Genomic DNA, 55958 nt, shown 5'->3' with positions numbered 1-55958 from the left:
GACGCGCCCGCGCCGGCTCGATCCGTTCGGCGCTGTGGCGCGGCGGCTCGGTCGTCTTCGGCCCGCAGCCGCGCTCCTATCGGGTACGCGTGCCGAGGCGAATCCGTCAGCTGGCCATCCGTTCCGCACTCAACACGAGAGCCATGAACGGCGATCTCGCGCTCCTCGAGCCTCTGGACTTCGATTCGCCGAAGACCCGGCGCGTCGCCGCTCTGCTGGCCGGCATCGGCCGCGGTTCGGAAAACGTCCTTCTCCTGACGGCGGGCCACAAACCCGATGTCCACCTGTCGGCGAGAAACCTGCCCGGCGTGCGGGTGCTCCCATGGGGAGAGGCGTCGGCGTACGACGTCCTCTGGTCCGACCTGGTACTCGTCGAGTCGTCGGCCTTCGATACGGCGGGAGACGCCGCCGGGGACGGTGACGCATGACGCGCGCGCCGAACGAGATCATCCTGCGTCCGCTGTTTACGGAGAAGACCTCCACGAGCCTTCAGTCCGAAGGGACCGATGGCGTGGGACGGCGTCTCCAGGCGCGTATCGACCGCGGCGAGGTGGAGCCGCGGCCCAAGTACACCTTCGAGGTGGCGCCGGACGCGAACAAGATCGAGATCCGCCGCGCGTTCGAGGCGATCTTCGAGGGACGGCGAGTCACCTCCGTGCGCACGATGAACGTGCGGGGGAAGAAGAAGCGCATGGGGCGCATGATGGGCCGCAGGCCGCACTGGAAGAAGGCGATCATCGAGGTGGCCGATGGCCCCGTCGACGTGCTGGAGGGAGCCTGATCGATGCCGATTCGCAAATTCAAGCCGGTGACGGCGGCCTCTCGATACCGCAGCGTATCGACGTTCGAGGAAATCACCCGCAGCGAGCCGGAGAAGTCGCTGACGGAGGGTCTGCCGAAGAAGTCCGGCCGCAACCACCACGGACATATCACGAGCCGGAGGCGAGGGGGCGGCCACAAGCGGCGCTACCGGCGCATCGACTTCAAGCGCAGGAAGGACGGCGTGCCGGGCGTCATCGCGGAGATCGAATACGACCCGAATCGCTCGGCCCGCATCGCGCTCATCCATTACGCGGATGGAGAAAAGCGCTACATCCTCCACCCGCGAGGTCTGGGTGTCGGTGACACCATCCTCTCCGGGTCGGGGATCGACCCGAACGTGGGGAACTGCCTGCCGCTACGCGAGGTCCCGCTCGGGACGGTCGTGCACGGCGTGGAGCTTGTGCCCGGCAAGGGCGCGCAGCTCGCCCGCTCGGCCGGCGCGTCGGTCCAGGTCGTCGCGAAGGAGCGGGGCGCGGTCACGTTGCGGCTCCCGAGCACCGAGATGCGCATGGTGCCGGAATCGTGCCGCGCCACGGTCGGGCAGGTCGGCAACGTCGACCACGAACTCATCCGGGCCGGCAAAGCGGGCCGGTCGAGGTGGAAGGGCCGGCGGCCCAAGGTGCGCGGCGTGGCGATGAATCCCGTCGATCATCCCCTCGGGGGTGGGGAGGGACGCAGTTCCGGCGGCCGTCCGCCCGTATCGCCGTGGGGCAAGCCGGAGGGTCGCAAGACGAGGAAGAAGCACAAGCCGAGCGACAAGCTGATCGTGCGCGGCCGCAAGCGCGGCAAGGCCACGAAGTAGGAACGGGAGATCCGATGCCGAGAAGCGTGCGGAAGGGACCGTACATCGACGAGAAGCTGCTGATGAAGGTGCAGCGGATGAACGATTCCGGAGACAAGTCGGTCATCAAGACGTGGGCCAGGGCTTCGACCATCAGCCCGGATTTCGTCGGACACACGCTCGCGGTGCACAACGGCAACAAGTTCATCCCGGTCTACGTGACGGAGAACATGGTGGGGCACAAGCTCGGAGAGTTCGCGACGACGCGAACCTTCCGCGGGCACGCCGGTTCCGCGCGAGACCGGAGGGGCAGAGTCTGATGCAGGCGACAGCCAGGGCGAAGAATCTCGGCATGTCCGCCCGGAAGATGCGTCTGGTCATCGACCAGATTCGCGGGCGAGACGTCAACGAGGCCTACGCCATCCTGCAATTCTCGAAGAAGAAGGCGGCGCGCTCGATCGGAAAGGTTCTCCGTTCGGCCGTCGCCAATGCGGTCTACCGGGCGGACGAGGGGGGCGAAACGCTGGACGTGGACGAGCTCTATGTGCGCGAGGCGTATGTGGACGAGGGCAGGACGCTTCGGCGCTGGAGGGCACGCGCCTACGGAAGAGCGACCCCGCGGCTCAAGCGGAGCAGTCATGTGACGGTCGTCGTGGACACGAGAGACTAATGGGCCAGAAGACACACCCGTACGGATTCAGACTCGGCGCGGTCAAGCCGTGGCGGTCGCGCTGGTACGCGCAGGGCAAGGAGTTCCCGAAGCTCCTCGCCGAAGACGAGAAGCTGCGGAAGTACCTGCACGCGCGACTCGGGCACGCGGCGATCGCCCAGGTGGAGATCGAGCGCAAGCCGTCCAAGATCGTCGTCACGATCCACACGGGTCGCCCCGGCGTCGTCATCGGCAAGCGTGGGGCCGAGGTCGACAAGCTGCGTGATGAACTCGCCATGCTGACGGAGGCGGAGGTTTCCGTCAACGTAGAGGAGATTCGCCGTCCGGAGACCCAGGCCCAGCTCGTGGCGGACAACGTGGCCCATCAGCTGACGCAGCGGATCAGCTTCCGGCGCGCGATGAAGCGGGCCGTGCAGGCGGCGATGCGGGCGGGCGCCGGCGGCATCCGCATTCAGTGCGGCGGGCGGCTCGGCGGGGCCGAGATCGCGCGTTCGGAGGGCTATCACGAGGGACGCGTGCCTTTGCACACATTGCGTGCGGACATCGACTACGCGGAGCGACAGGCGCGGACGACGTTCGGCACGATCGGCGTGAAGGTGTGGATCTTCCACGGCGAGATCGTGGAAGACCGCCGTGGTCAGACATACACTGCGGGCGGGCGCCGCCGCGCGGGCCGCGGACGAGGATAGAGACACATGCTGCAACCGAAGCGGATCAAGTACCGGAAACAGCAGAAGGGACGCATGCGGGGCGCCGCGCGTCGCGGGAACAAGGTCTCGTTCGGCGACTACGCGCTTCAGGCCGTGGAACCGGGCTGGATCACGAATCGTCAGATCGAGGCCGCCCGGGTCGCCATGACGCGCCACATCAAGCGTGGCGGCAAGGTCTGGATCCGCATCTTTCCGGATAAGCCGCTCACGCAGAAGCCTGCGGAAACCCGGATGGGGAAGGGCAAGGGGAACCCCGAGTACTGGGTCGCGCCGGTGAAGCCGGGCCGGGTGATGTTCGAGCTCGAAGGCGTCGACATCGAACTCGCGCGGCGGGCGATGCAGTTGGCCTCGGCGAAGCTTCCGGTCAAGACACGCTTCCTGGAGCGGGAGGACTAGATGCCGCTTGAAGCGATGGAGATGCGCGAACTCACGGACGACGAGCTTGCCGAGGAACTCACCCGCGCGAAGGACGAAATCGCTCGTCTGCGCTACCGGGCCGCGTTCGAGGAACTCGAAAACCCATCGCTCCTGAAGACGTTGCGTCGCGAGATCGCGCGGCTGAAGACCGTGCAGGTCGAGCGGACGCGTAGCGAGGAGAACCAGGTTGGCTGATCAATCGGCGACGAAGGGCCGGCGCAAGGTGCGGCTCGGAACGGTCGTGAGCGACCGCATGGAAAAAACCGTCGTGGTGTCCGTCGAGCGGCGGCTCGCGCACCCGCTGTACGGCAAGCAGGTGAGCCGCGGCAAGAGGTACCAGGCACACGACGAAGAGAACGAATACCGGGTGGGTGACGTGGTCCGGATCGAGGAGACCCGTCCGCTCTCCAGGCTCAAGCGCTGGCGCGTGCTCGAGCTGGTGCAGCGTCCGGAGTAACGGGGACACGACGAGATGATTCAGCAGGAATCGATGGTCCGCATCGCGGACAATTCCGGTGCCCGCCGGGCTCTCTGCATACGCGTCCTCGGCGGGTCGCGCCGCCGGTACGCCCGCGTGGGCGACGTAATCGTTGCGACGATCAAGGACGCGACCCCGCACGGGAACGTGAAGAAGGGACAGGTGGTTCGGGCGGTCGTCGTACGGACGGCGAAGGAGAGCCGACGGCGCGACGGCAGTTACATCCGCTTCGATGAGAATGCGGCGGTGATCATCAACGACGCGGGCGAGCCGACCGCGACGCGTATCTTCGGGCCGGTGGCGCGTGAACTCCGCGAGAAGAAGTTCATGAAGATCGTGTCGCTCGCACCCGAAGTAATCTGAGCACCGCACGAGGATCTGAACCGAAGATGACACGGAAGAAACTGAACGTGAGAGCCGGAGACACGGTTCGGGTGATCGCGGGCAACTACGCCGGCGCCCAGGGCCAGGTGCTGCGCACGATCCCTTCGCGGGGACTCGTCGTGGTGCAGGACGTGAACATGCGCAAGCATCACAAGCGTCCCGTGGCCAACGCGAGGGGCGGGATCACCGAAGGCGGCATCGTCACCTACGAAGAGCCGATCAACGCCTCGAACGTGATGCTCTTGTGCCCCCAGTGCGACGAGCCGTCGCGGGTGCACCGCCAGCGCGACGCGGACGGCACGATCGAGCGGATCTGCAAGCGCTGTGACCACCCCATCCCGACGGCGGGCTAGCAAGATGAGTTCCGAGAACGGAAAGCCGCGGCTGCGGAAACACTACGAGGACACGGTCCGGGCGAAGCTTGCCGATACCTTCGGCTTCGAGAACCCGCACCAGATCCCGAAGCTCGAGAAGATCGTGATCAACGCAGGGCTCGGCGACGGGAAGGACAATCCCCGGCTGATCGAGTCCGCCTCGAACGAGATCGCCGTGATCAGCGGCCAGCGACCCGTCGTCACGCGGGCGCGGAACTCGATCTCGAATTTCGGTCTCCGCGAGGGCATGCCGATCGGGACGATGGTGACGCTTCGCAATGCCCGCATGTACGAGTTCCTCGATCGGTTCATCAGTACGGCCGTGCCGCGGATCCGGGACTTCAGGGGGTTCCGGAGCCGGGCGTTCGATGGGCGCGGCAACTACACGGTGGGGATCCGGGAACAGATGGTCTTCGCCGAAGTCGATTACGACGAGATCGTCAAGATCCACGGTCTCAACATCACGTTCGTCACGACGACCAACCGGGACGATGAGGCGCTCGTTCTGCTTCGCGAGATGGGGATGCCGTTTCGCGATGAAGTTCCGGTCGTCATCTAGCGGGAAAGGGCTGAATGGCAAAGACGGCACTAATCGAGAAGGCGAACCGGAAGCCGAAGTTCAGTTCGCGCAAGGTGAGACGCTGCAATCGCTGCGGTCGGCCCCGCGCCTACATGAGGAAGTTCGGTCTGTGCCGGATCTGCTTCCGGGAGCAGGCGCTCCGAGGAGAGATCCCGGGCGTCCGGAAAGCGAGTTGGTGAGATGAGCATGACCGACCCGATCGCGGACATGCTGACGCGAATCCGGAACGCCGGCCGGGCCGGACACCGGCGCGTCGACATCCCGCTCTCGAAAATCAAGATCGAGATCGCCAGGATCCTGGCGGAGAACCACTTCGTTCGCGGCTACAAGGTGCTGGACGACGATCGGCACGGCCGCCTGCGCGTATACCTCAAGTACACGTCGGACGACCGACCCGTGATTCGGCTGCTCGAACGCGTGTCGAAGCCAGGCCTCAGGAAGTACGTCGACGCGAACTCGATCCCGAAGGTCCGGGCCGGGATGGGGATCGCGATCATGTCGACGTCGAACGGATTGATGACGGATCGCGACGCCCGCCGGCAGCACGTCGGCGGTGAGATCATCGCGAGAATCTACTAGCGGAGCTGCCGCGAGCAGGTGTCGGTGGTTGCCCCCGCGAGGGAGCAGATAGCGTGTCGAGAATCGGAAAACTGCCCATTCCCGTGCCGGACGGCGTCGAGGTGACGATCGATGGCGCGCACGTGATGGTGAAGGGCCCTCGAGGTGCGCTCGAGCGATCCTTCGACCCTGACATGGAGATCACGCAGTCCGACGGTGCGGTGTCCGTGAAGCGGGCCTCCGATGAGGCGCGGCACCGGGCTCTGCACGGGCTCACGCGATCGCTGATCGCCAACATGGTCACGGGCGTGTCACAGGGGTATGAGAAGCGGCTGGAGATCCACGGCGTCGGATACCGGGCGGAACAGAAGGGCGGCGGTGTGGTGTTCAGCGTCGGATACAGCCATACGGTCACCGTCGAACCGCCCGAAGGCATTGCGTTGAGCGTCGAGTCGCCGACGCTGGTCAAGGTGGCGGGGAACGACAAAGAGAAGGTCGGGCAGATGGCGGCGGAGATCCGCGCGATCCGCCCGCCCGAACCCTACAAGGGGAAGGGCATCCGTTACGTGGGCGAGTATGTGCGCCGCAAGGCCGGCAAGGCGACGGCCACAGCCTGATCGGCGAACAGACAGAGGGAAGACGATGGACATCAGGGGTCGGACGAAACAGAGGCAGCGGCTGCGCACGCGTCGGCACGCCCGGATCAAGAAGAAGATCCGGGGAACGGCCGCCCGCCCGCGCCTCGTCGTGTTCCGGAGCCTGCGGCATCTGGAGGGCCAACTGGTGGACGACGATCGTGGTGTGACTCTGCTCGGCCTCTCGACGCTTGCCGGCACGGACGGCGACGCGGGGGAGCGCTCGGGCAAGGTCGCCGATGCGTATCTTGCGGGCAGGTTGCTTGCCGAGAAGGCGGTCGCGGCCGATGTGGGCGAGATCGTGTTCGACCGCGGGGGTTATCCTTATCACGGCCGCGTTCGGGCGTTTGCCGAAGGCGCCCGCGACGGCGGTCTCCGCTTTTAACGAGAGGGCTTCATGGCAAGAGGAGGAAAACGGCGCGACGACGGTGACAACTTCAAGGAAAACGTCATCTTCATCAATCGCGTCTCGAAGGTCGTAAAGGGCGGCCGTCGCTTTTCGTTCACCGCGCTCGTGGCGGTCGGTGACGGGCAGGGCCGCGTCGGCATGGCCCTCGGAAAGGCGAACGAAGTCGCGGAGGCGATCCGAAAGGGATTCGAGCAGGCGCGTCAAGCCATGGTCGTCGTGCCGATCGTGAACGGGACCATCCCCCACGAGATCCTCGGGCGCCATGGCGCGGGCAAGGTGCTGCTCAAGCCCGCCGGTCCGGGCACGGGCGTCATCGCCGGCGGCCCGGTCCGGGCGGTACTCGAGTGCGCGGGCGTGCAGGACATCCTCACGAAGAGTCTCGGCACGAACAATCCTCTCAACATCGTCCGTGCGACGATGAGCGGGTTGCAGGATCTGGTCACGCCGGAGCAGGTCGCGGCCGAGCGCGGAGTGGACATCGCCACGATCCGGGAGGCCATGCGTGGGTGAGCGGCTCAGGATTCGGCAGGTGAAGAGCGGTCTCGGAGCGCAGCGCAAGCAGCGCGACACGCTGCGTGCCCTCGGCCTCAGGCACCACCAGGACCAGGTGGTGCAGCCGGACAACCGCGCGATACGCGGGATGATCCATGCGGTGGCGCATCTCGTCGAAGTGGAGGAGGTCGGACAAGATGGCTGAACGCGAGCGGATCGGGCTCGACAATCTCTCTCCGCCCCGCGGTTCGAAGTCCTCGGCAAAACGGCGGGGCCGCGGCCACGGATCCGGTCTGGGCAAGACGTCGGGGCGCGGCCACAAGGGCCAGAAGTCGCGGAGCGGCGCGTCGATTCCCGCGTGGTTCGAGGGCGGCCAGATGCCCCTCTACCGGCGTACGCCCAAGCGGGGGTTCAAGCCGCACCGGCGGACCGAGTGGCACATCGTCAATCTCTCGGAACTGGACCGCGTGGAGGGCAGCGGGATCGATCCCCAGGCGTTGCGGGCGAGCGGCATCATCCGCGGAACGGATCGTCCCGTGAAGATCCTCGGGCGCGGTGACGTCGGGCGGGCGGTCGACGTGCGCGCGCATGCCTTCAGTGCCTCCGCCCGCGAGAAGATCGAGGCGGCCGGCGGCACCGCCCAGGTGATCGAGTAAGGGATGGCGAACGGTCAGAACGCGGCGGCTGCCGCGGCGAACATCTTCAAGGTGCCGGAGCTCAAGGCGAAGATCCTCTTCACCCTGCTCTGTCTCGCCCTGTACCGTCTCGGCTCCCACATCACGACGCCCGGTGTGAACGTCGTGGCCCTGCAGGCCCTCGCCGGCCAGTTCCAGGGTACGATCTTCGGCATCTACGACCTCTTCGTGGGGGGCGGCCTGCAGCGGGCGACCGTCTTCGCCCTCGGCATCATGCCCTACATCTCGGCGAGCATCCTCTTCCAGCTCCTCGCCGCCGTCATGCCGGCGATCGAGAAGCTGCAGAAGGAAGGGGAGGAAGGCCGCCGCAAGCTCACGCAGTGGACCCGGTATACCACCGTCGTGCTGTGCATCGGGCAATCCTACACCTACGCGCTCTTCCTCGAAGCTCAGCCGGGCGCGGTGCTCGATCCCGGTCTCGATTTTCGCCTGCTGACCGTGCTCATGCTCACGACCGGGGGCGTGTTCGTCATGTGGCTCGGCGAGCAGATCACCGAGCGCGGCGTCGGCAACGGCATGTCCCTGCTTATCTTCTTCTCGATTCTGCAGGGCTTCCCCGGAGCGGTGCTCAATACCTTCGAACTCTACCAGGCCGGCGGCATTTCGCTCATCAAGCTCGCCGCCCTCGCGGCGACGCTCGTGGCCATCATGGCGGCGGTCGTCGCCCTGACCATGGCGCAGCGCAAGATTCCGGTGCAGATCCCGCGGAAGGTCGTGGGCAGGGGCCGAATCCGGGAAGGGCAGCGGTCGTTCATCCCCCTGCGGATCAACTCCGCCGGCGTGATGCCGATCATCTTCGCCCAGTCGATCATCATCATCCCGGGCACTCTGGCCGCGTTCATGGGCAATCCCGGACCGGGCAGCTCGGGCGCCCGGCGTTTCATCTACGAGATGAGCCAGGCGCTGCAGGTCGGGACGACGTGGTACTACGTGCTGTACGTCGTTCTCATCATCTACTTCACGTACTTCTACACATCCATCATCTTCAACCCGACGGATCTGGCGGAGAACCTGAAGCGCCAGGGCGGGTTCATTCCGGGCGTCAAACCCGGCGCGAAGACGGCGGACTACATCGACCACGTGCTCACGCGGATCACGCTGCCCGGCTCGGTCTACCTGGCGCTGATCGCCGTTCTGCCCTACCTGATCTTCTCGATCTTCGACCTTCAGACCTTCTTCTTCGGCGGCACCTCCCTGCTCATCGTGGTGGGCGTCGCACTCGATACGATGCAGCAACTGCAGCAGCACCTCCTGCTGCGTCAGTACGAGGGATTCATGAAGAAGGGTCGCGTCAAGTATCGAGGCAGACAGCGCTACATGTGATGGGCGTGCGGCTGATCATCATGGGTCCTCCCGGGGTCGGGAAGGGCACTCAGGGCGAGTTCCTGGCCGAGCGCTTCGGCGTTCCGCGCCTCTCGACCGGCGACATGATCCGCGCTGCGCTCGAGGCCGGAACCCCGCTCGGCGAGAGGGTTCGCGCCTACTACGAAGCGGGCGAACTCGTGCCGGATGAGGTCGTCCTGGGACTCGTCGCCGAGGCGTTCGACGGTTCGGCGGCGAGCGGCGGATTCGTGCTCGACGGGTTCCCGCGCACGGTGCCCCAGGCCGACGGGCTCGGCGAACTGCTGGCCGCCCGGGGCATCGGACTGGACGCGGTGCTTTCGCTCGAGGCGCCGGAAACGGAACTCGTCGACCGCATCTCCGGCCGGCGGATGTGCGGGACGTGCGGCCTCGTGACCCACGTGCGTGCCGTGGGCGAGACTGCCGACTGCCCGGACTGCGAGGATGTCCTCGTGCAGCGCTCGGACGACCGCGCCGAGACCGTTCGCAATCGGCTCGCGGTCTACGGCGCGCAGACCGAGCCACTGCTTGCCTACTACGCCCGGTCGGAGACCGGACTGACGGCGGTGGATGGCACGGGAACGCTGGAGGCGGTGCGGGACCGTCTCTTCGAGACGCTGCGCACGGCGGAGATGGCCGGTTGATCCGGCTGAAGTCGTCCGCCCAGGTCGAGGCGATTGCCGCGGCGGGGGCCATCGTGGCGGAGGTCCTCGAGATGGCGGCGGAGCACGCCATCCCCGGGCGGAGCACCGGGGAGCTGGACGACATGGCGGAGGCGATGATCCGGGACAACCCGGGCGCGACGCCCGCCTTCAAGGGGCTGTACGGGTTTCCGGCCACGCTGTGCACAAGCATCAACGAAGAGGTCGTTCATGGCATTCCGTCGTTCCGTCGTGAGTTGAAGTCGGGCGACATCGTGAGCGTCGACGTCGGCGTCAAGCTCGACGGCCTGTTCGCGGACGCGGCGGTTACGATCCCCGTGGGCGAGGTGGCGCCGGCGACGGCGCGTCTCCTGGGGGTGACCCGAACGGCGCTGGACGTGGGCATCGAGGCGGCGCGTCCCGGGGCCCAACTGGGCGACCTGGGCTGGGCGATACAGACGCACGTCGAAGCCGAGGGCTTCAGCGTGATCCGGGAGCTTGTGGGACATGGTGTCGGGGAGGCGCCCCACGAGGAGCCGCAGGTTCCGAACCATGGAGCCCGCAACCGGGGGTTCCGGATGCAGGCGGGGCTCGTCATCGCCATCGAGCCCATGGTGAACGCGGGCGGGCCGGAAATCCGGACGCTCGACGATGAATGGACGGTGGTGACGGGGGACGGCCGCCTCTCGGCACATTTCGAGCACACCGTGGCGGTGACGTCGGAGGGCCCGCGTGTGTTGACGCGCGTCGCGACTCCGGCGCGAGCAGCAGGGGAGGCCTGAGTTGGCGAAGGAAGAACCGATCCAGATGACGGGGGAGGTCGCCGAGGCGCTTCCCAACGCGATGTTCCGCGTGGAGTTGGAGAACGGGCATCAGATCGTCTGCCACGTCTCCGGCAAGATTCGAATGAACTACATACGGATCCTGCCGGGAGACCGGGTTGCGGTCGAGTTGTCGCCCTACGATCTGACGAGAGGGCGGATCACGTACCGCTACAAGTGATCGAGTTTGTTCGGATCGGTTCGGGCTGGTATTCTGAAGGGTTGCCATCGAACCGCCACCGGAGGACGGAAGCATGAAGGTTCGTTCGAGTGTCAGGCGAATTTGCGAGCACTGCAAGGTGATCCGCAGGCGTGGTGTCGTGCGGGTGATCTGCAGTCGAGACCCGAAGCACAAGCAGCGGCAGGGATAGGCAGGGAACCATGGCACGCATAGCCGGAGTCGATCTCCCGCGGAACAAGCGGATCGAGGTGGGCCTCACGTACATCTACGGAATCGGCCACTCGACGGCGCGCAACATCCTGGCCGAAACGGGTGTGGATGGGGACGTTCGCGTCTATCAGCTGTCCGACAACGACGTCAACAAGCTGCGTCGAGTCATCGAGAACCACTACAAGGTCGAGGGTTCGCTACGTACCGAAACCTCGATGAACGTGAAGCGTCTGATGGACATCGGATGCTATCGCGGGATGCGGCACCGGCGGAATCTGCCCGTGCGCGGCCAGCGCACGCACACCAACGCCCGGACCCGCAAGGGGCCGCGGCGCGCCGTGGCCGGTAAGAAGAAGGCGCCCCGGAAGTAGGCGCGGGGAACCAGGTCGGTCCGAACGGAGGACGCGCAGGGAATGGTAAAGCGGGTAAGAAAGAAGAAGCGCCAGGTCGATGCCGAGGGCGTCGCCCACATCAAGGCGACCTTCAACAATACGATCATCACGATCACGACTCTGACCGGGGACACCGTCGCCTGGGCAAGCGCCGGAAAGGCGGGGTTCAAGGGCTCGAAGAAGTCCACGCCCTTCGCCGCCACCATCGCGGCCGAGACGGTGGGACGAGAGGCCGCCGGCATGGGGATGCGGCGAGTCCACGTGGAAGTGCAGGGTCCCGGGTCGGGGCGTGAGTCGGCGATTCAAGCGCTGCAGGCGGCCGGTCTCGCGATCCGTTCGATCAAGGACGTGACGCCGATTCCGCACAACGGTTGCCGTCCGCCGAAGAAGCGGAGGGTCTAGATGGCTCGTTACACGGGACCCGTTTGCCGGCTGTGCCGACGCGAGGGAGAGAAACTCTTCCTCAAGGGGAAGCGTTGCTTCACGGAGAAATGCGCGATCGAGCGCCGCGCGTTCCCTCCCGGTCAGCATGGGGGCGGCCGCCGTCGCCGGCGCCAGTCGGAGTACGCTGTGCAGTTGCGGGAAAAGCAGAAGGTGAAGCGGATCTACGGACTCGCGGAGAAGCAGTTCCGCTCTCTCTTCAAGAAGGCTTCGCGCGTCCCGGGCGTCACGGGTGAGAACCTGCTCGTCGCGCTCGAGAGCCGACTCGACAATATCGTCTATCGTCTCGGCTTCGCGCCCTCTCGCAAGGCGGCGCGTCAGCTCATTAGGCACCGCCACGTGAGGGTCGAAGGGGCGACGGTCGACGTGCCGAGCTATTCCGTGGGACCCGGTGCGGAAGTGTCCATGGCGCCGAAAGCGCGGAAGCTGCCGGTCGTGATCGAGGCGATCGAGGATCGCCGGTCACGCGATCAGCTGTCGTGGCTGGGCGTCGACTACGACGCGGCGAGCGGGCGAATGATCGAGCGTCCGTCCCGGTCCGATATTCCGCTCGCCGTCGAAGAACAGCTGATCGTCGAACTCTACAGCAAGTAAGCCTGCGAGGCCGCGAGAGCCCTCATCCGGCCCGCGGAAGTCGCTGAGCAATAACACGGAGTGAAGTGCATATGACGGTGTCGGTAGATCTCGCCGGTCTCGTGCTTCCGGAAGCGATGGAGGAACAGAGGCGCTCCCCGAACGGGGCGCGCGCATCGTTCCTTCTCCAGCCGCTGGAGCGCGGGTTCGGGCACACGATCGGAAACTCGATCCGGCGGATCATGTTGTCCTCGCTTCCCGGGGCGGCGGTCTGGGCCTTTCGGGCGGACGGCGTTCAGCATGAACACCAGACGGTGGACGGAGTCGCCGAGGACGTGCATCAGATCATCCAGAATCTGAAGCGTCTGGTTCTCGTAATGGACGAGGACAAGGACGACGCGAAGCTCTCGCTGACGGCGCACAAGGCCGGTCCGGTGACGGCGGCGCAGATCGGGGAGCATGCCTCGGTCCGGGTGGTGAACCCGGATCTCGTGCTCTTCACGCTGCAGGAGGACCTGCCCGAGAACCGTCCTCTCGCCTTCGACCTGTGGGTGAATCGCGGGCGCGGCTTCGTCATGGCGGAGCACCATGCGCCTCCCGAGGAGACCGAAACCAAGCGTGACTTTCCGGTCGGTACGATCCGGATCGACGCGGTTTACAACCCCGTGACCCGCGCGAATTTCAACGTCCGGGAAACCCGCGTCGGCCAGCGCACGGACTTCGACAGGCTCGAGGTGGACGTCGAAACGAACGGAGCCCTGAATCCGGCGGAAGCGGTTTCGCAGGCGGCGGAGATCGTCCGGCTGCACCTGTCTTATTTCAGTCAGATGGGGACCGTGCCCACCCTGCCGGAGGCGCTCGAGCCGATCGAGGAGAAGAGCGCGCGGGAGCCTGTCGATTCGGGGCTTGTCGAGTTGCTCGAACGCTCGCTCGAGGAGTTCAGCGAGGTCTCGGCCCGCTCAAGGAATACGCTCGAGAAGCAGAACATCACGACGCTGGGCGATGTCGTCACGAGGTCGCGCGACGAGATCCTGGGGCTGGATAATTTCGGCGAGAAGTCTCTCGAGGAGCTCGCGGAGGTCCTCGGCGCGCACGGACTCCGGTTCGGCATGTCGTTCCTGCGGGATGAAGACGGGAACCTCTACCTGAAGGACGATCTGGCGGGAAACGGAGCTCGGGGCGACGATGAGGCATAGAAAGAAGGGGCGGGAACTCAGTCGGACGCGCAGCCATCGGAAAGCGATGCTGCGAAACATGGCGACGAGTCTCATCCTGCACGAGCGGATCCGGACGACCGAGGCGAAGGCGAAGGAGTTGCGGCCGTTCGCCGAAAAGCTCATCACTTTGGCGAAGAGGGGCGATCTGCATAGCAGGCAACTGGCTGGCCGGCAGATCGCGGACCGTGCCGCGCTGCGGAAGCTCTTCGAGAAGATCGGTCCGCGTTTCGAACAGCGACCGGGCGGATACACGAGGATTCTGAAGTTGGGCGCGCGGAAGGGTGACGGAGCGGAGTTGGCGCTCATTGAATTCACCGATCGCGAGGCGTGAGGAACCGGGAGGAGAGACATGTCCAACAAGGGTGAAGGTGGGCTCGGCGTCATTCTCAGCATCGTCGCGCTGGCGGCCATTGGAGGGTTCATGTACTGGCTGAACCTCCAGTCGCGCGACATCGAGGAAGCACGCGCCGAAGCCGAAGCGGCCGCGGTCGAGGCGGCCCGCGATCTGGATGCGTCCGACCTCCTGGCCGATCCGCAGGGAGCCGTCAACCGCCGCGTGCTGATTGAAGGGATCCGGGTGGCGACCGGCCTCGGGGAGGGCGCGTTTGCTCTCGAGCTTGCGCCTGGCGTCGCCTATCCCGTACTGCTGCAGCCCGACCCGATCCAGATCCTCAGGATGGCCGAAGTGACGATCTACGGCGGCGACAGCGTCGCCGTCCGGGGACAGGTCTACACATTCAACGATTCGATCGCCGGCGTCTGGGTCGAATCCGGAGCGGTTCAGGAAGGCATGGGCGAGTTGATTCCATCGTCCCCGACCTTCCTGCTCGCCGACTCCGTGCACGTGCACTGAGCGAATACTGAGCGGATAACTGAGCGGGTCATGGCGAATTTCTGTTACGTCTGCGGCAAGGGACCCGGCGTCGGGAACCACGTCAGCAACGCGAACAACAAGCGCAAGCGGCGCTTCATGCCGAACCTCCAGCGGGTGAGGATCGTGGAGGGCTCGGTTCGTCGCCGTGTGCGCGTCTGCACGCGGTGCATCAAGGCGGGAAAAGTCGTCAAGGCGTCCTGACGACGCGTCTCGGCGACGTTTCGAACGTAGCGGCGTCTTCGCCACGGGCCGCTGACGTGCGACCGGCCGCGGGGGTTCCCGGGGCCGGTCGCCTCGCATCGGCGGTTCGGTGACCTCCTCCCCGCTCGCGGGCCAGCATGTACTGGTCACGCGGCCGGCCGGGCAGGCCGAAGGCTTCCGCGCCCTCCTGGAGGCCGTGGGGGCAACCGTGACGACGGCGCCCACCATCCGTCTGGTCCCACCATCCGATCCGGGGGCGCTGGGACGGGCGGCGGCACGGCTGGCCGAATACGACTGGATCGTGCCGACCAGCGTGAACGCCGTCCGCCGCCTGGCGGCGGCCGTATCGGAGGCGGACTCGCTGGGTGCGCTGGTGACGGGCCGGCTCGCGGCCGTGGGTCCGGCGACCGCAGACGCGCTGTGCGGCCTCGGAGTGGCGGAGTGCCTCGTGCCGCCGGCCTATCGCGGCGAAGCGCTCGCGGACGAGATCGTGGCGGCGACCGGTCCGGAGAGCCTTTCGGACTCGCGGATCCTCATCGTGCAGGCCGAGCGGGCGCGTCCGGTGCTGCGGGAACGACTGGTCGCCGCCGGAGCGCGGGTCGACGTCGCTCCGGCCTATGCGGTGGAGGTCAACCGCGACGTGCGGGAGGCGCTCCGGGAGTTCATCGAACTCGGCCGCGGGGACTGGCTGACCTTCACTGCGTCATCCGCCGCCCGTGCCTTCGTGCACCTCGTCGGTGCCCAGACCGGCGGCGCTCTCGTGGCCGCCATCAGTCCCGTGACCGCCGCGACGCTCTCCGGGCTCGGTCTGCCGGTGCATGTCGTGGCGGCGACGCACTCGATGCCCGGGCTTGTCGACGCACTGGTCGCGTCCGCCGCCCGCCCCGGCCGCTTGGCCGCGACCCACGGCCATGCCTGAACCGTCGTTCCCCACCTCCCGGCCACGCCGCCTGCGTCGCACGGCTGCCCTGCGCGAGCTGGTGCGGGAGACTCGCGTCGAGGCTTCCGATCTCGTCTACCCCATGTTCATCGACGACCGGGGACCGGCCCGGCAGCCGATCCCTTCGATGCCCGGCATCGACCGCCTGAGCATCGAGGCGGCCGTTGACGAAGCGGGCGCCGCGTTGGAGGAGGGAATCCGGGCCGTCCTCCTCTTCGGCCTGCCCGCAAGCAAGGATGCGCGGGGCTCGCGCGCGGATCGGCCGGACGGCGTGATCCAGCGCTCGTTGCGGGCCCTTCGCGGCGCGCTGCCCGACCTGGTCCTGATCACGGACGTCTGCCTGTGCGAATACACGGACCACGGCCACTGCGGGATCCTTGACGGCGACCGCGTCGCGAACGACCCGACGCTCGAGCGGCTCGCCGCCCAGGCCGTGAGTCACGGGGCCGCCGGGGCGGACATCGTCGCGCCATCGGACATGATGGACGGCCGGGTCGGAGCGATTCGCGCCTCGCTGGACGAAGCGGACCTCGAGGACGTGGCCATCCTGTCCTACGCCGCGAAGTATGCGAGTGCCTTCTACGGCCCCTTCCGGGAGGCGGCGGATTCCGCCCCCGCCTTCGGGGATCGGCGCGGGTATCAGATGGACGTGCGGAACGCGGACGAGGCGATCCGCGAGGTCCGGTTCGACATCGCCGAAGGGGCGGATCTCGTCATGGTGAAACCGGCGCTGCCGAACCTCGACATCCTCCGAAGAGTGAAGGATGAGTTCAGGATGCCGACCGCCGCGTATCAGGTGAGCGGGGAATACGCGATGATCGAGGCTGCAGGCGCCAACGGTTGGCTCGACGCCCAGGCGGCCAGCCTGGAAGCGGTCCGTGCCATCCGGCGGGCGGGAGCGGACCTCGTCGTCACCTATGCCGCACGGCGCCTCGCGCGTGGACTCTAGTGTCGCGTCCCGCAAATGCCACGGCGATTCGAGCGCGGCTCCGGTGAGGGTCCTGGTGACGGGCGGCGACGGGTTCATCGGACAGCACCTGGTCGAGCTTCTCCTGGGCCGCGGGTACGAGGTGACGGCGACGATGCTCGGGGAGGCTCCCACGGACGGCACGCTGTCCCGGGCGGCTCGCGCGGCGGCCGAGTGGACACGGCTCGATGTGCGGGATGCCGACGCGGTCGCCTCGGTCGTGACCGCCGCCCGTCCGCGCCGAATCTTCCACCTCGCCGGATTCTCGTCGGGAGCCGAGGCCAGCCTGCGGTCCCGCGATGCCCTCGCGGTGAACGGAGCGGGCACGCTGAGCCTCGTCGAAGCGGCCGCGCGTGCCTCGGGGGATGTGCAGACCGTGGTCGTGGCCGGTTCCGCCGACTCGTACGGCCGAGGCGGTCGCGGACCGGTCGGGGAGCGCACGCCACTTCGGCCGCTGAGCGTGTACGGCGCCACCAAGGCCGCCCAGGACGTTCTCGCCCGCGGAGTCGGCGCGGCTCTCGGCGTGCCCGTGGTCGTCGCGCGGCTTTTTCCGCTCCTCGGACCCGGGCAGCGCCCCGCGTTCGCGCTCCCGAGCTTCTGCCGCCGCGCCCTCGCGATTCGGCGGGGGACGACGGAACCGCGGCTCGCCGTGGGCAATCTCGACGTGGCGCGCGACTTCACGGATGTACGCGACGGCGTCCGGGCGCTCGCGGACATCGCCGACCTCGATGGGACACCCGACATGGCGTACAACGTGTGCTCCGGGGTCGCCACGAAGATCCGCCGCCTGCTCGAGTGGGTCCTCGAGAGGGCGGAGATCGAACCCGAGATCGTGCGCGATCCGGCCCTTGTGCGGCGCGGAGAACCCGAAGCCGTGGTCGGTGACCCCAAGCGACTGCGAGCCGCAACCGGGTGGCGCGCGAAGCGCGACCTGCGGGCCTGCGCGCACGCCACCCTGGACTGGGTCGCGGGTTCCGGCGGCGCCTGATGGGCGAGCCGCGACACCAGACCGCTGAACCGGGAGCGACGGAGACCTCGATGGAAATCACCGTGATCGGCGCCGGATACGTTGGGCTCGTGGCGGGATCCTGCCTGGCCGGATCCGGGAACCGCGTCACCTGCGCCGACGTGGATGAAGAGAAGGTCCGGCGTCTGAACTCCGGCGATGTCCCGATCTACGAGCCCGGCATCGAGCGCCTCATTTCGGAGGGCCTCGCCGCCGGACGGCTTCGATTCACGACGGACGCGGCCGAGGGTGTGCGGACGGCCGACATCATCTTCGTCGCGGTGGGAACGCCGCCCGGTCAGGACGGTGAGGCGGACCTCGACTTCGTGCTGGACGCGGCCCGCACGATCGGAGACCATCTCCGCCCCGACGCGGTCGTCGTCATGAAGAGCACGGTACCCGTCGGGACGAACGACATCGTGCGGGCCGAGATCGCTCGACGGACCGACCTGCCCTTCCACATGTGCTCCAACCCCGAGTTCCTGAAGGAAGGCGACGCGGTCGCGGACTTTCTCTACCCGGACCGCGTCGTCTGCGGCGTGGACTCGGACCGCGCCAGGCGGTGCATGGAGGAGCTGTACGAGCCCTTCATCCGCTCGGGGAATCCGCTGATCTTCATGGACATCGCCTCGGCCGAACTGACCAAGTACGCCGCAAACGCGATGCTCGCCGCCCGAATCAGCATGATGAACCAGTTCGCCGAACTCTGCGAGCAGACCGGAGCCGATATCGAGCGCGTCCGCCGCGGTGTGGGTTCGGACCCTCGCATCGGATCGGCCTTTCTCTACGCGGGCACGGGGTATGGCGGCAGCTGTCTCCCCAAGGATGTGCGGGCGATCATCCGCTCCGCGGAAGCGCAGGGCGTCGACCTCGGCATCCTGCGCTCCGTGGCCGAGGCGAACGATCGCCAGACCACGGTCCTCGTCCGGAAGATCCGGAAGCGGTTCGGCGACGATCTCGCCGGCCTGCGCTTCGCGCTGTGGGGGCTTGCGTTCAAGCCGCGCACGGACGACATGCGCGAGGCGCCCTCCCGGGCGATCGCCGAGGCCCTGCGTGAACGGGGGGCGTCGGTGGTGGCGCACGACCCCGCCGCCATGGAACAGTCGCGCGAGTTCTATCTCGGGGATGGAGTGGACTACGCGGTGAACGAGTACGAGGCGCTCGACGGGGCGGACGCGCTCGTCGTGGTGACGGAGTGGCTCCAGTACCGGCGTCCCGACTGGTCGCAGCTCGCGCGGCGCCTCGCCCGCCCCATCGTGTTCGACGGGCGCAACGTGTTCGAACCGGACCGCATGGCGTCGCGGGGGTTCGAGCACTATCCGGTGGGGCGCAGGCAGACCGGTGCGGCGGAGACGGCGTGAGGCTCGTCGTCACCGGCGCCGCCGGCTTCCTCGGTTCGCACCTCACCGACCGCCTTCTCGCCGAGGGACACTCGGTCGTGGGGATCGACAGCCTCATCACGGGATCGCGGCGGAATCTCGCCCATCTGCGGGACGAGCCGAGGTTTGCGTTTCTCGAACGTGACGTGTCCGAGCCCATCGAAGTCGAAGGGGAGATCGAGGGGATTTTCCACTTCGCCTCACCGGCCAGCCCGGTCGACTACCTTCGCTTCCCGATCCAGACGCTGAAGGCGGGCGCCCTCGGCACGCGCAACGCCCTGGGTCTGGCGAGAGCGCGCGGCTCCCGGCTGCTGCTTGCGTCCACCTCGGAGGTTTATGGAGATCCGCTCGTCCATCCCCAACCCGAAACATACTGGGGCAACGTGAACCCGGTCGGCCCGCGCTCCGTGTACGACGAGGCGAAGCGTTTCGCCGAGGCCCTCACGATGGCCTACCACCGCGAACACGGCGTAGACACGCGCATCGTGCGAATCTTCAACACCTACGGCCCGCGCATGCGTCCGGACGATGGCCGCGTGGTCTCGAATTTCGTCGTCCAGGCGCTCCGGGGGGAACCGCTCACGGTCTACGGAGACGGCTCCCAGTCAAGGAGTTTCTGTTACGTGTCCGACCTCGTGGAGGGGATCTGGCGTCTCTTCAACGCGGACATCCACGAACCGGTCAACCTGGGCAACCCCGGCGAGTATACGATCCGCGCGTTGTCCGATCTCGTTCTCGCCACCACGGGATCCGCGTCCGCCGTCGAGGTGCGTCCACTGCCCACGGACGACCCGAGAATGCGCTCACCGGACATTTCCCTCGCCTCCGCACGGCTGGACTGGACGCCGCGGATCCCGCTCGAGGTGGGGCTGGAACGCACCGTAGAGTATTTCAGGGAAACGCAGCCGCCCGCCCGGCCCGAGGCAGCGCGCACATGATTGCGGGGAGGGGAGACGCGGAGGAGATGAGGCGTGCCCGGGTCTCGGTGGTCATGCCCGTGTACAACGAGGAAGCGACGCTCGACGCCATCGTACGGCGCGTGAAGGAGATGGCCCCGGATGTGGAACTCGTCGCCGTCGACGATGGATCGGCCGACGCGTCCGCCTCGATCCTGAGCCGGCTGGAAGCGGAAGGGCTCGTCGACCGGATCTTCGTTCACGAGCGGAACCGCGGAAAGGGCGCCGCGCTCTCAACCGGTTTCCGGGGTGTCAGCGGCGATATCATCATTGTCCAGGACGCCGATCTCGAATACGACCCCGCCGAATATCCGCGTCTCCTTGAGCCGATCCTGGCGGGCCGGGCGGACGTCGTCTACGGGTCGCGATTCATGGGCGGCCAGCCGCACCGGGTTCTCTACTACTGGCACTACGTGGGGAACCGGTGGCTGACTCGGCTGTCGAACATGGTGACGAACCTCAACCTGACCGACATGGAAACGTGCTACAAGTGCTTCCGACGGGAAGTGATCGAGCAGCTCACGATCGAGGAGCGGGCCTTCGGCGTCGAGCCGGAAATCACGGCGAAGATCGCCATGGGCGGCTGGCGCGTGTATGAGGTGGGGATCTCGTACGCGGGACGGACGTACGCGGAGGGGAAGAAGATCGGGTGGCGCGATGGCGTTTCCGCGCTGCGCTGTATCTTTCTGTATGGCCTCGTGCGGCGCTGGACGCGCAGGGGCGGGCCGCGAGCCGCGCGCGAGGCAACGCGCGGCATCCGTAGCGGCGTCGAAAGCGGGGAGAGTTGAGATGTCAGGGGGGCGAAGGCCGGCAGAGGCGCCGATGATGACCATCCGACAGTGGATCGTGCAGGGGATCGCCGGGGTTCTCGCGGCGTTTGCGCTTGCGGCGTGCGAGGATCCGGTGGACCGGTCCGTCGTGCGCGGGGACCGCTACCTGGCGGTTGGGGACGCGGACAAGGCGATCGCCGAGTACCTCCTCGCCCGGCGCGTCAGCGGGGACACGGACGGCCTCCTCCTTCGGCTCGGGCAGGCCTATGCCGTGCGCGGCGATGTTGACGAGGCGCTCACCGTCTACGAGACGCTCGCGGAGCGCGACCCCCGGCTGCGGCACCAGGCCGCGGCCTCTCTGGCTGGGCTCGCGTGGTCCGCGCGGGAGCGGGGCGCGGCCGAGAACATGTCACGTGCGCTGCAGCCCCTCGTCGATTGGGGGTTGGGTTACCTCCCGGCCGACCTCCAGCGCTCGCTGGCCGCGTTTCATGCGGCGGAGGGTGACTACGCGCGCGCCCTTTCGCTGCGCCTCGCGCTGCTCGCCGCGGACGGGGATCCGCAGCCGGCGGTGCTGTACGACGTCGGTCTCGCATATGAACAGCTCGGCGCGTGCACGCGCGCGTTGCCCTTCTATCGGGATTATCTCGAGGCGATGGAGGAAAGCCGCTCGAATCCGGGGGATGCCCGCTACCGATACGGGAACTGTCTCCATGTGTCCGCCGATGAGGACCGGGCGGAGGGCCGCCCCGCCGCCGCGCTCGAGAAGCTGGCCGAAATGGTCGAACTCGGCGAACCGCGGACGCACATGGTCGAGGCCCACTTCCTCATCGGCGAACTTCACCTGGCGCTCGGCCAGACGGATGAAGCGCTCGTCAGCTACGCCCGCGTACTGGAACTGAACCCGACACGCACTCACGCGCTGGTCCGGCGTGCGGAGGAGCGGATGCGCCAGATCCGCTTCGGCTTCGAATGAGGTTCCCGGCCGGGACGGTGCCCGGCTGCGGGCTCCGCGGGGTGCTGGCGGCCACGGTCCTCGTGCTCGCGGGCTGTTCGAGTTCCGGGCCGCCCGGCGACCTCGAGCCGCCGGACCTCTTCCAGTGGGCGCACGACCGGTTCGACGCCGAAGAGTATCGCAGCGCGGCCGAGGGTTTCCTCGCCTTCATGGTCCGCGATCCTCTGAATCCGCTCGTCGACAGCGCGCAATACCTCGCGGCCGAGGGCCAGCTCCGGGCGGGCAACGAACTCGACGCCGTGGAGGAGTTCCGGCGCATGGCGACGAACCGGCCCAACAGTCCCCTCGCGGACGACGCGCAACTTGGGCTGTGCCGCGCCTACCTCGCAGCCTCGCCCCGGGTCACCCTTTCGCAGGAGTTCACCCGGCGAGCCCTCGAGGAGTGCGAGCGCCTGCTCCAGTTCTTCCCGACGACCCCCCACCGCGAGCGGGTGGAGAACCTGATGGCCGAGGCGCGGGCGAAGCTGGCCGAGCAGAGCTACGAGATCGGGAAGTACTACCAGGATCGCATGAGACTGCCGGAATCCGCGATCGTCTACTTCGAAAAATCGCTGGCCGAGGAGCCGACCGAGGGATTTCTGCCGGATCTGCTGTTGCGGTTGTATCGCAGCTACAATTTCCTGGGATACGAAACCGAGGCCGGAGCGGTGCGGGAGCGGCTGCTGTCGGAGTTTCCCGACTCAGAGGAAACCCGGTTGCTTCTGGCGGAGGAAGACCCGGCGGCGGCGGAGGATTCGGCGAAGGATGTCGGATCCCTCCGCTGAAGTCCCGGCGGGAGGCCGCCGGACGGGCATACTCGGGGGGAGCTTCGACCCTCCGCACCTGGGCCACGTGTCGGTGGCGCGCGAGCTCATCGAAGCGCTGCACCTTGACCGGCTGCTCGTGATTCCGGCCGGCGATCCGCCGCACCGGGAGGTCACGCTCCCCGCGCAGGTTCGCCTCGATCTCACGCGCCGGGCCTTCGCGGACGTCCCCGGCGTCGAGGTGAGCCCGATGGAGATCGAGCGGGCCGGTCCCTCCTACACGGTGGACACGCTGGAGGCCCTCGCGCGTCGCTTTCCTTCCGACCGGCTCGTGCTCGGAATGGGTGCGGACCAGTTCGAGGCGATCCACCGCTGGAGGCGCTGGCGCCGGCTCCCGGAACTGGCGCGGATCGCGGTGATGCCGCGGGGCGGTCGCGAGCCCGCACCCTCCCCGGAATCGCAGCCGATCGAGTATGTTGTGGCCAGCGTCACGCGAGTGGATATCTCGGCGAGCCGGATCCGGCAGCGCCTCGAGGAGGGGCATTCGGTCCACCTCCTCGTTCCGGAAACGATCCGACACGATGTCGAGCGCGCCTGGGCCGTACGCCGGGCGCGCCATGTAACCCAGTGAGCCCCGGATGTTGAAGAACGTCGTAACGCAGGTCTTCGGAACGCGCTTCACGCGCGAGATGAAGCGCATGCGGCCGATCATCTCACAGATCAAGGAACACGAGTCGCGGCTCGCGGACTTCCCGGATGAAGCCCTCAAGGCGCAGACGGGGAAGTTCCGGGCGATCATCGCGGAGCGGACCGCCGAGTTCGAGGAGGCGGTCGAGGCGCTGCGGGAAAAGCGTCGCTTCACGGAGAATCCGGCGCGCCGCGCCGACCTCACCGAACGCATCGCGGCCACGGAGGGCGACCTCAACGAGGCGCTGCAGGGCGTGCTCGATGAGATTCTGCCCGAGGCGTTCGCGACGGTGCGCGAGGCGTGCCGGCGACTTCTCGGGTCGGAGATCGAAGTCACGGGGAACGAGATGACGTGGGACATGATCCCCTACGATGTGCAGCTCATCGGAGGGATCGTCCTCCACGAAGGGAAGATCGCCGAAATGGCCACCGGCGAGGGGAAGACGCTCGTGGCTACGATGCCGCTGTACCTCAACGCCCTCCCGGGCCGCGGCGTCCACCTCGTCACCGTAAACGACTATCTCGCCCGGCGCGACGCCCAGTGGATGGGCACGGTCTTCGACTACCTCGGCCTCACGGTGGGCGTGCTTGAAGATACGGAGCCGGGTAGCGTCGAGCGGCGGGCCGCCTACCAGGCCGACATCACCTACGGGACGAACAACGAATTCGGGTTCGACTACCTGCGCGACAACATGGTGATCGAACTCCGGCATCGCGTGCAGCGCGGACACGCGTACGCGATCATCGACGAGGTCGACTCGGTGCTCATCGACGAGGCCCGCACCCCGCTCATCATCTCCGGACCCGCCGGCCGCGACGAACGCGACGTGTATCAGAAGCACAACGCCCAGGTGGCCGCGATCGCCCGCAAGCAGACGCGGATCGTCAACCGTCTCGTGGCCGAGGGCACGAAGCTGCTCGACGAAACGGAGGCCGATGAGGACACGGAGCAGCGCCGGGACGCGGGCCTCAAGCTCCTCGCGGCGCAGCGCGGCGCGCCGAAGAACAAGCGGCTGCTCAAGCTGAAGACGCGCTCCGGCGTGAAGCAGCTCATTCAGCGCGCGGAAGCCGACCTCATGCGGGAGAAGCGGCTCCCCGAGATCGACGAGATGCTCCTGTTTTCAATGGATGAGAAGGGGCAGACGATCCAGATCTCCGAGCAGGGTCTCGATGTGCTCTCGCCCGACGACCCGGAGACGTTCGTCGTCCCGGACATCTCGGAAGACGTCCAGCGCGTCGAGGACGATGAGTCGCTGACCACCGACGAGAAGCGTGGCGAGATCGAACGGCTCGAACGCGAATACGCGGAGAAGTCCGAGAAGATCCACGTCATCCATCAACTCGTGAAGGCGTACTCCCTGTACGAGAAGGACGTGGAGTACGTGGTGGAGAACGGCGATGTACTGATCGTCGACGAACACACCGGCCGCAAGATGCACGGGCGGCGCTGGTCGGACGGGCTCCACCAGGCGGTCGAGGCGAAGGAGAAGGTCAAGGTGCGCGGCGAGACGCAGACGCTCGCCACGATCACGATCCAGAACTACTTCCGGATGTACGACAAGGCGGCCGGGATGACCGGTACCGCCGAGACCGAGGAGGGCGAGTTCCACGCGATCTACGGCCTCGAGGTCGTCGTCATTCCGACGAACCGGCCGGTGCGGCGACTCGATCACGACGACGTGATCTTCCAGACGAAAAAGGAAAAATACGCCGCGCTGATCGACGAGATCGAACGCATCAACGGCGAAGGTCTTCCGATCCTCGTCGGGACGACGAGCGTGGAGGTATCGGAGGTCATCGCCCGCATGCTGAAGCGGCGGGGCCTCGCCCACGAGGTGCTGAACGCGAAGCAGCACGCCCGGGAAGCGGAGATCGTGCGCAACGCGGGTCAACCCGGTGCGATCACGATCGCGACGAACATGGCCGGGCGCGGCACCGACATCAAACTCGCCTCCCCGTGCGTGCAGTGCGACGTGTGCGGGATCCGCTCCGAAACCCCCGCGTTCGGCCGCACCGGCGAGGAACCGGATCTGTCGCGGGCCGAGATCAAGGAGCGGGGGTGCGAGGAGGAGCCGCCCTGCGGACTCCAGATCCTGGGGACGGAGCGCCACCAGTCGCGCCGCATCGACCGCCAGCTTCGCGGCCGCTCCGGACGCCAGGGGGATCCCGGGGCGAGCCTCTTCTTCCTCTCGCTCGAAGACGACCTCATGCGGCTCTTCATGCACGAGCGCGTGGCGAAGATCATGGATCGCCTGGGCGTGCAGGAGGGGGAGGTCATCAGCCACCCGTGGATCACGAAGTCGGTCGAGCGCGCGCAGAAGCGGGTCGAGACCCAGAACTTTGACGCCCGCAAGCGGCTGCTGGACTACGACGACGTGATGAATCAGCAGCGCGAGGTCGTGTACGACCTGCGCCTCTATGCGCTCGAGGGCGGGGAAGACCTCAAGGGCGAGACGTGGGAGATGGTCGAGGAGGCGCTCCGCGAGGAGATGGATGCCTACGTGCCGGAGGAGAGCCCGCACGACCAGTGGAATCTCCCGGGGCTGCGGGAGCATCTCCTGATCGAGTATTTCCTGCACAACGAATTCCTGCCCCGGGTCGGAGCGGATCGCGGGGAGGCGTCCGAGACGGAGAAGGACGCCAGCGCCGACAACTGGGCGGGGACCGGAGAGCTGTACGACGCGGTGGTCGAGAGCGCCCACGAGCAGTTTCGCGTCAAGCTCGAGAGTTTCGGCGAACTGTGGGAGCAGGTGCTGCGCTTCGTCGTGCTGTCGGTGCTGGACGAGAAGTGGAAGGACCACCTCTACGACCTCGACCACCTGCGCTCCTCGATCCAGTTCCGGTCGTGGGGACAGAAGGATCCGCTCGTCGAGTACAAGAAGGAGGCGTACGAGATGTTCGTGAGCCTGATCACGGACATCCGGAAGACGGTGGCGAATCGCTTCTTCCGCGCGCGCATCGAAGTCCGGCCGCCGGGCCGGCCCCGGCCGCCGCAGATTACCGGCATGAGCGGCCCGGTGGAGCCGGGCGCCGGCCCCGCGGGCGGCATGGCCCCCGGCCGGGGAGCGGCGCCTGCGCCGGACGGCGCGTCCGGCGAGGCGCCCGCGGCCGAGCGGGCGTTTTCGGCCACCGGCGTCGCGGCCTCGGCCGCGGTGCAGGAGCTGGCCCCCGATGACACCGCGGCCCGCGCGGCTCTCCGTGCCGGCCAGCGGCCCCGCCGGACGGGCGCTCCGGCGACGGCCACGAAGACTCCGGGGCGGAACGAGCCGTGTCCGTGCGGCAGCGGGCGGAAGTACAAGAAGTGCTGCGGCCGCCCCGGCTGAGCCCGCCGGCCGCGCGGGGCGTCGGGCCGCGGCCCGCGTGTCGTCGCGGCATACCCATCGCCGCCGCGGTGCTTGCGTTGGGCTGTGGCGGAGAAGGCGGAGCCGCGAACGCGGCGGCCGACCCGGCCGGTGCGGCCGCCACACTGGAAGCGGGCGCTTCCGCCCGGGAGCCGGATCTGTCGGCCGTATACGCGGCCGACGCGGTCGACGTGGCCCTGCTCGAGTACGCGATCGGCATGCCGTCGCGGTTGCCGGCGGGCCCCACGGTGCTCCGCCTCAGCAACCAGGGCTTCGAGATGCACAACCTCAAGCTCGTGGATCCCGCGAGCGGGGAGGTCCTCTGGGAGACCGAGACGGATGTGAACACCGGCGAGGTTCGGCTCGTCGAACTCGACCTCGCTCCGGGGAGCTACACCGTCGTGTGCGACGTGGCCGGCCACGACAGCCGCGGGATGCTCATGACGCTCACGGTGGAGGCATCACCGGCCCCCTGACCGACCCCTGACCGCCCGACCAACCCTGGGCCCGCCACGGCCTGCCCAACCGGAGGGAGCGACCGGCTTGTACCTGAGATATGTGCCCCCGATGGGGATCTACGAGACCCTCTACGCGTTTCTCGGGGCGTTCGGTACCTACATGGGCGAGCCCGGCACGAACCCGTGGAGCCAGGGGTTCCCGCGGACGGTCGCCCTGCCGGACGGCCCGTCGCTTCCGTCGACCGTGACGGTGACCTCCGAGCACCGCAAGTACCCCAAGGCGTGGGGGCTCCCGGCGCTGAGGGAGGCGATCGCCGTATACTACCGGAAGTCGTACGGCGTCGACATCACGGCGGAGAACGTGATGGTGTTCGCGGGCGGGCGTCCGGCGATCATGGCGCTCCTCCTCTTCCTCGAACCCGATATCGAGGTCCGGCTCGCGTCCACGGAATACACCCCATACTACGATGTCCTCGAGGGGCTGCGACGCCCCTACCACCTCGTGCACAGCGGCGTGGACAACGGGTTCCGGCCCCCCGTCTCCGCCTATACGGCTCCGCGAGAGGGGCGCACCCTGATGCTGCTGAGCAATCCGTGCAATCCGACGGGCGTGACGCGAACCGGGGACGAACTCGCGGCGCTCGTGGCCGCCAGCGCGCAGGACGGCCTGGGGCTCCTCGTCGACGAGGCATACGAGCTGCTCCACGACGAGCCGGTGAGCGCCCTCGCGCACGTGGACGACATCGAGCGCGGCAACCTGTTCGTCGTTGGCGCCGCCACGAAGGGCCTGCAGGCGCCCGGCATCCGCATCGGATGGGCCGTGGCGGCGAAGCGGCACATCGAGATCCTCGGGAACTTCTCCTCGTTCGGGATGGGCGGCGTGTCCCACCCGTCTCAGTGTTACGCGTTCGAACTCCTGGACCCCGAGCGCATGCGCCACGTCCGGGAAGCCGTCCCCGCCTTCTACGCCATGCAGCGCGAACGCTACGGCCGGGCCTTCGAGGATCTCGGCCTCGAACTCTTCTCGGGCGACGGCGGCTTCTACCACTGGTGCCGGCTCCCGAATGGCTGGACCGCCCAGCGGCTGAACGAATGCCTCTTCACCCGCGGGGCCGCGATCCTCAAGGGCACCGACTGCGACATGGAGCGCCTCGAGGACGACTCGCCGCTGGCGAGCTTCTTCCGCTTCTCCTTCGGCCCCCTCGCCCCGGAGTCGTTCGACGCCGACATCGCGCTCCTTGGCGAAGCGCTGAGCGAGATGCGATCCTGAGAGCATGGCGGCGGCAACAGGTTGATTCCAGGCGGGGTCTCGCGGTGCCCGCCAGGTCCTGCGACCGGAAACAGGAGGACGTTCGATGACGATGACGCGACGTGAATTCGCGGGGACCTCGCTCGCGGCGGCGGGGGCTGCGGCACTGCCCGCTGCGGGGGCTGCGGCGAGCACCCGTGAGACCCGACCCTCGACCGATTCCGGGAGCCCAGCCACCGCGCGCGCGCCGCGGGCCGGGCGGCTGCTCATCCTGGGCGGCACCGGCTTCATCGGTCCGCACATGGTGCGCGAGGCCCTCGCGCGGGGACACGAGGTTACGCTCTTCAACCGCGGACGCTCGAACCCCGGGCTCTTTCCCGGCGTCGAGACCCTCATCGGAGACCGCGACGGGGCGCTCGACGCGCTGCGCGGGAAGGAGTGGGACTACGTCATCGACAACAGCGGCTACGTCCCGCGCCTGGTGCGCGACTCGGCGACCCTGCTGCGCGACTCCGTGGGCCGGTACCTGTTCACCTCCACCGGTTCCGTGTACGACTTCGATCAGGACGAACTGCCGGAAGACGCCCGGCTGCTCGAGGTGACGGATCCCGAGAGCGAGGATGTCGGACGGTATTATGGCGAGTTGAAGGTGATGTGCGAGGAGGCGGTGCAGGAGATCTACGGCGACCGCGGCACGGTCACCCGCCTGCACGTCGTCGCGGGTCCCGGGGATCCCACGGACCGCTTCACGTACTGGCCCGTCCGGATCCATCACGGAGGCGAAGTGATCGCGCCGGGCGACATGGACAACCCGGTCCAGTTCATCGACGTGCGGGATCTGGCCGAGTTCTGCATGCACCTGCTGGAGGAGGGCACCGGCGGGACCTTCAACGTGGCGGGCCCGGCGCTCGACAGGACGCGCATGGACGAGTTCCTGTACGGGATCCGCGCGACCGTCACGACACCCGTGTCGTTCACGTGGGTGGATGAGGATTTCCTCCGGAACCGCGAGCCGCCCGCGCGCTTCCCCCTCTGGTACTCGCATCGCGGCCCGACGCGGGGGTTGGCGCAGGTCCGCTCGCACCGGGGCGTCGAGGCCGGACTGCGCTTCCGCCCCCTCGCGGTCACCGCGCGCGAGACGCTGGACTGGTTCCTGGGCGAGCCCGAAGAACGCCGGACGCAACTCCAGCTCAACCTCGAGCGCGATGCGCGGATCCTCGCGGACTGGAAGAGCCGGTAACAGCGTCGACCCCAGACACGAGGACGTTCCATGACGATCGCGTATGGACAGCCCGCGAGCGTGGACCAGTCGGACCGGATCGTTCCCATCAACCTGCGGCAGAGCGGGCGGACGCCGGTCGAACTGCTCATCTCGACCCGGGTCCGGAAGTCGCCGTACTGGCACCTGTCGCACGAGGCGGGTTGCTGGCGGGCTACGATCTACAACCGCATCTATCACCCCCGGGGCTACGCCCGGCCCGAGGAGGGGGGCGCGGCGGTGGAGCACGAGGCGCTCACCCAGCGGGTTACGCTGTGGAACGTCGCCGTGGAGCGGCAGATCCGCGTCAGCGGACCCGACGCGGAGGCCTTCGCCGACTACGTGATCACGCGCGACGCGACCCGGATCGAGCCAATGCGCGCGCGGTACGTCATCCTCTGCAACGAGCGCGGCGGCATCCTCAACGACCCGGTGCTGCTGCGGCTCGCCGTGGACGAGTTCTGGTTCTCGCTCGCCGACTCCGACCTCCTCTACTGGCTCCAGGGAGTGAACGTCGGCCTCGGGATGCGGGTGGAGATCGACGAGATCGACGTCTGCCCGCTGCAGGTCCAGGGGCCGAGGTCGCGCGACCTCATGGTCGACCTCGTAGGCGAGACGATCCGGGACATCCCCTACTACGGGCTCATGGAGGCGGAGATCGCCGGCTGCCCGGTCGTGGTCTCGCAGTCCGGGTTTTCGGGGGAGAAGGGGTACGAAATCTATCTTCGGGATGCGACGCTGCACGCGGAGACGCTGTGGCGGGCCGTGCTCGAGGCGGGGGAGGCGCACGGACTGATGGTCACGGCCCCCGGGCACCAGCGCCGCATCCAGGCCGGGATCCTCTCGTGGGGACAGGACATCGACCAGGAGACGAGCCCGTTCCAGTGCCACCTCGCCTACCAGGTGCCGCGCGAGAAGCCGGGCGACTACATCGGGCGGGTTGCGCTGGAGCGCCAGCGGGCCGAGATCGAGGCCGGCCGTTCTCCGTTCGCCCTCGTGATGGTGGGGATGAAGCTGGGCGGCCGGCCGATCGACGACTACGCCCCCGACTTCTGGCTGGTTTCTCGCGCGGACGGCGGCGATCCGGTGGGGTACCTCACGTCTCCGTGGCACGCCCCGGAGTTGGGGAGCAACATCGCCCTCGGGTACGTGCCGCCCGCCGACTCCGCCATCGGCACGGAACTCTTCGTGTGGCTCCCGGACGAGTACGCGACCGAGCCGGGCAAGCCCGATGCCGCCCGCGTGTGCGAGGTTCCGTTCAGGCCCTCCGCGAACCCGAGCACCCGCGAGGTGGCCCTCGCACAGGGCCGCGACGCGGCTATGTAGCGCGACTCCCGGAGGCGAGTGCACCCGGGCCGGCCCGCGTCACGATCTCATGCGGGCGCCGGTGGGGTCGAAGAGCGCCCTCTCGGCCGCCACCGTGACCGGGAAGGGTTCGTTCATGTAGAGGACGTGGAGCCGCGTTCCCGGGGCGGCGAGTTCCGGCGGCAGGTACGCCATGAGGAGGTACTTCCCCACGGACGGACCCATCCCTGCCGACGTGACGCGGGACTCCCTTCCGCGGGCGTCGACGATGCGCCCCCCGCCTGGCCCAAGCAGCGGCTCGTTGCCTCCGGTGGGGAAGCGGGCGAGGCCGGAAGCGTCGGCGTGGTCGTCCATGGTGAGCGTGCGGAGCGTTGCCGCGGGCCCCGCCTTTTTGGCTTTCAGGTAAGCGGCACGGCCGATGAAGTCCGCCCGCTTCACGCGCGGCCGCGCCAGGCCCGCCTCCACCGGTGAGTACTCCGAGGTGAGTTCGGCCCCCATGAGGGCGTAGCCCTTCTCCATGCGGCCCGTCGTGCCGTAGACTCCGGCGCCCACGGGCCGCACGCCGAAGCCCCGGCCCGCCTCCCGCACGGCGTCCCACACCCGCGCCGCGAGCGAGGCCTCCATGTAGATCTCCCATCCGCTCTCTCCGACATAGGAGATCCGGCACATCGTGACGGGAAGCCCGTCCAGCGCGATGTCGCGCACGGAGGCGTACGGGAACGCGGCCTGCGAGAAATCCGCCCCGGAGACCCTCCCCAGGAGCGCCTCGGCCCGGGGACCCCAGACGCCGAGCGTGCAGATCTCCGCCGACCGATCCTCGAAGCGGAAGGAGCCGTCTTCCGGCAGGTGCTTCCGGAACCAGGCCGCGTCCCGCGCCCCGTCGAAGGCGCCGGTCACGACGCGGAAACGGTCCGCCGCCAGCCGCTGGATCGTGAGGTCGGCCCGGAAGCCGCCGTCCGGCGTCAGCAGTGGGGTGTAGATGGACGTTCCCGGCGGCCGGTCGCACCCGTTGGCCGCCATTCCCTCCAGGTAGGCGAGCGCCCCGGGGCCCGTCACGTCGAAGATCTGAAACGCGCCCAGGTCGACGACGCCGACCTTCTCCCGCAGGTGCAGGTGCTCCGCCTCGATGATGGGAGACCACCAGCGGCGATCCCATTCGCGCGGCCGGTCGGCGACGCCGTAGCGTTCGACCAGGTCGGCGTTCGACTCGTACCACTGCGGACGTTCCCAGCCGCGCGCCTCGTAGTAGACGGCCCCAAGAGTCTCGGTGCGGGCGTGGAGCGCCGAGCGGTGCGCGTCGCGGCGGGATTCCCACTGCTCCCGCGGGTGGACGATCCCGTACGTCTTGTTGAAGTGCTCCCGGGCGCGGGCCCGCACATGCCCGCGGGTGCGCTCGTGTGGTTGGAAGCGGGTGACGTCGGATTCGTGAGGGTCGCACAGACGCGGATGGCCGTGCGTGATCCACTCCGCGAGAAGCCGCGCCGCCCCGGGACCCTCCTTGATCCAGACCGCCGCCGCGGACCACAGGTTCCCCACCTCGGTGGTCTCCCCCAGCACCGGCTGCGCGTCCGGCGTGAGCGAGAGGAGGCCGTTGATCGCGTACCCGATCCCGGCGCCCTCGAGCAGCTCTCCCATGATCTCCCGCGCCTGCGCGAGCTGGGGCGCGAAGTCATCTCCCGTGAACGGCAACTCCGTGGGGGAGCGTGCCGACGCCTCGAGTCCGGGGATGTCCTCCGGGTGCACGAGGATGGGGCGGTGCGCGTAGGATCCGACCTCCATGGCACCGTACTTCTGGCGCTCGTACATGAAGGCGTCCATGTCGCGCACAATGGGATAGCCGATCTCGTCGCCGGTGGCGCGGAGAAGGCCGACCGGACCGAGGTCCGCCATCTGGTGGACCGCCGGCGTGAGCGGAATCGAGGCGCCGGCCAGTTCCGCGATGAGGGGGCTCCATACGCCGCACGCGATGACCGCGTGCTCGACGTCGATCCGGCCCCGGGAGGTGACGACGGCCCGCAGGCGGGGGCGCCCGCGGGGCCGGGCTTCGACCTCCAGCCCGGTCACCTCGGTGTTGTCCAGGATGGTGAGCGCTCCCCGGGACAGGGCCCGCTGCCGCATCAGCGTGCCGGCCCGCACGGAGTCGACGACGGACACGGACGACATCCAGAAGCCGCCCAGGATGACGTCGGGGTTCAAGTACGGGATCCGCTCGGCCACCTCCGCCGGCGTGAGGAGCTCGGCGTCGGTGCCCCACGCCCGCGCCGAGGTCATGCGCCGCCGCAGTTCCTCCAGCCGGGCTTCCGTGCGGGCGACTTCGACGCCACCGCACGTCGTCTGCACCCCGAGCGCCTCGTACTGCCGCTGGCTCTCCAGCGTCAGCATCGCAACCTCGCGGCTGTGGTCGGTGGGGAAGATGAAGTTCGACGCGTGGCCGGTGGACCCACCGGGGTCGGGCAGGGGGCCCTTGTCGATGAGGACGAGATCGTCCCAGCCCCGCTGCGCCAGGTGCTCGACGAGGCAGCTGCCGACGATGCCGGCCCCGATGACGGCGATGCTCGCCGCGGCCGGCTGTGGCGGGCGGTCGCTCACGGCGCGGCGTGCCTGCGGTTGCGAAGCTTCATGCGCGGCGTGGCGGCGGGCCGCCGTCCACGGCCCGCCGCCCCCGAGTGTCCGGCGTCAGCGGCGCGGCGGGATGCGGATCGGATCGCCCAGATCCGGCATCACGCCGAGATCGCCGATCAGCGCCTCGAGCGCCGGCATGCTTCCGGCCAGCAGCGCGTTGATGCGCTCCGCGACCGGCGGCAGCTCCTCCCAGGCCCGGTCGATCCGGTACATCTGGTCCGCCGTGGGCTCTCCCGACCACCCCTCCATCTGCCCGATCCCGGCCCCTCCGGCGACGTCGCCGAGATCGTCGCCGATCTCATCGAGTTCGTCGGAGATCTCCCCCGCCATGGCCTCGATCCGCTCGCGGTCGGCATCCCCCATCCCGGCGTCGTCCACGAGCGCGCGAATCTCGGCCAGGCGGTCGTTCATGGCGCCGATCCGCTCGCGCGCGTCGCGGGCCGGGCCCGCCAGTGCGTGGGCCCGCAGCATCGCATCCTGCCGCGCGACGAGAGCCGCCCGACTCGCCTCGCGCCGCGGATCGAGTCGCACGCCGACGTCCGTCGTCTGGCTCTCGGCCTCGACCGTGAGCCGCACCGTGTACGTGCCGGGCAGCACGCGCGGTCCCGCGCCCGGCGGCGGTCCGCGCGAGAAGCCTCCCCCACCGCCCGCCGCATCGAAGGCCGGATCCACCCGGAAGTCCCACAGCACTTCGTTCACCCCAGCCTCGCCGCCCACCTCCATCGTGCGCAGCACCTCATCCCCGTCGAGGATCTCGAGGCTCGCCCCGCTCGCGTCCACGCCGTCCCCCACGAAGTAGCGGACGGGAATGCCCGCGGGCGGATTGGGCGCGATGAACGTCGTCGGCTGGAAGGGCCAGTCCATCCCCATCGACCACATCGTGCCGCGCCGCGCGCCGAACAGCCGGAAGTCGGAGGCCAACACGTCCGCGGACATTTCCTCCAGCGGCGTGATGTCGTCCAGGATCCAGATGCTGCGGCCGTGCGTCCCCACGACCAGGTCGTTCTCGCGCGGGTGGATCGCGATGTCGTCCACGGCGGCCACGGGGAGGTTGTTCACCATCCGCGCCCACGACTCGCCCCGGTCGATCGACATGTAGACGCCGATCTCGTTTCCGATGAAGAGCAGGTTCGGGTTCCGCGGGTGCTCCCGGATCACGTTCACCGACCAGCCGTCCGGGAGGCCTGCCGTGATCTGCCGCCAACTCGCGCCGTGGTCCTCGCTCACGTAGGCGTACGGCGCGTAGTCGTCGTTCCGGTGGCCGTCGAACGTCACGTAGACGCGGCCGTCCACCGTGTACGACGTCTCGAGGCGGCTCGCGTACGTGCGCGGCGGTACGCCGGGAACCTGGTCGATCACGTTCGTCCAGGTCGCCCCGCCATCGAGCGTCACCTGCAGGTTCCCGTCGTCCGTCCCCACGTAGAGGGCGTCCGCCGAGTGCTTCGACTCGGCGAAGGCCGTGATGTTGCCGTAGGACGCGATCCCGTCGTGGTCCGACAGCGTCTCGTCCGTCACGACGCGCCCCATGATCTCCAGCGTATCGCGGTCGATCTGCTTCGTGAGGTCCGGGCTCGCCTCCTCCCAGTTCATCCCCCGGTCCCGCGACCGGAAGAGGTGGTTCCCGCCCAGGTAGATCGTCGCGCGGTCGTGCCGGGAGATCGCGAACGGCGAGTCCCAGTTGAACCGGTAGCGGCGCGGCTCCTCGTCCTCCGCTTCGGCTCCCGTCGGGCGCGGCACGGGCCGGATCGACTGTCCCTCGCGCGTGGCCACGTCGATGCGCGCCATGTTCCCGCCCTGCGACTCCGAGAACATGATGTTCGGGTCCTCGGGGTCGGAGTGGTTGTGGAACCCGTCGCCGAACCACATGTGCGTCCATTCGCGGTTGCGGACGCCCCACGTGGACTGCGTCCGGTGCGGGGCGCACCAGTTCCCGTTGTCCTGCAGCCCGCCGCAAACGTTGTACGGGTCGCTCATGTCGACGTCGATCTCGTAGAACTGGCCGATCGCCATGTTGCGGATGGAGCGCCAGGTGACGGATCCGTCGCGCGAGAAGGCGAGCCCGCCGTCGTTTCCGTTGATGAGATGGTTCGAGTTGTCGGGATTGATCCACAGCGCGTGGTGGTCGGAGTGGATCTGGTCCGTCGCGTTCCCCGGCCACCAGGTGCGCCCGCCGTCGTCAGAGGCCGAGGACTGGACGCCGCCCAGGTAGATCCGCTCGGGGTTGTTGGGGTCGATCCGGATGAGGGAGAAGTACATGGGACGCGGGTTGCGGTCGCTCATGAACTCCCACGTTTCGCCGCGGTCCGTCGACCGGTACACGCCCTGCCCCTCGTGCGCCTCGACGATCGCGTACACGAGGTTGCCGTCGCGCCGGTAGATGTCGAGTCCGATGCGGCCGAGTTCGCCCTCCGGCAGCCCCTCCTCGAGACGGGTCCAGTTCTCTCCGCCGTCCGTCGTGCGCCACAGGCCCGACCCGCCGCCGCCGGCCGCGAAGCCGAACCCCGTGCGCTGCCGCTGGTACATGGCCGCGAAGAGCGTGTTCGGGTCGTTGTGATCCATGACGAGGTCGATGATCCCGGTGTGCTCGTCGATGTAGAGGACGTTCTCCCAGGTCTCCCCGCCGTCGGTCGTCTTGAAGAGCCCGCGCTGCTCGTTCGGACCCCACAGGTGGCCGACGGCCCCCACGTACACGACATCGGGATCCCGCGGATCGATCTTGATCCGGCTGATATGGCGCGTGTCCTCGAGCCCCACGTGCGTCCACGTCCCGCCCGCGTCCGTCGACTTGAACACGCCGACCCCCCACGGCGAGCTCTGCCGGTTCGCGGGTTCGCCCGTTCCCACCCACACATGGTTGGGGTTCGAGGGCGCGACGCTGATGGCGCCGACCGAAGAGGTGGGCTGATCGTCGAACACGGGGTCCCACGTCATCCCGTCGTTCGTCGTCTTCCACACGCCCCCCGCGCCGAGGCCGACGTAGAAGATGCGCGGGTCGCTCTCCACGACCGCGAGGTCGGAAACCCGCCCGCCCATGATCGCCGGCCCCAGTTCCCGGAACTCCAGTCCGGCCGCCGCCGCAACCGCTCGTTCCGAAGCCGTCTGGGCGACCGCGTCGGCCGGGAACAGCGCTCCCGCGGCGAGCGACAGGGGAAGGAGAAGCGTGAGGAGGTGGGCGACGGGGGAACTCAAGGACCGTGGGGACTTCGACTGGAACGCCATCGGAACCTCCGGAGTGACGGCGAAAAACCGAGGGAAACGGGACATCCGAACAGTGATTCCCGCGAAGCCCGCCGCGCAAGGCGACGCCGCGATGCCGCCACGCCCCACTTGTCTCGCCATGAGGGGGCGGCTTACTTGGCCGGCATGTGCTTCGGGACCACACACGAGCCGTCGGCAGGGCGGGGTCGGGAGCGGCTTCGCCGGGCGCTTGCGGTCGCCTCCCTTGCCACCCTCCTCGCCACGCCTGTCGTCGCGGGCGTCCCGTCCGCCCCGATCGTCGATCCCGATTCCGTTCTGCGCATCACGTTCCTCGATGTGGGACAGGCCGATGCCGTGCTCATCCAGGCGCCGGGTGGGAGGACCGCGCTCGTGGACGCGGGGCGCGACGACATCGTCCCTCTACTGCGGCAGTTCGGCGTGAGCGAGATCGATCTGCTCGTCGCCACGCACCCCCACGCGGATCACATCGGCGGCATGGCCGGCGTCATCGCGGCGTTCCCGGTGCGTTTCTACATGGACAACGGGGAGCCGCACACGACACGGACCTACCGGCGGCTGCTCGCCGCCCTCGACGCGCGTCCGGAGATCACCTACCTGGAGGCCTCGCCGCGGACGCTCACGCTCGGCGAGGTCGAGATCGACGTGCTGCCGCTGCTCCCGCGGGGGGCGACGGGGCTCAACGACCGCTCCGTCACCCTGCTCGTGCGGTTCGGCGAGTTCCGCGCCTTCCTGAGCGGCGACTCGGAGATACGGCAACTGACCCATCTGATGAACCGGGGGGCCGTCCCCGAGGTGGCGCTGCTCAAGGCCCCGCACCACGGCGCCGACAACGGCTTCACACGGGAGTTTCTGAACGCCGCCCGCCCCCGGGTCGTCGTCATCTCGGTGGGCCGCGACAACCCCTACGGCCATCCGGGGCCCGCCGCCCTCCGGGCCTACGAGGCGTCGGGGGCCGCCGTGTTCCGCACGGATCGGCACGGCCACGTCTCCGTGCAGGGGCGCGAGAGCGGCGACTACGAAGTCTCGTTCGGCGGAGAGGTCGCGTTGCGCGGAACGGGAGACGAGCCGCGCGACGCGCCCGTGGCGCTTCCCGGGCCGACCGGCGTCCTCGGCACGCCGGGTGAGGCGCGGATCCGACTCTGGGTACACGCCGATGCGCCCGGCAACGATCACACGAACCCGAACGGCGAGTACGCCGTGATTCGGAACCTGACGCCCGACGACCGGCCGATCGGCGGCTGGTTGCTGTGCGACGGGGCCAATCACTGCTTCCGATTCCCGGCGGACGCGCTACTCGGGGCCGGCGGACAGATCGTGGTCCACACCGGTTCCGGGCGCGCCGACGGCACCCGCTATTACATGGATCGGCGGCAGGCCGTGTGGAACAACAACGGCGACACCGCGACCCTCTACGACGACACCGGGGCGGTCGTCATCGTGTTCGACTATTGAGCCGGAAATCGGAGCACTTCTGGGTCGTCGACCGCGTCGAGGGGTGCATCGCCGTGCTCATCCGAGACGCGGAAGAGCGCGCCGAAGACGTGCCCATCGAGACGCTTCCTGCCGGAAGCCGCGAAGGCGCCGTGCTGCGCGTACCGGAGGCGGAGGGACGACCTGACTGGGGCGCGGCCGTGCTGGACGAAGAGGCGCGCCAGGCTCGACTGCGGGAGGCGGAAAACGTGCTCCGGCGCCTGAGGGGCCGCGATCCCGGCGGCGACGTCGAGCTCTAGGCGCCTTGAACGGCGGGCTGCTCCGGATCTAGGATCGAAGTCTGCGATCCCCCTGCCAGGAGCCGTCCGATGAAACGCCGAGACTTCCTCGCCACCTCCGCCGCGGCCGCCGCCGGATCCGGCCTCGTCGCCTGCCGTCCCCCCGAGACTTCCGCCGCCGCGCCCCTCACCTCCGGGCAGTGGGGCTCCGGCGACTACGCGCATGTGCCCGGCCTGGCGGGGCCCGCGCACGGCACCGTGTGGGGCCGCACGGGCGTGACGGCCTGTTCCGACTACTACGCGTCGCTCGCCGGGACGCAGACCATGATGCAGGGGGGGAACGCCATCGACGCGATGGTCGCCGCGTGCGCCACGCTGAACGTGTCGGACCCCTACATGTCCGGGCTCGGGGGCTTCGGCGGCTACATGCTCATCTACCTGGCCGAGGAGAACCGCGTCGTGGGGCTCGACGCGCTCGGCCGCTCGCCCGCCGCCTCCTCGCCGGAGACGATGACCCTGGACGACTTCGCCATGGGCTACAAGGCGCCGATCGTGCCCGGGGCCTTCAAGGGATGGGCCGCCGCGCTGGAGCGCTACGGCACGATGAGCCTCGGCGACCTGTTCGAGCCCGCGATCCGGCTCGCCGAGGATGGCTTCGTGTTCTCGAAGTTCGACGAGCGCTACACGCAGTCGAGCGCCGACAAACTGAGCCGCTACCCTTCGACGACGCGCGTGTTCTTCCCCAACGGACGCCCTCCCCGCATGGGCGAGGTCATCAAGCAGCCCGAGCTCGCAGCGAGCATGCGCCACCTCGCCCGCGCGGGTGCGGACGACCTCTACAAGGGCGAACTCGCCGACCGCATCGTCGCCTTCCTGGCCGAGAACGGCGGCCACCTGACGAAGGCCGACCTCGAAGGCTACGAAGTCGAGTGGCGGGAGCCGATCCGGACGACCTTCCAGGGATACGATCTGCACGCCATGCCGCCGGGCTCCTGCGGGATGTCGATGTTCCAGGCGCTGAACATCATGGACGGGTTCGATCTCGCGAACATGGATCTGTACGGCTCCGAGTTCGTCCACCTGTGGCTCGAGGCGATGAAGCTCGCCCTCGCCGACGACGACCGGTACAACACGGGTAAGGAAGACGCGGACATCCCCGTGGACATGATCATCTCCCGGGAGTATGCGGATGAGCAGCGCGCGAAGATCGATCCCCTGCGCGTCGCCTCCTTCTCCGGGGCCCCGCTTCCGTTCTACGGGACGACAAGTCTCTCCACCGTCGACCGGTGGGGGAACGCGGTCGCCTTCACGCAGTCGCTTGTGAACGCGTACGGGAGCGGCGTGATCGCCGGCGACACGGGGATCTTCCTCAACAACGGTCACATGTTCGGTTTCGTGCTCGAGGAGGGTCACGTGAACCACCTCGAGGGCGGCAAACGGGCGAAGGGCGTGATGACACCGTGCATCATGATGAGGGACGGCGACCTGTTCGCGGCGGTCGGGGCACAGGGCGGCTACACGATCCCGCAGACGGTCGGCCAGGTCATCACGAAGCTCGCGGTGGCGGGCATGGACATGCAGCTCGCCATCGCGTCGCCGCGCATGTGCGTCAACCGGGGCGGGGGTCGGACGCCGATCCCGGAGGACTCCGTCACGTATCTGGAGGCCGGGTTCCCGCCCGAGGTCTATGAGCAACTGGCGGACCGTGGCCACTACCTCGCGGAGCCCGGCAACCTCGGCGGAGTGCAGGCGGTGCATCGCGACGCCGGGACGGGCGCCCTCTCCGGCGGGTCGGACCCGAGACGCGATGGTCACGCCATCGCCTGGTAGAGTAGTGGACGCCCGTGTCCAGGGCCGCTGTGAGGGGAGCTAGGTCCCCGGCGGGTCCGGGTCCATGACCACCTCGAAATCTTCCTCGAAGCCCACCCGGGTGGGGGAGGGGAGGTAGCGGGAGAGGTCGAGTCGGGCGCCTTCGAGTTCGCGGTCGAAGGCGTCCATGTCTCGTCGCGAGGCCTCCGCGGCGGTGTCGGAGGTCGAGTAGACGATCGGACCGAGACGCTGATCCTGCAGCTTCAGCCGGCGCCGCATGAACTCCGCCTCGACGAAGCTCGCGCGTATCGCGGGGAAACGATAGGTGAACCCTTCCTCCGCCGCCTCCACTTCGGCACCGAACTCGGCCGCCAGACGCTGCAGCTCCGCCAGGATCATCTTCGGCGGCACCTGCTGGCCCTTGAGCGCGCCCGTCACGTGGCGGATCGCGTCGGCAGCCGCGACCCACCGGACGGTTCCCACGCTGAGGGAGTAGACCAGGCCCACGAGCAGGCGCCGCACGTTGCGCCGCATGCGCGCGCGGTTCTCCCCTCTCAGCGCCAGCGAGCGGACGATGGGAATCGCAAAGAAGAGGCCGCTGAACGTGAAGGGTATCACGCCGAGTCCGTAGAACATGACCGGATCGAACGAAGAGGGCAGCCCGAACACGCTCGCCATCGCCAGGTTGAAGCCGTTCATGGCGCCGATGCCGACGTTGGCCCCCGGACTGTTGCCCGTGAGTTTCTTCGGGTACTCCAGCCGCATCCATGCCGGCTTGGGCTCGCGCGCCCGGATCTTCCCGTGGGCGCTTCTCATCAGTTCCGGGAAGGCGTACACCACCTCCCCCGCGTCCGACACCCGTGGGTCGCCTCCGTAGGCGCCGGTGAGGCGTCCCATCTCTTCGACGGCGTCGTCGATCGACAGGCCGGTGTGCTCGATCAACTCCGACGCCGTCAGGATGCCCTTCCGCGCCCGGATCAACTGGACGACCGTACGATCCTTCTGGAGCTGCGTCGGCCTGGGCTCCTCGGGGCCGAAGATGAAGGCGAAGACCTTCTTGTAGAAGGGTGGCCGGGCATCCTTCGGGAGCCGCCTGGCGTGGCGGTCGCCGTAGTAGAGGCCCCTCCGGTCCCACCCGCGCCCCCCGAGAAGCCAGTGGAGGATGAAGAAGTCCCCCAAACCGAAGCCCCGGCGCCCGCCGGAGCCGCGGCCGTCGCGGTTGGCGGTCAGCAGCGCGATCAGGAGCACGACGAAGACGACGAAGTAGACGACCAGCATGACCGCCGTCCAGATCTTGAAGCCGACCTTGAAGGCCGACCAGGCGACGCGGCGGAAGCGCGCCCGGAACGGTTCCGCGTCCCGCTCGATGAGATGGGGATCGAACCGATAGAGGAGGTCGCCCGAATCGGAGACCCCGAGGTGGCCGCGGTGCGTCTCCAGGAGGGACCTCAGGGCGACCTCGGCCTCGTGCTCCGGAAGTCCGGTGGCGGAGACGACATCGCCCAGGGTGGCGCGTCCCTCGAGCCCACGGAGGGCGGAGACGACCGCACTCTCGGGGCGGTGGGGGGCAGCTGTGACTGAATCAGGCACGCGTGATGGCCCTTTCTCCAGGAGGAGGCTGCTGTCTACGATAGCCAATAGGCGGGAGTTCCGCGGGTATTTCGGGGCTCCCGTCGCCGCCCGCCGGGTCTTGAGCGGCGAGCGACCCGCAGCCTAGGATCAAAGTCTGCGATCCCCCCTGCCCAGGAGCCGTCCCATGAAGCGCCGAGATTTCCTGGCCACCTCCGCCGCTGCCGCCGCCGGATCCAGCCTCATCGGTTGTCGGCCTCCCGATACCGCGGGCGCCGCAACCGCCGCGAGCGGACAATGGGGCCCCGCCGGTGACTCGAACGTCCCGGGCCTGCTCGGACCCGCGCACCGGGCCGTGTGGGGAGCACGCGGCGTGACGGCCGCCGCCGACTACTACGCCTCGCTCGCCGGCACCACGATCATGATGCAGGGCGGGAACGCGGTGGACGCGATCGTGGCCGCCTCCGCCATGCTGAACGTCTCCGAACCCTACATGTCCGGGATCGGAGGTTTCGGCGGCTTCATGCTCATCTACCTGGCCGAGGAGAACCGCGTGGTCGGCCTCGACGCGCTCGGCAAGTCGCCGGCCGCCTCGTCGCCCGAGACGATGACGCTCGACGATTTCGAGGCGGGCTACAAGGCGCCCATCGTGCCTGGCGCCTTCAAGGGATGGGCTGCCGTCCTGGAGCGCTACGGGACGATGAGTCTGGGCGACGTCTTCGAGCCCGCCATCCGGCTCGCCGAGGACGGTTTCGTCGTGTCGCGCTTCGACGAGATCCACACGGGCGGCGCCGCGGCCGAGAAGCTGGGCCGGTTCCCCTCGACGACCCGCGTGATGTTCCCGAACGGCCGTCCGCCGCGCATGGGCGAGATCATCAGGCAGCCGGATCTCGCCGCCAGCATGCGACGCCTCGCCCGGGAAGGGGCGGACGACTTCTACAAGGGAGAGATCGGGGAGCGCGTCGTCTCCTTCCTCGCCGAGAACGGCGGTCACATGACGATGGGCGATCTGGAGTCGTACGACGTCACTTGGAAGGAGCCGATCACGACGAACTTCCAGGGGCATGACCTGTACGCGATGCCGCCGGGGTCGTGCGGGATGTCGATGTTCCAGGCGCTCAACATCATGGACGGCTTCGATCTCGCGAACATGGACCTGTACGGTTCCGAGTTCGCGCACCTGTGGCTCGAGGCATACCGCCTCGCCCTCATTGACGACGACCGGTACAACACGGGGAAGGAGGACGTGGAGATCCCCGTCGACATGATCATCTCGAAGGAATACGCGGACGAGCAGCGGGCGAAGATCGACCCCGCGCGCATCGCCTCCTTCTCGGGCGCCCCGCTCCCGTTCTTCGGGACGACGAGCCTCTCCTCCGCGGACCGCTGGGGGAACGCGGTCGCCTTCACGCAGTCGCTCGTGAGCGGCTACGGGAGCGGCGTGATCGCGGGCGACACGGGCATCTTCCTCAACAACGGCCACACCTTCGGCTTCGTGCTCGAGGAAGGGCACGTGAATCACCTCGAGGGCGGCCAGAAGGCGAAGGGCGTCATGACGCCGTGCGTGGTGATGAAGGATGGGAACCTCGTCGCGGCTGTCGGAGCCGCCGGCGGATACACTATCCCGCAGACCGTCGGCCAGGTGATCACGAAGCTCACCGTCGGCGGGATGGACATGCAGCTCGCGATCGCGTCGCCGCGCATGTGCCTGAACCGGGGTGGCGGGCGTACGCCGATCCCCGAGGACTCGGTCACGTACCTCGAGGCGGGTTTTCCGCCCGAGGTGTACGACGAACTCGAGGATCGCGGCCACTACCTGGCCGAGCCCGGGAACCCCGGCGGTGTGCAGGGTGTGTACCGCGACGCCGAGACCGGCGCCCTGGCCGGCGGATCCGACCCGCGCCGGGACGGTCACGCCATCGCCTGGTGACGGTCACGCTTCAGGCGCGGCACGGAGAGCCCGGCTCGCACCCCGGCCACCGGTGAACGCCCCGGCCGGGGTCTTGAGCGGGGGACAACTCTTGGTCTAGGATCAGGGTCCGCGAACCCCTCTGCCCAGGAGTCGAGTCATGAAGCGCCGAGACTTCCTCGCCACCTCCGCCGCGGCCGCCGCCGGATCCGGTCTGATCGCCTGCCGCGCCCCCGAGACGGCCGCCGCCCCCCCGGACGGGATCGGACAATGGGGCCCCGCCGGCGACTCGAACGTCCCCGGCCTGCTCGGCCCCGCGCACGGGACCGTGTGGGGCCGCCGCGGCGTGACGGCCGCCGCCGACTACTACGCGTCGCTCGCCGGCACGACGATCATGATGCAGGGCGGCAACGCGATCGACGCCATCGTCGCCGCCTCCGCCACGCTCAACGTCTCCGAGCCCTACATGTCCGGGCTCGGCGGCTTCGGCGGCTTCATGCTCATCTACCTGGCGGAGGAGAACCGGGTCGTCGGACTCGACGCGCTCGGCCGGGCGCCCGCGGCCTCCTCGGCGAACACGATCACGCCGGATGATGTCGAGATGGGCTACCGCGCGCCGATCGTCCCCGGCGCCTTCAAGGGCTGGGCCGCCGTGCTCGAGCGCTACGGGACGATGAGCCTCGGTGACGTGTTCGAGCCCGCGATCCAGCTCGCCGAGGACGGCTTCGTTATCTCGAAGTTCGACGAACTCCACACCACCGGGAGCGCGGACAAGCTCGGGAGATTCCCGTCCAGCACCCGCATCATGTTCCCCACCGGCCGTCCGCCGCGGATGGGCGAGATCATCCGGCAGCCCGAACTGGCGGCGAGCATGCGCCGACTTGCGCGCGAAGGCGCAGACGATTTCTACATGGGGGAGATCGGAGATCGCATCGTCGCTTTTCTCGCCGAGAACGGCGGCCACATGACGAAGGCCGACCTCGAGGGCTACGAGGTCGCGTGGAGGGAGCCCATCACGACGACCTTCCAGGGGCACGACCTGTACGCCATGCCGCCGGGGTCGTGCGGGATGTCGATGTTCCAGGCGCTCAACATCATGGACGGCTTCGACCTCGCGAACATGGATCTCTACAGCTCCGAGTTCGCCCACCTGTGGCTCGAGGCGAACCGGCTCGCCCTCATCGACGACGAGCGGTACAACACCGGGAACGAGGACGCGGAGATCCCGGTCGACATGCTCATCTCGAAGGAATACGCGGACGAGCAGCGGGCGACGATCGATCCCGCGCGCATCGCCTCCTTCGCGGGCGCCCCGCTCCCGTTCTTCGGGACGACGAGCCTCTCCTCCGCCGACCGCTGGGGGAACGCCGTCGCCTTCACCCAGTCTCTCGTCGCCCTCTACGGCAGCGGCGTGATCGCGGGCGACACGGGGATCTTCCTCAACAACGGCCACATGTTCGGCTTCTCCCTGGAAGAAGGGCACGTCAACTACATCGCGGGTGGCCAGAAGGCGAAGGGCGTGATGACGCCGTGCGTCGTCATGAAGGACGGGAATCTCGTCGCGGCGGTCGGCGCCGCCGGCGGCTACACAATCCCGCAGACGGTGGGGCAGGTGATCACGAAGCTGACGGCCGGCGGGATGGACATGCAGCTGGCGATCGCATCGCCCCGCATGTGCCTCAACCGGGGTGGCGGGCTGACGCCGATTCCCGAGGACTCCGTCACCTACCTGGAGGCGGGCTTCCCGCCGGAGGTGTACGGGGAACTGGCGGACCGCGGTCACAATCTCGTCGAGCCCGGCAACCTCGGCGGTGTACAGGGCGTGTACCGGGATGCGGAGACGGGTGCGCTCGCCGGCGGGTCGGATCCGCGCCGCGACGGCCACGCGATCGCCTGGTGAACCGGCGGCGCCAGCGCGGCGTCGGCGCGGCCGCGCGGCGTCTCGCGGGATTGGCGGCGGTCGCCGCGGCGGCCTGCGGGGACGCCGCCACGGCCGACAGGTCCGCGGCAGGCGATGACGCGCGGGCCGCCGTCCCCGTGAGTGCGGTCACGCGCAACCAGGCGCTTCACATCCCCATGCGCGACGGCGTCCGCATCGCCGTCGACGTGTGGCTGCCGGATGGCATCCAGTCCGGGGACCAGCTCCCGGCCATGATGCGGGCGACCCGTTACTGGCGCGCCCGGGGCGAAGTCGGCATTCCCCTCGAGGAGACGTCGAACTTCGCCGAGGCGGAGCGCTGGAACCGGGCCGGGTACGCGCTCGTTCTCGTGGACGGGCGGGGAAGTGGGGCCTCGTTCGGGATCCGCCGCTTCGAGCTCGCCGAGGATGAGGTGACGGACTACGGGGAGGTTGCGGACTGGATCGCGGATCAACCCTGGTCGAACGGGCGCGTGGGCGCTTACGGGGTCTCCTACGCCGGGAACACGGCCGAGATGCTCGCGGTCAACCGCAGATCCGCTGTGAAGGCGGTCGCGCCCCTCTTCAACGACTTCGACAACTTCGGCCACCTCATCTTCCCTGGAGGCGTGCTCACGGTCGGCTTTCTCGAGGACTGGTCGAACCGGACGCGCATGCAGGACCTGAACGACATCTGCGGGCTTTCCAATGCGATGGGGGCCGCCTGCGACGAGGTGCAGAGCCGGATCACCGGCGTGAAACCGGTCGACGCCGACGGCGACGGATCGCTGCTCGCCGCCGCGGTGGCGGAGCACCAGGCCAATACGGTGCCGTTCGAGGCGGCGCTCGAGTACGAGTTCCGCGACGACCCGTTCGGCCCGTACGGCGAGACGAATGTCGGGCACCGCCGCAGCCCCTCCGGCCACCTCCCGCAGATCGAGGAGTCCGGCGTGGCCATGTTCATCCGCGTCGGCTGGCAGGACGCGGCGACCGTGAACGGCACGCTGGGCCGCTACAACACGATCACGAACCCGCAGCAGGTGTTTATCGGCCCATGGGACCACGGGGCGCGCAACGACACGGACCCCTTCAAGGCGGACGACACGCCCGTACAACCCGACGCCGACGCCCGGTTCGAGGAACTCGTCGCGTTCTTCGACGCCCACCTCAAGGAGGATGGATCGGGGGCGACGCCGACGGAGATCCATTACTACACGCTGGGCGCCGACCGCTGGACGCGTACCGAGACGTGGCCGCCGGCGGGCTTCGACGACGTGACGTGGTACTTCGGCGAGGGGGGCACGCTGTCGACGGAAGCTCCCGCCCCGGAGGCAGGGGAGGACTCCCATATCGTCGATTTCACCGCCACGACGGGGACCCGGAACCGCTGGTACACGAACGGCGGGGGCGGCGATGTCGTGTACGGCGACCGCCGGGCGGAGGATGAGAAGCTGCTGATCTACACGAGCGCTCCGCTAGTGGTCGATACCGAAGTCACCGGCCACCCCGTCGTCACGCTGCACTTGGCGTCCACCGAGACGGACGGCGCCTTCATCGTCTACCTGGAGGACGTCGCTCCGGACGGCACCGTGCGATACATCACCGAGGGACAGCTCCGCGGCGTCATGCGCGCGGTCACGGACGCCCCGCCGCTGTACCGAAAGTACGGGCCGCACCGGAGCGAGACGCGCGCCGACGCCCTCCCGCTCGTGCCGGGGGAGGTCGCCGAACTGAGCTTCGACCTGTGGGCGACGTCGGTGCTGTTCCGGGCCGGCCACCGCATCCGGGTCGCCCTCGCCGGCGCGGACGCGGACACCTTCCTCCGCTATCCCCGCGACGGGAGCGTCCCGGAGTGGACGGTACAGCGCAACGCGGTCCACGCGTCCCGCATTGTCCTGCCAACGAAAGGCGGCTGATCCTACGGAATCAGTTCCAGCGTCGTGCTCGTCGTCATCGACGCCGGCATCCCGCCCATCGTCAAGTTCAGGTTAATCACGCTGTCGTGGCCCCGGAGGCGGCTGCTGCCCGTGTCGAAGATGGCGGTTCCGGTGACGGTGCCGGAGCCCTCAATCGACATCCCGCCGGTGTTGGCCGACATCGTGACGGTCCCTTCGAGCGATATCTCCGCAAGATCCCCGTCGACACCCACGAGCGTGTAGGCGATGTCCGTTTCCATCGTCATCGTGGCGCCCATGCCGGCCGGGATATCGGCGGACGTCTGTCCCGACCAGGAGTCGCCCGGACTCACTTCGCCTTCGGGTAGCTCGAAGAAGCTGGTCGCCAGCGTCGCGGAGACGGCGGCTTCCGCGTCCGGCGTGAGCGTCCCGGCGTCGGTCAACCCGGTGGGGCGCGCGCGCGGGTCCATTGCGAACGTGAAGCTCATGCCCGACAGATCGGGTCCGCCCGCTCCGGGCATGGCCTCCGTCATGGTGGTGGAGTCGACGACCGTGCGGATCTCAACGACGTCACCGGCCGCGCTGACCACCGTCTCGGTCTGGTAGCGCTTTGACGTCGACATGGTCGTCCCCGCCATCGACGTCTCGGAGCCGATGAGATACCGCGAAACCTGTCCTTCGGCCGGCATCACGCGGAGCGTGGTCGTCTGCCCGTCGAGAGGGGTCGCATACGCCACCGCGAGGGCCGCCACGGCCGCAGTCCGCATCAAGGCGCTGATTCTCCTTTGGTTCACTTGGTCCTCCATTGAGGTTCGGGGGTTCGGGACTTCCGGTGGCCGGGTCCGCGTCAGCGGTCCGGCATCAGTTCGAGGGTGGTTGTCGTATTCACGGTCATCGATGTCCCGGCCACGCCCATTTCCATGTTCTGACGGCTCGTCTGGCTGACATACCGGCCCTCGACCAGGTCGACGACCAGCGTTCCGGACAGGGTCCCGGAGCCGCTCATCGCCATGCCCTGCATGTCCATGTCCATGTCCATCGGCCCCTCGAACGAGAGGGTGGCGAGGCCATCGGCGAGACTCACGAACGTGTAGGTGAATTCCATGTCCAGCGACATCGTTCCGCCGGTCCCCATCGGCATCTCGATCGGCGTCTCGACCATCCAGGAATCCCCCGGGCTGACCTCCGCTTCGGGCAGCACGGAATGGCCGGCTCCCTGCAACATGCTCTCGACGCTCACCCCGGCACCTTCCGGGACTCCTTCGCTCTCCACGACCTGCAGGACGCCGCCGCGCGGGTCCATGTCCACGGTGAAGGACACGCCGGAGAGATCGGGCAGCATGTCGTCCATCCCCGGCATCGGCAGCCCCATCGTGGTGCTGGCCGAATCGACCGCCCCGCGGACCCGAACAACGTCGTCGTCCGCGCTCAGGACCGTCTGAACCTGTTGCCAGGCCATGGTGACGAGCGGGCCGCCGGTCGAGGGCATCATCGGACTCTCCACGCTCGTTTCCATGGAGTAGGCGTAGCGCGATACCTGTCCCTCGGGCGGCGCCATCCGCAGCAGGAGCGGCGCCTCGAGCGGGATGGTCCGGATGGCGGGGGACGGGCCGCACGAGGTGAGGACGGCGGCGAGGGTGAGCGTCGTGGCGGCGGCGAAGCTGCGCCATCGTGAATGCATGTGGTCCTCCTGACAGTGTTGAGACAGGGGTTCGGGCGTTCGCGCGGTCCAACGCGCGATTCCCGCCCCGGCTCGGATGTTCGTTCACGGCTGCCAGGGTGCCCGCAACATGCGCGATCGGATCGGGGCCTGCCACCGGTGCCGGGACGATATATCTCCCGCTACCCCCGAGTTGAGAGGGCATTCATGGCCGCGGGGATACATGATGGCATGGCTCCGAAGATTCTCGAACTCCCGGCGAGCGAACGTCCGCGCGAGCGGCTCCGCCGCTTCAGCCCCGACGCGCTCTCGACGACGGAACTGCTCGCCGTCGTGCTCGGAGCGGGCGCGACGGGGCGTTCGGCCGTCGACGTCGCCGGCCGTCTGCTGGCCGACTTCGGCGGCTCGCTGCGCGAGATGGGGCGGGCGGAGCCGGCAGAACTCGAGCGGACCGGGGGCGTCGGCCCGGCGCGCTCGGCCGCCGTATCCGCGGCGCTCGCGCTCGGGCGGCGACAGGCGGCCGAACCCGCCCGGGCCAGCGCGCGCATTCGCAGCCCGGCCGACGTGTTCGGACGCCTCGGCCCCCTGCTGCGGGACCGCCGACAGGAGGAATTCTGGGTCATCTACCTGGATACCCAGAGCCAGGTGCTGCTCGAACGGCGCCTCACGGTAGGGCTCCTGAACAGCTCGCTCGTGCACCCCCGGGAAGTGTTCGCACCGGCGATCGCCACGGCCGCGGCCTCCGTCATCCTCGCCCACAACCATCCGAGCGGCGAACCCGAGCCGTCTCCCGAGGACATCGCGGTGACCTGCCAACTCGTCGAGAGCGGCCGACTCCTCGGCATCCCCGTCCGCGACCACATCATCCTCGGCGACCGGGCCTACGTGAGCCTTCGCGAACGCGGCGTCTGCTGAGCGTCTGCTGAGACATCACGCCGCGTTCCCGGCCCGGCCCGCGCCGAACGCGCGCGCTACCGCTACCTTTACAGGTTGCCCGCGCCGTTGGATGGCGGCTGCGGGTGCAGTGTGGCGCCACACCAGGGCGGTCACGTCTCGGGGACGGAGCGCGAAGCGTGGAGAGCAGCCTCAAGCGGGAAGTCGGCCGGGCCGCGCCGGGAGCGGGCCCGCGCTCGCTGCTGCCCGGGGACTTCATGAAGGCGATCGAGGGCTACGAGGCCCGCCTCGACCTCGACCTGCTCGCCCTCGCGTTCCAATACAGCCTGGAGAAACACGAGGGCCAGAAGCGCCGCTCGGGCGAGGACTACATCCGCCACTGCGTTGAGGTCGCCAAGATCCTCATCGAGATCCGGCTCGACACCGTGAGCATCGCCGCGTCGCTCCTCCACGATGTGGTGGAGGACACGGACACGACCGTGGACGAGATCCGGACGGAGTTCGGCGAGGAAATCGCCCTCATCGTGGACGGCCTCACGAAGATCTCGCTGTTCGCGTTCGGCTCCATGGCGGAGCGTCAGGTCGAGACCTACCGCAAGCTCCTCCTCTCCATGGCCCGCGACGCGCGCGTGATCATGGTCAAGCTCGCCGACCGTCTCCACAACATGCGGACGCTGGAGCACATGCCGGCGGGCGCGCGGCAGCGGATCGCGCTCGAAACCCGCGAGATCTACGCGCCGCTCGCCCACCGTCTCGGCGTCGCACGCCTGAAATGGGAACTCGAGGATCTCGCCTTCAAGTTTCTCGAGCCCGAGGGGTACCGGAAGCTCGTGAAGGAGGTCAACGCCACGCGGGACGAACGCGAGGAACTGATCCGACGGATGGAGGAGCCGCTCCGGGCCGAACTGGACGCCGCCGGAATCGTCTGCGAAGTCACGGGGCGCCCCAAGCACCTCTGGTCGATCTACGGCAAGATGGTCAAGCGCGACAAGCCGTACGAAGAGGTCTACGACACGCTGGCGGTGCGGCTCATCGTGGATTCCGTGCGCGACTGCTACCACGCGCTCGGCATCGTGCACAACAAGTGGACCCCGCTCACGGAGCGCTTCCACGACTTCATCGCCACGCCGAAGTCGAACATGTACCAGAGTCTGCACACGACGATCTTCGGCCCCGGTGGCGCGCTGTACGAAATCCAGATCCGCACGCACGAGATGCACCGCACCGCGGAGTACGGGATCGCCGCGCACTGGCGCTACAAGGAGGGCCGGTCCGGAGACGAGGTTGACGACGAACTCGCGTGGTTCCGGCAGGTCCTCGAGTGGCAGCAGGAGACGCGCGAGCCGGAGGAGTTCATGGAGTTCCTCCGCATCGACCTGTTCCAGGATGAGATCTTCGTCTTCACCCCGGCGGGCGACGTCAAGCAGTTGCCGAAGGGGGCCACGCCCATCGATTTCGCCTTCGCCGTTCACACCGAGGTCGGGCTTCGCTGCAAGGGCGCGAAGGTGAACGAACGGATCGCCCCGCTCAGCCGTCCGCTTCGGAACGGGGACACCGTGCACATCCTCACCTCCGATTCGCAGACGCCGAGCCGGGATTGGCTGGGCTTCGTAAGGAGCAGCAAGGCCCGCCACGAGATCCGGCAATGGATCCGCGATGAGGAGCAGGAGTCCGCCGTCCAACTGGGGAAGGACATCATTCAGCGGGAGTGGAGACGCCGCCGTCGCGGGAAGGTGGACGAGGCGGCCCTCAGATCTGCATGCGAGACCCTAGGGTACGATGGGCCCGAGGCGCTCCATGCGGCCACCGGCCGCGGGGATGTGGGACTCACGCGCGTGATGCGCGCCATCCTCCCGGAGGTCATCCCCGAAGTGCCCCAGAAGACTCCGAGTCCGCTTCACAAGCTCGTGGACAAGGTCTGGGGCGGAGGAGGGCAGGGGATTCGGATCCAGGGGATGGAGAACCTGATGGTCCGGTACTCCCAGTGTTGCCAGCCGGTCCCCGGCGACAGGGTCATCGGCTATATCACCCGCGGCCGCGGCGTTTCCATCCACAGGCAGGATTGTCCGAACGTCCTCAATCTGTCCAACGCTCCCGAGCGGCGGGTGGAAATCGAGTGGCAGGCGCACGGCGAGCGCCGGTTCCTCGTCCGCATCGTCATGGAGGGGACGGATCGACACGGCCTGTTCGCGGACATCGCGCGCGCGGTCAGCGACACGGGCACGAACATTCAGTCGGCCGACATCAAGGGGGTCGAGGGAGGGATGCGCGGGCAGTTCGTCGTGGAAGTCGAGAACCTGACGCACCTGCAGAAAGTCATGCGCCAGGTTCAGGGCGTGAAGGGCGTGATCTCCGTCGAACGGAAGGAATCCTTCGGGGAGAGCGGCCTCACCATCGAGTGACGCGCCGATTCGAGACGATTCGAGACGATTCGAGACGATTCGAGACCATGCCCCGCTTCGATCTCCAGCTTCCATTCGAGCCGATGGGCGACCAGCCCACCGCGATCCGCGAGTTGGCCGAGGGCGTCCGCCGCGGCGACAAGTGGCAGACGCTGCTCGGCGTGACCGGCAGCGGCAAGACGGTGACGCTGGCGGCGATGATTGCGGAAGTGAATCGCCCGACGCTGGTGATGAGCCACAACAAGACGCTCGCCGCGCAGTTGTACGGGGAGCTGCGGCAGTTCTTTCCCCGGAATGCCGTCGAGTACTTCATTTCCTACTACGACTATTACCAGCCCGAGGCCTATGTCCCCGCGACGGACACTTTCATCGAGAAAGATGCGTCGATCAATGAGGACATAGACCGGCTGCGGCTCCGCGCCACCTCCGCCCTCATGGAACGGCGGGATGTGATCGTCGTCGCCTCCGTGTCCGCGATCTACGGACTCGGCGATCCCGTCGGCTACCGGGAACTCATGCTCACGCTGCGCGAGGGGCAGGAGATCTCCCGCCGCGAGATCCTCTCCGGGCTCGTCCAGATCCAGTATTCGCGGAACGATCTCGATTTCGTGCGAGGCACGTTCAGGGTGCGGGGCGATGTGATCGAGATCCTGCCCGCATACGAGGAACAGGGAGTCAGGGTCGAGATGTGGGGCGACGCGATCGAACGCATCTCGAAGATCGATCCGATGACGGGCGCGACGATCACCCGCCTGCCCGAGACGTCGATCTTTCCTGCCACGCACTACGCGACGCTCGGCCACCGGCTGGAGGAGGCCCGGCACGCGATCTACGTGGAACTGGAGGAGCGGCTGATGCACCTCCGGCAGGATGGCCGGCTCCTCGAAGCGCAGCGCCTGGAGCAGCGCACGCGATTCGATCTCGAGATGCTGACCGAGGTGGGGTTCTGTCCCGGGATCGAGAACTACAGCCGACACCTGGACGGCCGGGCGCCCGGCAGCCGTCCCTACTGTCTCCTCGACTATTTCCCGGATGACTATGTCGTGGTCGTAGACGAATCCCACGTGTCGATCCCGCAGATCGGCGGCATGTACGAGGGGGACCGCAGTCGAAAGACGACGCTGGTCGAGTTCGGTTTCCGGCTCCCGTCCGCGCTGGACAACCGGCCGCTGTCGTTCCGGGAATGGGAAGATCTCGTGCCGCGCGCCATCTTCGTGAGCGCGACGCCGGGCGAGTACGAGTTGCGGAAGAGCGAGGGCGTGGTCGTCGAACAGTTGATTCGACCGACCGGATTGCTGGATCCGGAAGTGGAGGTACGGCCGGTGCGCGGGCAGGTAGACGACCTGCTCGGCGAGATTCGCGGGCGGACGGAACGGCGCGAGCGCGTGCTCGTGACGACCCTCACGAAGCGGATGGCCGAAGACCTGTCCGAGTTCCTCGCGGTGCGGGGGGTGCGGGTGCGGTACATGCACTCGGACATCGCGGCGATCGACCGCGTGAAGATCCTCCGCGACCTGCGGCTGGGGACGTTCGATGTCCTCGTCGGGATCAACCTGCTGCGCGAGGGCCTCGATCTGCCGGAGGTCTCCCTGGTCGCGATCCTCGACGCGGACAAGGAGGGCTTCCTACGTTCCGACCGCTCGCTCGTGCAGACGATCGGGCGTGCGGCCCGGAACCTCGCGGGGAAGGCGATTCTGTACGCGGACAAGGTGACGGATTCGATGCGGCGCGCGATGGAGGAGACGGCGCGGCGGCGCGAAGTGCAGGCGGACTACAACCGGGAGCACGGGATCGAGCCGCGCTCGATCGTGAAGTCGGTGCGGGAGATCCGATTCTCGACCGCGGTGGCCGATGCGCGGGAGGCGCAGCCCGCCGTGCACGAACGGGAAGGCTCGTACGGCGACCTGTCGCCGGAGGCCCTGGCCGAGGCGATCGAGAAGGACATGCGTGCCGCGGCGGCCGCGCTCGACTTCGAGACGGCGGCCCGGCTGCGGGACGAGCTGTTCGAGATCCGCGCCCGGATCGGCGACGGGAAGGGGACGCGGCCGCCGGGGTTGCCGATCTCGGCGGGGGATCCGGCATGAGGAGCGCTGTGCTGGACGAGGCGGGACTCGTGCGCTGGGGGCGGGAGGTCGGGGCGGTTGCGGATCGCGAGGAGGTCTTCGTCGCCCTCACCGGACCGCTCGGCGCCGGGAAGACGCGGTTCACGCAGGCGGCGTGTGCCGGAGCGGGCGTGGACGAAGCGGTGACGAGCCCGACCTACACGCTCGTCCACTGGTATGCCGGCGTCCGGGGTCCGGTCGGGCACGCGGATCTGTACCGTCTTCGCGATCCATCCGAACTCCTCGCCCTCGGGTGGGAGGAAATCGAGGCCCACGCGGGGGCGGTCTTCGTCGAGTGGGCGGAGCGGGCCGGGGAGGAGCTTCCGAGGGACCGCTGGGAGGTTCGATTCGAGTTCAGCGGCGCCGCCGACAACGCCGCGGAAGCCGCCGGGCGAACCGGGGGATCGCTGCGGCGGGTGACGGCGCGCGCGCTGGGCCGCGTCCCGCCGGTTCCCGATCCGGGCCTGTACGCCGAAGGGGCGGAGTCGTCCGCGTGCTGAGTCTGGCGCTGGAGACGAGTACGGGACTCGGCGGCGTCGCGCTGGGCCGCGCCGACAACCTGATTTCCGAGTGCGCGCTGGCCGTCCGCGCGACGCACTCGGAGACCGTGCTCGACGAGGTGGATCGCATGCTCGCTCGCGCGCGGATCGGCGCCGAAGACATCGGACGCGTGGTCGTCGGGGCCGGGCCCGGCTCCTTCACGGGCGTGCGGATCGCGGCTTCGCTGGCGAAGGGCTGGTGTCACGCGAGGGGGGTGCCGCTCTTCGCGTACTCGAGCCTCCGCGCCGTCGCCGCCTCCGCGGGACGTGACCGCGTGTGCGCGCTGTTCGACGCCCGCCGGGGAGAGGTGTACGGCGCCGCCTTCGCCGACGGCCCCCTGGGGGCCCCGGTGCGCGGACCGGCCGCGTGCGACATCGGCCGCTGGCTCGGGGGGCTGGAAGACTGCGCGTCATGGTCCTTTGCCGGGGAAGGTGCGATCCGGCACCGCGCGATGATCGAGGCTCGCGGCGCGACGGTGCTCCCGCCGTTTCTCGGCGTACCGCGGGCGGGCGCGCTCCTGTGGCTGGCGGAGAGGCTTCCGGCCGGCCGCGTCGCGGATATCGACGCGTGGGAGCCACGGTACGTGCGGAGTTCCGGAGCCGAACGCCAGGTCGGGCGCCGTGGCGGAGCCGGCCGGCAGCCCGTGGCAAAACCCCGCGTAAGCGCCGAGAGCGGTGGAGCGCCCGCCTGACCAGGAGCGACGAGGGAGCATAGCAGAGCTATTCCGCGCGAGTTTCGTAAGTTGCATATTTTGCAATCGTTT

General features: G+C 68.4%; 61 protein-coding genes (1 of these 61 running past the window's edge). 56 read left to right on the top strand and 5 right to left on the bottom strand.

The window, feature by feature from the left end; translation table 11 throughout:
* From rplD to RN743_RS09610, 45 genes are all read left to right on the top strand, one after another.
* Positions 1-428: the 3' portion of a 50S ribosomal protein L4 gene (gene rplD / locus RN743_RS09830; RefSeq protein WP_310779541.1), read on the top strand. Its footprint begins 208 nt before the window's first position; 428 of the gene's 636 nt are visible here — the last part of the coding sequence; its start codon lies off the left edge, out of view; its stop codon occupies positions 426-428.
* A complete protein-coding gene (rplW, locus tag RN743_RS09825) occupies positions 425-781 on the top strand; it encodes a 50S ribosomal protein L23 (RefSeq protein WP_310779540.1) in 357 nt (118 codons plus the stop codon). The genes rplD and rplW overlap by 4 nt, the downstream gene beginning before the upstream one ends.
* A 3-nt stretch (positions 782-784) precedes the next feature.
* The gene (rplB, locus tag RN743_RS09820; RefSeq protein ID WP_310779538.1) at positions 785-1624 is read left to right on the top strand and encodes a 50S ribosomal protein L2; all 840 of its coding nucleotides are present in this window, start codon (positions 785-787) and stop codon (positions 1622-1624) included.
* Between the two features lie 14 nt (positions 1625-1638).
* The gene (rpsS, locus tag RN743_RS09815; RefSeq protein ID WP_310756568.1) at positions 1639-1923 is read left to right on the top strand and encodes a 30S ribosomal protein S19; all 285 of its coding nucleotides are present in this window, start codon (positions 1639-1641) and stop codon (positions 1921-1923) included.
* Positions 1923-2273, top strand: a complete 351-nt coding sequence (rplV, locus tag RN743_RS09810) for a 50S ribosomal protein L22 (protein ID WP_310779537.1) — start codon at positions 1923-1925, stop codon at positions 2271-2273. The genes rpsS and rplV overlap by 1 nt, the downstream gene beginning before the upstream one ends.
* Complete coding sequence (gene rpsC, locus RN743_RS09805; RefSeq protein WP_310779536.1) at positions 2273-2962, top strand: 30S ribosomal protein S3; 690 nt, start codon at positions 2273-2275, stop codon at positions 2960-2962. The genes rplV and rpsC overlap by 1 nt, the downstream gene beginning before the upstream one ends.
* Before the next feature lie 6 nt (positions 2963-2968).
* The gene (gene rplP, locus RN743_RS09800) at positions 2969-3379 is read left to right on the top strand and encodes a 50S ribosomal protein L16 (protein WP_310779534.1); all 411 of its coding nucleotides are present in this window, start codon (positions 2969-2971) and stop codon (positions 3377-3379) included.
* Positions 3380-3595 carry a 50S ribosomal protein L29 gene (gene rpmC, locus RN743_RS09795; protein WP_310779531.1) on the top strand — a complete coding sequence of 72 codons (216 nt, stop codon included), beginning with the start codon at positions 3380-3382 and terminating at the stop codon, positions 3593-3595.
* On the top strand, positions 3588-3857 hold the full coding sequence (rpsQ, locus tag RN743_RS09790; RefSeq protein WP_310779529.1) for a 30S ribosomal protein S17: 270 nt from the start codon (positions 3588-3590) through the stop codon (positions 3855-3857). Before rpmC ends, rpsQ begins: the two co-directional genes overlap by 8 nt.
* Before the next feature lie 15 nt (positions 3858-3872).
* Positions 3873-4241, top strand: a complete 369-nt coding sequence (gene rplN, locus RN743_RS09785) for a 50S ribosomal protein L14 (protein ID WP_310779527.1) — start codon at positions 3873-3875, stop codon at positions 4239-4241.
* Positions 4242-4267: 26 nt separating this feature from the next.
* Positions 4268-4615, top strand: a complete 348-nt coding sequence (rplX, locus tag RN743_RS09780) for a 50S ribosomal protein L24 (RefSeq protein ID WP_310779526.1) — start codon at positions 4268-4270, stop codon at positions 4613-4615.
* Between the two features lie 4 nt (positions 4616-4619).
* Positions 4620-5195: a 50S ribosomal protein L5 gene (gene rplE / locus RN743_RS09775; protein WP_310779524.1), complete on the top strand. Its 576-nt coding sequence runs from the start codon at positions 4620-4622 to the stop codon at positions 5193-5195.
* A gap of 14 nt (positions 5196-5209) precedes the next feature.
* Positions 5210-5395 carry a type Z 30S ribosomal protein S14 gene (locus tag RN743_RS09770; protein WP_310779523.1) on the top strand — a complete coding sequence of 62 codons (186 nt, stop codon included), beginning with the start codon at positions 5210-5212 and terminating at the stop codon, positions 5393-5395.
* 1 nt (position 5396) lies between these two features.
* On the top strand, positions 5397-5795 hold the full coding sequence (gene rpsH / locus RN743_RS09765; protein ID WP_310779521.1) for a 30S ribosomal protein S8: 399 nt from the start codon (positions 5397-5399) through the stop codon (positions 5793-5795).
* Between the two features lie 53 nt (positions 5796-5848).
* Positions 5849-6391 carry a 50S ribosomal protein L6 gene (gene rplF / locus RN743_RS09760; RefSeq protein ID WP_310779519.1) on the top strand — a complete coding sequence of 181 codons (543 nt, stop codon included), beginning with the start codon at positions 5849-5851 and terminating at the stop codon, positions 6389-6391.
* A 25-nt stretch (positions 6392-6416) separates the two neighbouring features.
* On the top strand, positions 6417-6794 hold the full coding sequence (gene rplR / locus RN743_RS09755) for a 50S ribosomal protein L18 (protein ID WP_310779517.1): 378 nt from the start codon (positions 6417-6419) through the stop codon (positions 6792-6794).
* A 12-nt stretch (positions 6795-6806) separates the two neighbouring features.
* Positions 6807-7328, top strand: a complete 522-nt coding sequence (rpsE, locus tag RN743_RS09750) for a 30S ribosomal protein S5 (protein WP_310779516.1) — start codon at positions 6807-6809, stop codon at positions 7326-7328.
* Positions 7321-7515 (top strand): 50S ribosomal protein L30, encoded by a 195-nt coding sequence (rpmD, locus tag RN743_RS09745; protein ID WP_343219014.1) that lies wholly within the window; start codon positions 7321-7323, stop codon positions 7513-7515. The genes rpsE and rpmD overlap by 8 nt, the downstream gene beginning before the upstream one ends.
* Before the next feature lie 10 nt (positions 7516-7525).
* Positions 7526-7966 carry a 50S ribosomal protein L15 gene (rplO, locus tag RN743_RS09740; RefSeq protein WP_310779569.1) on the top strand — a complete coding sequence of 147 codons (441 nt, stop codon included), beginning with the start codon at positions 7526-7528 and terminating at the stop codon, positions 7964-7966.
* A 3-nt stretch (positions 7967-7969) separates the two neighbouring features.
* Complete coding sequence (secY, locus tag RN743_RS09735; RefSeq protein WP_310779514.1) at positions 7970-9328, top strand: preprotein translocase subunit SecY; 1359 nt, start codon at positions 7970-7972, stop codon at positions 9326-9328.
* Positions 9329-9333: 5 nt separating this feature from the next.
* A complete protein-coding gene (locus RN743_RS09730; protein WP_310779512.1) occupies positions 9334-9990 on the top strand; it encodes an adenylate kinase in 657 nt (218 codons plus the stop codon).
* Positions 9987-10769, top strand: coding sequence for a type I methionyl aminopeptidase (gene map / locus RN743_RS09725; protein ID WP_310779510.1), 783 nt, complete (start codon positions 9987-9989; stop codon positions 10767-10769). The genes RN743_RS09730 and map overlap by 4 nt, the downstream gene beginning before the upstream one ends.
* A 1-nt stretch (position 10770) precedes the next feature.
* Positions 10771-10989, top strand: a complete 219-nt coding sequence (infA, locus tag RN743_RS09720; RefSeq protein ID WP_310756603.1) for a translation initiation factor IF-1 — start codon at positions 10771-10773, stop codon at positions 10987-10989.
* Between the two features lie 73 nt (positions 10990-11062).
* A complete protein-coding gene (gene rpmJ / locus RN743_RS09715; RefSeq protein WP_310756605.1) occupies positions 11063-11179 on the top strand; it encodes a 50S ribosomal protein L36 in 117 nt (38 codons plus the stop codon).
* A gap of 10 nt (positions 11180-11189) precedes the next feature.
* A complete protein-coding gene (gene rpsM, locus RN743_RS09710) occupies positions 11190-11570 on the top strand; it encodes a 30S ribosomal protein S13 (protein WP_310779508.1) in 381 nt (126 codons plus the stop codon).
* A 42-nt stretch (positions 11571-11612) separates the two neighbouring features.
* Positions 11613-11993, top strand: coding sequence for a 30S ribosomal protein S11 (gene rpsK, locus RN743_RS09705; protein WP_310779506.1), 381 nt, complete (start codon positions 11613-11615; stop codon positions 11991-11993).
* The gene (gene rpsD, locus RN743_RS09700) at positions 11994-12626 is read left to right on the top strand and encodes a 30S ribosomal protein S4 (protein WP_310779504.1); all 633 of its coding nucleotides are present in this window, start codon (positions 11994-11996) and stop codon (positions 12624-12626) included. It begins immediately after the preceding gene.
* Between the two features lie 71 nt (positions 12627-12697).
* Positions 12698-13801, top strand: a complete 1104-nt coding sequence (locus tag RN743_RS09695; RefSeq protein ID WP_310779502.1) for a DNA-directed RNA polymerase subunit alpha — start codon at positions 12698-12700, stop codon at positions 13799-13801.
* Positions 13791-14153, top strand: coding sequence for a 50S ribosomal protein L17 (gene rplQ, locus RN743_RS09690; RefSeq protein ID WP_310779500.1), 363 nt, complete (start codon positions 13791-13793; stop codon positions 14151-14153). Before RN743_RS09695 ends, rplQ begins: the two co-directional genes overlap by 11 nt.
* A gap of 18 nt (positions 14154-14171) precedes the next feature.
* The gene (locus tag RN743_RS09685; protein ID WP_310779498.1) at positions 14172-14675 is read left to right on the top strand and encodes a hypothetical protein; all 504 of its coding nucleotides are present in this window, start codon (positions 14172-14174) and stop codon (positions 14673-14675) included.
* A 30-nt stretch (positions 14676-14705) separates the two neighbouring features.
* Entirely contained in the window at positions 14706-14897 is a 192-nt protein-coding gene (gene rpmB / locus RN743_RS09680) for a 50S ribosomal protein L28 (protein WP_310779496.1), read from the top strand.
* Between the two features lie 109 nt (positions 14898-15006).
* Positions 15007-15816 carry a uroporphyrinogen-III synthase gene (locus RN743_RS09675; protein ID WP_310779494.1) on the top strand — a complete coding sequence of 270 codons (810 nt, stop codon included), beginning with the start codon at positions 15007-15009 and terminating at the stop codon, positions 15814-15816.
* A complete protein-coding gene (gene hemB, locus RN743_RS09670; RefSeq protein WP_310779492.1) occupies positions 15809-16786 on the top strand; it encodes a porphobilinogen synthase in 978 nt (325 codons plus the stop codon). The genes RN743_RS09675 and hemB overlap by 8 nt, the downstream gene beginning before the upstream one ends.
* Before the next feature lie 43 nt (positions 16787-16829).
* Positions 16830-17792, top strand: coding sequence for a GDP-mannose 4,6-dehydratase (locus tag RN743_RS09665; protein ID WP_310779490.1), 963 nt, complete (start codon positions 16830-16832; stop codon positions 17790-17792).
* A 50-nt stretch (positions 17793-17842) separates the two neighbouring features.
* Positions 17843-19171, top strand: coding sequence for a UDP-glucose/GDP-mannose dehydrogenase family protein (locus RN743_RS09660; protein ID WP_310779489.1), 1329 nt, complete (start codon positions 17843-17845; stop codon positions 19169-19171).
* Positions 19168-20127 (top strand): UDP-glucuronic acid decarboxylase family protein, encoded by a 960-nt coding sequence (locus tag RN743_RS09655; protein WP_310779487.1) that lies wholly within the window; start codon positions 19168-19170, stop codon positions 20125-20127. Before RN743_RS09660 ends, RN743_RS09655 begins: the two co-directional genes overlap by 4 nt.
* 26 nt (positions 20128-20153) lie before the next feature.
* A complete protein-coding gene (locus tag RN743_RS09650) occupies positions 20154-20933 on the top strand; it encodes a glycosyltransferase family 2 protein (RefSeq protein ID WP_310779485.1) in 780 nt (259 codons plus the stop codon).
* Positions 20934-20967: 34 nt separating this feature from the next.
* Positions 20968-21888, top strand: coding sequence for a tetratricopeptide repeat protein (locus tag RN743_RS09645; protein ID WP_310779483.1), 921 nt, complete (start codon positions 20968-20970; stop codon positions 21886-21888).
* Positions 21885-22691 (top strand): outer membrane protein assembly factor BamD, encoded by an 807-nt coding sequence (gene bamD, locus RN743_RS09640; protein WP_310779481.1) that lies wholly within the window; start codon positions 21885-21887, stop codon positions 22689-22691. Before RN743_RS09645 ends, bamD begins: the two co-directional genes overlap by 4 nt.
* Complete coding sequence (gene nadD / locus RN743_RS09635; protein ID WP_310779479.1) at positions 22672-23301, top strand: nicotinate (nicotinamide) nucleotide adenylyltransferase; 630 nt, start codon at positions 22672-22674, stop codon at positions 23299-23301. The genes bamD and nadD overlap by 20 nt, the downstream gene beginning before the upstream one ends.
* Before the next feature lie 7 nt (positions 23302-23308).
* The gene (secA, locus tag RN743_RS09630; RefSeq protein WP_310779477.1) at positions 23309-26680 is read left to right on the top strand and encodes a preprotein translocase subunit SecA; all 3372 of its coding nucleotides are present in this window, start codon (positions 23309-23311) and stop codon (positions 26678-26680) included.
* Positions 26659-27174 (top strand): hypothetical protein, encoded by a 516-nt coding sequence (locus tag RN743_RS09625; RefSeq protein ID WP_310779475.1) that lies wholly within the window; start codon positions 26659-26661, stop codon positions 27172-27174. The genes secA and RN743_RS09625 overlap by 22 nt, the downstream gene beginning before the upstream one ends.
* Positions 27175-27241: 67 nt before the next feature.
* The gene (locus RN743_RS09620) at positions 27242-28426 is read left to right on the top strand and encodes a pyridoxal phosphate-dependent aminotransferase (protein WP_310779473.1); all 1185 of its coding nucleotides are present in this window, start codon (positions 27242-27244) and stop codon (positions 28424-28426) included.
* A gap of 85 nt (positions 28427-28511) precedes the next feature.
* Positions 28512-29645 (top strand): NAD-dependent epimerase/dehydratase family protein, encoded by a 1134-nt coding sequence (locus tag RN743_RS09615; RefSeq protein ID WP_310779471.1) that lies wholly within the window; start codon positions 28512-28514, stop codon positions 29643-29645.
* A gap of 30 nt (positions 29646-29675) precedes the next feature.
* Positions 29676-30989, top strand: coding sequence for a glycine cleavage T C-terminal barrel domain-containing protein (locus RN743_RS09610; RefSeq protein WP_310779469.1), 1314 nt, complete (start codon positions 29676-29678; stop codon positions 30987-30989).
* Positions 30990-31028: 39 nt separating this feature from the next.
* On the opposite strand, the gene RN743_RS09605 is transcribed toward RN743_RS09610, so the two are convergent.
* Both RN743_RS09605 and RN743_RS09600 read right to left on the bottom strand, forming a co-directional pair.
* Positions 31029-33557: an FAD-dependent oxidoreductase gene (locus RN743_RS09605; protein WP_310779467.1), complete on the bottom strand. Its 2529-nt coding sequence runs from the start codon at positions 33555-33557 to the stop codon at positions 31029-31031.
* A gap of 87 nt (positions 33558-33644) precedes the next feature.
* The gene (locus RN743_RS09600; RefSeq protein ID WP_310779465.1) at positions 33645-36779 is read right to left on the bottom strand and encodes a hypothetical protein; all 3135 of its coding nucleotides are present in this window, start codon (positions 36777-36779) and stop codon (positions 33645-33647) included.
* Positions 36780-36953: 174 nt separating this feature from the next.
* On the opposite strand from RN743_RS09600, the gene RN743_RS09595 reads away from it, so the two are divergent.
* The 3 genes from RN743_RS09595 to ggt (RN743_RS09585) all read left to right on the top strand — a co-directional run bounded on the left by RN743_RS09595 (position 36954) and on the right by ggt (RN743_RS09585) (position 40348).
* The gene (locus RN743_RS09595) at positions 36954-38261 is read left to right on the top strand and encodes a lamin tail domain-containing protein (protein WP_310779566.1); all 1308 of its coding nucleotides are present in this window, start codon (positions 36954-36956) and stop codon (positions 38259-38261) included.
* Positions 38258-38539 (top strand): DUF3006 domain-containing protein, encoded by a 282-nt coding sequence (locus RN743_RS09590; protein ID WP_310779463.1) that lies wholly within the window; start codon positions 38258-38260, stop codon positions 38537-38539. Before RN743_RS09595 ends, RN743_RS09590 begins: the two co-directional genes overlap by 4 nt.
* A gap of 69 nt (positions 38540-38608) precedes the next feature.
* Entirely contained in the window at positions 38609-40348 is a 1740-nt protein-coding gene (ggt, locus tag RN743_RS09585; RefSeq protein WP_310779461.1) for a gamma-glutamyltransferase, read from the top strand.
* 39 nt (positions 40349-40387) lie between these two features.
* Here the strand turns inward: ggt (RN743_RS09585) and RN743_RS09580 are convergent, their stop codons facing one another.
* Positions 40388-41917 (bottom strand): hypothetical protein, encoded by a 1530-nt coding sequence (locus RN743_RS09580; RefSeq protein ID WP_310779459.1) that lies wholly within the window; start codon positions 41915-41917, stop codon positions 40388-40390.
* Between the two features lie 166 nt (positions 41918-42083).
* Between RN743_RS09580 and ggt (RN743_RS09575) the strand changes: the two genes are divergently transcribed.
* The 3 genes from ggt (RN743_RS09575) (at position 42084) to RN743_RS09565 (ending at position 47618) form a co-directional block, all read left to right on the top strand.
* Positions 42084-43826, top strand: a complete 1743-nt coding sequence (gene ggt / locus RN743_RS09575) for a gamma-glutamyltransferase (protein ID WP_310779457.1) — start codon at positions 42084-42086, stop codon at positions 43824-43826.
* 139 nt (positions 43827-43965) lie between these two features.
* Complete coding sequence (gene ggt / locus RN743_RS09570) at positions 43966-45705, top strand: gamma-glutamyltransferase (RefSeq protein ID WP_310779455.1); 1740 nt, start codon at positions 43966-43968, stop codon at positions 45703-45705.
* Entirely contained in the window at positions 45702-47618 is a 1917-nt protein-coding gene (locus tag RN743_RS09565; RefSeq protein WP_310779453.1) for a CocE/NonD family hydrolase, read from the top strand. The genes ggt (RN743_RS09570) and RN743_RS09565 overlap by 4 nt, the downstream gene beginning before the upstream one ends.
* A gap of 2 nt (positions 47619-47620) precedes the next feature.
* Here the strand turns inward: RN743_RS09565 and RN743_RS09560 are convergent, their stop codons facing one another.
* Both RN743_RS09560 and RN743_RS09555 read right to left on the bottom strand, forming a co-directional pair.
* Positions 47621-48364, bottom strand: a complete 744-nt coding sequence (locus RN743_RS09560) for a DUF6263 family protein (protein ID WP_310779564.1) — start codon at positions 48362-48364, stop codon at positions 47621-47623.
* Between the two features lie 80 nt (positions 48365-48444).
* Entirely contained in the window at positions 48445-49278 is an 834-nt protein-coding gene (locus RN743_RS09555; RefSeq protein WP_310779452.1) for a DUF6263 family protein, read from the bottom strand.
* A gap of 210 nt (positions 49279-49488) precedes the next feature.
* On the opposite strand from RN743_RS09555, the gene radC reads away from it, so the two are divergent.
* From radC to tsaB, 5 genes are all read left to right on the top strand, one after another.
* Positions 49489-50172: a DNA repair protein RadC gene (radC, locus tag RN743_RS09550; RefSeq protein WP_310779450.1), complete on the top strand. Its 684-nt coding sequence runs from the start codon at positions 49489-49491 to the stop codon at positions 50170-50172.
* A 158-nt stretch (positions 50173-50330) separates the two neighbouring features.
* A complete protein-coding gene (locus RN743_RS09545) occupies positions 50331-52553 on the top strand; it encodes a bifunctional (p)ppGpp synthetase/guanosine-3',5'-bis(diphosphate) 3'-pyrophosphohydrolase (protein WP_310779448.1) in 2223 nt (740 codons plus the stop codon).
* A 47-nt stretch (positions 52554-52600) separates the two neighbouring features.
* Positions 52601-54637: an excinuclease ABC subunit UvrB gene (gene uvrB, locus RN743_RS09540; RefSeq protein ID WP_343219017.1), complete on the top strand. Its 2037-nt coding sequence runs from the start codon at positions 52601-52603 to the stop codon at positions 54635-54637.
* Positions 54634-55155, top strand: coding sequence for a tRNA (adenosine(37)-N6)-threonylcarbamoyltransferase complex ATPase subunit type 1 TsaE (gene tsaE, locus RN743_RS09535; protein WP_310779444.1), 522 nt, complete (start codon positions 54634-54636; stop codon positions 55153-55155). Before uvrB ends, tsaE begins: the two co-directional genes overlap by 4 nt.
* Positions 55149-55886 carry a tRNA (adenosine(37)-N6)-threonylcarbamoyltransferase complex dimerization subunit type 1 TsaB gene (gene tsaB, locus RN743_RS09530; protein ID WP_310779443.1) on the top strand — a complete coding sequence of 246 codons (738 nt, stop codon included), beginning with the start codon at positions 55149-55151 and terminating at the stop codon, positions 55884-55886. Before tsaE ends, tsaB begins: the two co-directional genes overlap by 7 nt.
* Positions 55887-55958 lie beyond the last annotated feature (72 nt).

The organism is Candidatus Palauibacter scopulicola, assembly GCF_947581915.1.
Taxonomy (GTDB): Bacteria; Gemmatimonadota; Gemmatimonadetes; order Palauibacterales; family Palauibacteraceae; genus Palauibacter; species Palauibacter scopulicola.
Note: the sequence above shows the minus strand (reverse complement) of the source record. Positions and strands in the feature narration are given on the sequence as shown.

Excerpts from the sequence above, each read along its gene's own strand:
- rpsK (WP_310779506.1), top strand. The coding sequence starts at position 11,613 with ATGGTAAAGCGGGTAAGAAAGAAGAAGCGCCAGGTCGATGCCGAGGGC.
- rpmJ (WP_310756605.1), top strand. The coding sequence starts at position 11,063 with ATGAAGGTTCGTTCGAGTGTCAGGCGAATTTGCGAGCACTGCAAGGTG.
- rplR (WP_310779517.1), top strand. The coding sequence starts at position 6,417 with ATGGACATCAGGGGTCGGACGAAACAGAGGCAGCGGCTGCGCACGCGT.
- rpsS (WP_310756568.1), top strand. The coding sequence starts at position 1,639 with ATGCCGAGAAGCGTGCGGAAGGGACCGTACATCGACGAGAAGCTGCTG.
- RN743_RS09615 (WP_310779471.1), top strand. The coding sequence starts at position 28,512 with ATGACGATGACGCGACGTGAATTCGCGGGGACCTCGCTCGCGGCGGCG.
- RN743_RS09595 (WP_310779566.1), top strand. The coding sequence starts at position 36,954 with ATGTGCTTCGGGACCACACACGAGCCGTCGGCAGGGCGGGGTCGGGAG.
- hemB (WP_310779492.1), top strand. The coding sequence starts at position 15,809 with ATGCCTGAACCGTCGTTCCCCACCTCCCGGCCACGCCGCCTGCGTCGC.
- nadD (WP_310779479.1), top strand. The coding sequence starts at position 22,672 with ATGTCGGATCCCTCCGCTGAAGTCCCGGCGGGAGGCCGCCGGACGGGC.
- radC (WP_310779450.1), top strand. The coding sequence starts at position 49,489 with ATGGCTCCGAAGATTCTCGAACTCCCGGCGAGCGAACGTCCGCGCGAG.
- tsaE (WP_310779444.1), top strand. The coding sequence starts at position 54,634 with ATGAGGAGCGCTGTGCTGGACGAGGCGGGACTCGTGCGCTGGGGGCGG.
- rplP (WP_310779534.1), top strand. The coding sequence starts at position 2,969 with ATGCTGCAACCGAAGCGGATCAAGTACCGGAAACAGCAGAAGGGACGC.
- ggt (WP_310779455.1), top strand. The coding sequence starts at position 43,966 with ATGAAGCGCCGAGACTTCCTCGCCACCTCCGCCGCGGCCGCCGCCGGA.
- rpsD (WP_310779504.1), top strand. The coding sequence starts at position 11,994 with ATGGCTCGTTACACGGGACCCGTTTGCCGGCTGTGCCGACGCGAGGGA.
- RN743_RS09695 (WP_310779502.1), top strand. The coding sequence starts at position 12,698 with ATGACGGTGTCGGTAGATCTCGCCGGTCTCGTGCTTCCGGAAGCGATG.
- rpsE (WP_310779516.1), top strand. The coding sequence starts at position 6,807 with ATGGCAAGAGGAGGAAAACGGCGCGACGACGGTGACAACTTCAAGGAA.
- rplX (WP_310779526.1), top strand. The coding sequence starts at position 4,268 with ATGACACGGAAGAAACTGAACGTGAGAGCCGGAGACACGGTTCGGGTG.
- RN743_RS09555 (WP_310779452.1), bottom strand. The coding sequence starts at position 49,278 with ATGCATTCACGATGGCGCAGCTTCGCCGCCGCCACGACGCTCACCCTC.
- uvrB (WP_343219017.1), top strand. The coding sequence starts at position 52,601 with ATGCCCCGCTTCGATCTCCAGCTTCCATTCGAGCCGATGGGCGACCAG.
- rplW (WP_310779540.1), top strand. The coding sequence starts at position 425 with ATGACGCGCGCGCCGAACGAGATCATCCTGCGTCCGCTGTTTACGGAG.
- rplQ (WP_310779500.1), top strand. The coding sequence starts at position 13,791 with ATGAGGCATAGAAAGAAGGGGCGGGAACTCAGTCGGACGCGCAGCCAT.
- rplB (WP_310779538.1), top strand. The coding sequence starts at position 785 with ATGCCGATTCGCAAATTCAAGCCGGTGACGGCGGCCTCTCGATACCGC.
- RN743_RS09685 (WP_310779498.1), top strand. The coding sequence starts at position 14,172 with ATGTCCAACAAGGGTGAAGGTGGGCTCGGCGTCATTCTCAGCATCGTC.
- rplV (WP_310779537.1), top strand. The coding sequence starts at position 1,923 with ATGCAGGCGACAGCCAGGGCGAAGAATCTCGGCATGTCCGCCCGGAAG.
- RN743_RS09560 (WP_310779564.1), bottom strand. The coding sequence starts at position 48,364 with ATGCGGACTGCGGCCGTGGCGGCCCTCGCGGTGGCGTATGCGACCCCT.
- ggt (WP_310779461.1), top strand. The coding sequence starts at position 38,609 with ATGAAACGCCGAGACTTCCTCGCCACCTCCGCCGCGGCCGCCGCCGGA.
- rpsH (WP_310779521.1), top strand. The coding sequence starts at position 5,397 with ATGAGCATGACCGACCCGATCGCGGACATGCTGACGCGAATCCGGAAC.
- RN743_RS09660 (WP_310779489.1), top strand. The coding sequence starts at position 17,843 with ATGGAAATCACCGTGATCGGCGCCGGATACGTTGGGCTCGTGGCGGGA.
- RN743_RS09770 (WP_310779523.1), top strand. The coding sequence starts at position 5,210 with ATGGCAAAGACGGCACTAATCGAGAAGGCGAACCGGAAGCCGAAGTTC.
- ggt (WP_310779457.1), top strand. The coding sequence starts at position 42,084 with ATGAAGCGCCGAGATTTCCTGGCCACCTCCGCCGCTGCCGCCGCCGGA.
- rpsM (WP_310779508.1), top strand. The coding sequence starts at position 11,190 with ATGGCACGCATAGCCGGAGTCGATCTCCCGCGGAACAAGCGGATCGAG.
- rpmB (WP_310779496.1), top strand. The coding sequence starts at position 14,706 with ATGGCGAATTTCTGTTACGTCTGCGGCAAGGGACCCGGCGTCGGGAAC.
- RN743_RS09650 (WP_310779485.1), top strand. The coding sequence starts at position 20,154 with ATGAGGCGTGCCCGGGTCTCGGTGGTCATGCCCGTGTACAACGAGGAA.
- RN743_RS09610 (WP_310779469.1), top strand. The coding sequence starts at position 29,676 with ATGACGATCGCGTATGGACAGCCCGCGAGCGTGGACCAGTCGGACCGG.
- secY (WP_310779514.1), top strand. The coding sequence starts at position 7,970 with ATGGCGAACGGTCAGAACGCGGCGGCTGCCGCGGCGAACATCTTCAAG.
- rplE (WP_310779524.1), top strand. The coding sequence starts at position 4,620 with ATGAGTTCCGAGAACGGAAAGCCGCGGCTGCGGAAACACTACGAGGAC.
- rplN (WP_310779527.1), top strand. The coding sequence starts at position 3,873 with ATGATTCAGCAGGAATCGATGGTCCGCATCGCGGACAATTCCGGTGCC.
- bamD (WP_310779481.1), top strand. The coding sequence starts at position 21,885 with ATGAGGTTCCCGGCCGGGACGGTGCCCGGCTGCGGGCTCCGCGGGGTG.
- rpsC (WP_310779536.1), top strand. The coding sequence starts at position 2,273 with ATGGGCCAGAAGACACACCCGTACGGATTCAGACTCGGCGCGGTCAAG.
- rpmC (WP_310779531.1), top strand. The coding sequence starts at position 3,380 with ATGCCGCTTGAAGCGATGGAGATGCGCGAACTCACGGACGACGAGCTT.
- RN743_RS09645 (WP_310779483.1), top strand. The coding sequence starts at position 20,968 with ATGATGACCATCCGACAGTGGATCGTGCAGGGGATCGCCGGGGTTCTC.
- secA (WP_310779477.1), top strand. The coding sequence starts at position 23,309 with ATGTTGAAGAACGTCGTAACGCAGGTCTTCGGAACGCGCTTCACGCGC.